This is a genomic window from Pseudomonas sp. GW823-FHT05G12, from assembly GCF_058795575.1.
In genome coordinates this window covers 5,965,976-6,021,968 of sequence record NZ_CM179501.1, presented here as the reverse complement: position 1 = coordinate 6,021,968, position 55,993 = coordinate 5,965,976, and the positions used below count along the sequence as shown (strand labels likewise).

55 protein-coding genes (1 of these 55 only partly in view) are annotated in these 55,993 nt (G+C 60.0%); 36 read left to right on the top strand and 19 right to left on the bottom strand.

Translation table 11 applies throughout. The features are described from left to right. The 15 genes from rsmG to glmS form a co-directional block, all read left to right on the top strand. On the top strand, positions 1-435 hold the 3' portion of the coding sequence (gene rsmG, locus AC3RCM_RS27385; RefSeq protein ID WP_020192710.1) for a 16S rRNA (guanine(527)-N(7))-methyltransferase RsmG. 216 nt of this gene lie to the left of the window's left edge; only the last 435 of its 651 coding nucleotides appear in the window; its start codon lies beyond the left edge, outside the window; its stop codon occupies positions 433-435. An 18-nt stretch (positions 436-453) separates the two neighbouring features. Then, positions 454-1,245: a ParA family protein gene (locus AC3RCM_RS27380; protein ID WP_003253182.1), complete on the top strand. Its 792-nt coding sequence runs from the start codon at positions 454-456 to the stop codon at positions 1,243-1,245. A 9-nt stretch (positions 1,246-1,254) separates the two neighbouring features. Then, positions 1,255-2,127 carry a ParB/RepB/Spo0J family partition protein gene (locus AC3RCM_RS27375; RefSeq protein WP_003253185.1) on the top strand — a complete coding sequence of 291 codons (873 nt, stop codon included), beginning with the start codon at positions 1,255-1,257 and terminating at the stop codon, positions 2,125-2,127. Between the two features lie 149 nt (positions 2,128-2,276). Next, positions 2,277-2,684, top strand: a complete 408-nt coding sequence (locus AC3RCM_RS27370; RefSeq protein WP_008092225.1) for a F0F1 ATP synthase subunit I — start codon at positions 2,277-2,279, stop codon at positions 2,682-2,684. 16 nt (positions 2,685-2,700) lie between these two features. Further along, complete coding sequence (gene atpB, locus AC3RCM_RS27365; RefSeq protein ID WP_010955889.1) at positions 2,701-3,570, top strand: F0F1 ATP synthase subunit A; 870 nt, start codon at positions 2,701-2,703, stop codon at positions 3,568-3,570. A 144-nt stretch (positions 3,571-3,714) separates the two neighbouring features. Further along, positions 3,715-3,972: a F0F1 ATP synthase subunit C gene (gene atpE / locus AC3RCM_RS27360; RefSeq protein ID WP_003097235.1), complete on the top strand. Its 258-nt coding sequence runs from the start codon at positions 3,715-3,717 to the stop codon at positions 3,970-3,972. 56 nt (positions 3,973-4,028) lie between these two features. Further along, on the top strand, positions 4,029-4,499 hold the full coding sequence (locus tag AC3RCM_RS27355; RefSeq protein ID WP_003253189.1) for a F0F1 ATP synthase subunit B: 471 nt from the start codon (positions 4,029-4,031) through the stop codon (positions 4,497-4,499). 12 nt (positions 4,500-4,511) lie between these two features. Beyond that, positions 4,512-5,048, top strand: coding sequence for a F0F1 ATP synthase subunit delta (locus AC3RCM_RS27350; protein ID WP_003253191.1), 537 nt, complete (start codon positions 4,512-4,514; stop codon positions 5,046-5,048). A 21-nt stretch (positions 5,049-5,069) separates the two neighbouring features. Beyond that, the gene (gene atpA / locus AC3RCM_RS27345) at positions 5,070-6,614 is read left to right on the top strand and encodes a F0F1 ATP synthase subunit alpha (protein WP_010955887.1); all 1,545 of its coding nucleotides are present in this window, start codon (positions 5,070-5,072) and stop codon (positions 6,612-6,614) included. A gap of 48 nt (positions 6,615-6,662) precedes the next feature. Further along, on the top strand, positions 6,663-7,523 hold the full coding sequence (atpG, locus tag AC3RCM_RS27340) for a F0F1 ATP synthase subunit gamma (protein ID WP_003253195.1): 861 nt from the start codon (positions 6,663-6,665) through the stop codon (positions 7,521-7,523). Between the two features lie 27 nt (positions 7,524-7,550). Continuing rightward, entirely contained in the window at positions 7,551-8,927 is a 1,377-nt protein-coding gene (atpD, locus tag AC3RCM_RS27335) for a F0F1 ATP synthase subunit beta (RefSeq protein ID WP_003253197.1), read from the top strand. Positions 8,928-8,970: 43 nt separating this feature from the next. Continuing rightward, positions 8,971-9,390 carry a F0F1 ATP synthase subunit epsilon gene (locus tag AC3RCM_RS27330; RefSeq protein WP_010955886.1) on the top strand — a complete coding sequence of 140 codons (420 nt, stop codon included), beginning with the start codon at positions 8,971-8,973 and terminating at the stop codon, positions 9,388-9,390. 118 nt (positions 9,391-9,508) lie between these two features. Continuing rightward, a complete protein-coding gene (glmU, locus tag AC3RCM_RS27325) occupies positions 9,509-10,876 on the top strand; it encodes a bifunctional UDP-N-acetylglucosamine diphosphorylase/glucosamine-1-phosphate N-acetyltransferase GlmU (RefSeq protein WP_047603748.1) in 1,368 nt (455 codons plus the stop codon). Between the two features lie 196 nt (positions 10,877-11,072). Further along, positions 11,073-11,846, top strand: coding sequence for a DeoR/GlpR family DNA-binding transcription regulator (locus tag AC3RCM_RS27320; RefSeq protein ID WP_198747089.1), 774 nt, complete (start codon positions 11,073-11,075; stop codon positions 11,844-11,846). A gap of 6 nt (positions 11,847-11,852) precedes the next feature. Further along, entirely contained in the window at positions 11,853-13,688 is a 1,836-nt protein-coding gene (glmS, locus tag AC3RCM_RS27315; protein WP_020190289.1) for a glutamine--fructose-6-phosphate transaminase (isomerizing), read from the top strand. A 191-nt stretch (positions 13,689-13,879) separates the two neighbouring features. Here glmS and AC3RCM_RS27310 read toward each other — a convergent pair whose 3' ends face one another. Further along, the gene (locus tag AC3RCM_RS27310) at positions 13,880-14,797 is read right to left on the bottom strand and encodes a LysR substrate-binding domain-containing protein (protein WP_409319850.1); all 918 of its coding nucleotides are present in this window, start codon (positions 14,795-14,797) and stop codon (positions 13,880-13,882) included. A 194-nt stretch (positions 14,798-14,991) separates the two neighbouring features. Between AC3RCM_RS27310 and AC3RCM_RS27305 the strand changes: the two genes are divergently transcribed. The 4 genes from AC3RCM_RS27305 (at position 14,992) to AC3RCM_RS27290 (ending at position 18,981) form a co-directional block, all read left to right on the top strand. Then, positions 14,992-15,741, top strand: a complete 750-nt coding sequence (locus tag AC3RCM_RS27305; RefSeq protein ID WP_014754902.1) for an SDR family NAD(P)-dependent oxidoreductase — start codon at positions 14,992-14,994, stop codon at positions 15,739-15,741. Between the two features lie 67 nt (positions 15,742-15,808). After that, entirely contained in the window at positions 15,809-17,110 is a 1,302-nt protein-coding gene (locus AC3RCM_RS27300) for an MFS transporter (protein WP_492629295.1), read from the top strand. An 18-nt stretch (positions 17,111-17,128) separates the two neighbouring features. Beyond that, positions 17,129-17,977, top strand: coding sequence for a transketolase (locus tag AC3RCM_RS27295; RefSeq protein ID WP_492629294.1), 849 nt, complete (start codon positions 17,129-17,131; stop codon positions 17,975-17,977). Then, on the top strand, positions 17,974-18,981 hold the full coding sequence (locus AC3RCM_RS27290; protein ID WP_492629293.1) for a transketolase family protein: 1,008 nt from the start codon (positions 17,974-17,976) through the stop codon (positions 18,979-18,981). Before AC3RCM_RS27295 ends, AC3RCM_RS27290 begins: the two co-directional genes overlap by 4 nt. A gap of 111 nt (positions 18,982-19,092) precedes the next feature. On the opposite strand, the gene lpdA is transcribed toward AC3RCM_RS27290, so the two are convergent. Next, the gene (gene lpdA, locus AC3RCM_RS27285) at positions 19,093-20,493 is read right to left on the bottom strand and encodes a dihydrolipoyl dehydrogenase (RefSeq protein WP_014589177.1); all 1,401 of its coding nucleotides are present in this window, start codon (positions 20,491-20,493) and stop codon (positions 19,093-19,095) included. Positions 20,494-20,700: 207 nt separating this feature from the next. Here lpdA and cfaB point away from each other — a divergent pair, with 207 nt between their 5' ends. Beyond that, a complete protein-coding gene (gene cfaB, locus AC3RCM_RS27280) occupies positions 20,701-21,885 on the top strand; it encodes a C17 cyclopropane fatty acid synthase CfaB (protein WP_064491865.1) in 1,185 nt (394 codons plus the stop codon). 87 nt (positions 21,886-21,972) lie between these two features. Here the strand turns inward: cfaB and cls are convergent, their stop codons facing one another. After that, entirely contained in the window at positions 21,973-23,412 is a 1,440-nt protein-coding gene (gene cls, locus AC3RCM_RS27275) for a cardiolipin synthase (RefSeq protein WP_492629292.1), read from the bottom strand. 132 nt (positions 23,413-23,544) lie between these two features. Here cls and AC3RCM_RS27270 point away from each other — a divergent pair, with 132 nt between their 5' ends. Continuing rightward, the gene (locus AC3RCM_RS27270; protein ID WP_064491867.1) at positions 23,545-24,072 is read left to right on the top strand and encodes a DUF3617 domain-containing protein; all 528 of its coding nucleotides are present in this window, start codon (positions 23,545-23,547) and stop codon (positions 24,070-24,072) included. Between the two features lie 212 nt (positions 24,073-24,284). Here AC3RCM_RS27270 and AC3RCM_RS27265 read toward each other — a convergent pair whose 3' ends face one another. After that, complete coding sequence (locus AC3RCM_RS27265) at positions 24,285-24,665, bottom strand: hypothetical protein (RefSeq protein ID WP_064491868.1); 381 nt, start codon at positions 24,663-24,665, stop codon at positions 24,285-24,287. Positions 24,666-24,779: 114 nt separating this feature from the next. Between AC3RCM_RS27265 and zigA the strand changes: the two genes are divergently transcribed. From zigA to AC3RCM_RS27250, 3 genes are read left to right on the top strand one after another with little or no spacing between them, the layout of a single operon-like run. Next, positions 24,780-25,988: a zinc metallochaperone GTPase ZigA gene (gene zigA, locus AC3RCM_RS27260; protein ID WP_064491869.1), complete on the top strand. Its 1,209-nt coding sequence runs from the start codon at positions 24,780-24,782 to the stop codon at positions 25,986-25,988. Next, complete coding sequence (locus tag AC3RCM_RS27255; RefSeq protein ID WP_104886889.1) at positions 25,985-26,611, top strand: DUF1826 domain-containing protein; 627 nt, start codon at positions 25,985-25,987, stop codon at positions 26,609-26,611. The genes zigA and AC3RCM_RS27255 overlap by 4 nt, the downstream gene beginning before the upstream one ends. Positions 26,612-26,651: 40 nt before the next feature. Continuing rightward, positions 26,652-27,623: a CobW family GTP-binding protein gene (locus tag AC3RCM_RS27250; protein WP_492629291.1), complete on the top strand. Its 972-nt coding sequence runs from the start codon at positions 26,652-26,654 to the stop codon at positions 27,621-27,623. Here the strand turns inward: AC3RCM_RS27250 and AC3RCM_RS27245 are convergent, their stop codons facing one another. Then, positions 27,624-28,016 carry a DUF3301 domain-containing protein gene (locus AC3RCM_RS27245; protein WP_003253259.1) on the bottom strand — a complete coding sequence of 131 codons (393 nt, stop codon included), beginning with the start codon at positions 28,014-28,016 and terminating at the stop codon, positions 27,624-27,626. Between the two features lie 120 nt (positions 28,017-28,136). On the opposite strand from AC3RCM_RS27245, the gene pdxY reads away from it, so the two are divergent. Beyond that, a complete protein-coding gene (gene pdxY, locus AC3RCM_RS27240) occupies positions 28,137-29,009 on the top strand; it encodes a pyridoxal kinase PdxY (RefSeq protein ID WP_003253261.1) in 873 nt (290 codons plus the stop codon). Here pdxY and AC3RCM_RS27235 read toward each other — a convergent pair. Further along, complete coding sequence (locus AC3RCM_RS27235) at positions 29,006-29,491, bottom strand: acyl-CoA thioesterase (RefSeq protein ID WP_003253263.1); 486 nt, start codon at positions 29,489-29,491, stop codon at positions 29,006-29,008. The two genes, pdxY and AC3RCM_RS27235, sit on opposite strands and share 4 nt — an antisense overlap. A 339-nt stretch (positions 29,492-29,830) precedes the next feature. Here AC3RCM_RS27235 and AC3RCM_RS27230 point away from each other — a divergent pair, with 339 nt between their 5' ends. Further along, complete coding sequence (locus tag AC3RCM_RS27230; protein ID WP_003253264.1) at positions 29,831-31,591, top strand: cation:proton antiporter; 1,761 nt, start codon at positions 29,831-29,833, stop codon at positions 31,589-31,591. Between the two features lie 155 nt (positions 31,592-31,746). Here AC3RCM_RS27230 and AC3RCM_RS27225 read toward each other — a convergent pair whose 3' ends face one another. The 4 genes from AC3RCM_RS27225 to zwf all read right to left on the bottom strand — a co-directional run bounded on the left by AC3RCM_RS27225 (position 31,747) and on the right by zwf (position 37,097). Beyond that, positions 31,747-32,154 (bottom strand): SMI1/KNR4 family protein, encoded by a 408-nt coding sequence (locus tag AC3RCM_RS27225; RefSeq protein WP_010955839.1) that lies wholly within the window; start codon positions 32,152-32,154, stop codon positions 31,747-31,749. A 113-nt stretch (positions 32,155-32,267) separates the two neighbouring features. After that, positions 32,268-33,122 carry a Tim44 domain-containing protein gene (locus AC3RCM_RS27220; protein ID WP_003253268.1) on the bottom strand — a complete coding sequence of 285 codons (855 nt, stop codon included), beginning with the start codon at positions 33,120-33,122 and terminating at the stop codon, positions 32,268-32,270. Between the two features lie 132 nt (positions 33,123-33,254). Beyond that, positions 33,255-35,441 (bottom strand): DNA helicase II, encoded by a 2,187-nt coding sequence (uvrD, locus tag AC3RCM_RS27215; RefSeq protein ID WP_064491872.1) that lies wholly within the window; start codon positions 35,439-35,441, stop codon positions 33,255-33,257. A gap of 213 nt (positions 35,442-35,654) precedes the next feature. Beyond that, entirely contained in the window at positions 35,655-37,097 is a 1,443-nt protein-coding gene (zwf, locus tag AC3RCM_RS27210) for a glucose-6-phosphate dehydrogenase (protein ID WP_003253271.1), read from the bottom strand. A 103-nt stretch (positions 37,098-37,200) separates the two neighbouring features. Here zwf and hexR point away from each other — a divergent pair, with 103 nt between their 5' ends. Together hexR and AC3RCM_RS27200 are read left to right on the top strand one after the other, a co-directional pair. Then, a complete protein-coding gene (hexR, locus tag AC3RCM_RS27205; RefSeq protein WP_003253273.1) occupies positions 37,201-38,067 on the top strand; it encodes a transcriptional regulator HexR in 867 nt (288 codons plus the stop codon). A 212-nt stretch (positions 38,068-38,279) separates the two neighbouring features. After that, on the top strand, positions 38,280-38,498 hold the full coding sequence (locus tag AC3RCM_RS27200; RefSeq protein ID WP_061405728.1) for a PA3496 family putative envelope integrity protein: 219 nt from the start codon (positions 38,280-38,282) through the stop codon (positions 38,496-38,498). Here the strand turns inward: AC3RCM_RS27200 and AC3RCM_RS27195 are convergent. Then, on the bottom strand, positions 38,440-39,402 hold the full coding sequence (locus AC3RCM_RS27195) for a LysR family transcriptional regulator (RefSeq protein WP_010955834.1): 963 nt from the start codon (positions 39,400-39,402) through the stop codon (positions 38,440-38,442). The genes AC3RCM_RS27200 and AC3RCM_RS27195 overlap by 59 nt on opposite strands. Before the next feature lie 189 nt (positions 39,403-39,591). On the opposite strand from AC3RCM_RS27195, the gene AC3RCM_RS27190 reads away from it, so the two are divergent. Both AC3RCM_RS27190 and oadA read left to right on the top strand, forming a co-directional pair. After that, positions 39,592-41,007 carry an acetyl-CoA carboxylase biotin carboxylase subunit gene (locus tag AC3RCM_RS27190; RefSeq protein ID WP_003253279.1) on the top strand — a complete coding sequence of 472 codons (1,416 nt, stop codon included), beginning with the start codon at positions 39,592-39,594 and terminating at the stop codon, positions 41,005-41,007. An 11-nt stretch (positions 41,008-41,018) separates the two neighbouring features. After that, positions 41,019-42,827 carry a sodium-extruding oxaloacetate decarboxylase subunit alpha gene (gene oadA, locus AC3RCM_RS27185; RefSeq protein WP_020191103.1) on the top strand — a complete coding sequence of 603 codons (1,809 nt, stop codon included), beginning with the start codon at positions 41,019-41,021 and terminating at the stop codon, positions 42,825-42,827. Between the two features lie 121 nt (positions 42,828-42,948). Here the strand turns inward: oadA and AC3RCM_RS27180 are convergent, their stop codons facing one another. The 3 genes from AC3RCM_RS27180 to AC3RCM_RS27170 are packed head-to-tail and all read right to left on the bottom strand — an operon-like array spanning position 42,949 to position 44,715. Further along, a complete protein-coding gene (locus AC3RCM_RS27180) occupies positions 42,949-43,620 on the bottom strand; it encodes a GNAT family N-acetyltransferase (protein WP_104886894.1) in 672 nt (223 codons plus the stop codon). A 7-nt stretch (positions 43,621-43,627) separates the two neighbouring features. Then, positions 43,628-44,074, bottom strand: coding sequence for a GNAT family N-acetyltransferase (locus AC3RCM_RS27175; RefSeq protein WP_003253286.1), 447 nt, complete (start codon positions 44,072-44,074; stop codon positions 43,628-43,630). Positions 44,075-44,085: 11 nt separating this feature from the next. Then, the gene (locus AC3RCM_RS27170) at positions 44,086-44,715 is read right to left on the bottom strand and encodes an FMN-binding negative transcriptional regulator (protein WP_010955832.1); all 630 of its coding nucleotides are present in this window, start codon (positions 44,713-44,715) and stop codon (positions 44,086-44,088) included. Positions 44,716-44,804: 89 nt separating this feature from the next. Here AC3RCM_RS27170 and pdxR point away from each other — a divergent pair, with 89 nt between their 5' ends. After that, positions 44,805-46,334, top strand: coding sequence for a MocR-like pyridoxine biosynthesis transcription factor PdxR (pdxR, locus tag AC3RCM_RS27165; RefSeq protein ID WP_104886895.1), 1,530 nt, complete (start codon positions 44,805-44,807; stop codon positions 46,332-46,334). A 32-nt stretch (positions 46,335-46,366) separates the two neighbouring features. On the opposite strand, the gene AC3RCM_RS27160 is transcribed toward pdxR, so the two are convergent. The 4 genes from AC3RCM_RS27160 to aspA all read right to left on the bottom strand — a co-directional run bounded on the left by AC3RCM_RS27160 (position 46,367) and on the right by aspA (position 51,455). Beyond that, positions 46,367-47,470, bottom strand: a complete 1,104-nt coding sequence (locus AC3RCM_RS27160; RefSeq protein WP_010955830.1) for a polyamine ABC transporter substrate-binding protein — start codon at positions 47,468-47,470, stop codon at positions 46,367-46,369. Then, the gene (locus AC3RCM_RS27155) at positions 47,470-48,513 is read right to left on the bottom strand and encodes a histone deacetylase family protein (RefSeq protein WP_064491875.1); all 1,044 of its coding nucleotides are present in this window, start codon (positions 48,511-48,513) and stop codon (positions 47,470-47,472) included. The genes AC3RCM_RS27160 and AC3RCM_RS27155 overlap by 1 nt, the downstream gene beginning before the upstream one ends. A gap of 295 nt (positions 48,514-48,808) precedes the next feature. Then, positions 48,809-49,801: an AraC family transcriptional regulator gene (locus tag AC3RCM_RS27150; RefSeq protein WP_003253295.1), complete on the bottom strand. Its 993-nt coding sequence runs from the start codon at positions 49,799-49,801 to the stop codon at positions 48,809-48,811. A gap of 229 nt (positions 49,802-50,030) precedes the next feature. After that, positions 50,031-51,455 (bottom strand): aspartate ammonia-lyase, encoded by a 1,425-nt coding sequence (gene aspA, locus AC3RCM_RS27145; RefSeq protein WP_029380744.1) that lies wholly within the window; start codon positions 51,453-51,455, stop codon positions 50,031-50,033. 182 nt (positions 51,456-51,637) lie between these two features. Between aspA and AC3RCM_RS27140 the strand changes: the two genes are divergently transcribed. Continuing rightward, complete coding sequence (locus AC3RCM_RS27140; protein WP_003253299.1) at positions 51,638-52,555, top strand: LysR substrate-binding domain-containing protein; 918 nt, start codon at positions 51,638-51,640, stop codon at positions 52,553-52,555. On the opposite strand, the gene AC3RCM_RS27135 is transcribed toward AC3RCM_RS27140, so the two are convergent. Beyond that, the gene (locus tag AC3RCM_RS27135; RefSeq protein ID WP_003253301.1) at positions 52,547-53,173 is read right to left on the bottom strand and encodes a zinc-dependent metalloprotease family protein; all 627 of its coding nucleotides are present in this window, start codon (positions 53,171-53,173) and stop codon (positions 52,547-52,549) included. The genes AC3RCM_RS27140 and AC3RCM_RS27135 overlap by 9 nt on opposite strands. 270 nt (positions 53,174-53,443) lie before the next feature. Here AC3RCM_RS27135 and purE point away from each other — a divergent pair, with 270 nt between their 5' ends. From purE to AC3RCM_RS27115, 4 genes are all read left to right on the top strand, one after another. After that, positions 53,444-53,935 carry a 5-(carboxyamino)imidazole ribonucleotide mutase gene (gene purE / locus AC3RCM_RS27130; protein ID WP_003253304.1) on the top strand — a complete coding sequence of 164 codons (492 nt, stop codon included), beginning with the start codon at positions 53,444-53,446 and terminating at the stop codon, positions 53,933-53,935. A gap of 10 nt (positions 53,936-53,945) precedes the next feature. Continuing rightward, on the top strand, positions 53,946-55,028 hold the full coding sequence (locus AC3RCM_RS27125) for a 5-(carboxyamino)imidazole ribonucleotide synthase (RefSeq protein WP_010955825.1): 1,083 nt from the start codon (positions 53,946-53,948) through the stop codon (positions 55,026-55,028). A gap of 108 nt (positions 55,029-55,136) precedes the next feature. Next, positions 55,137-55,382, top strand: a complete 246-nt coding sequence (locus tag AC3RCM_RS27120) for a GlsB/YeaQ/YmgE family stress response membrane protein (protein WP_003253308.1) — start codon at positions 55,137-55,139, stop codon at positions 55,380-55,382. A 48-nt stretch (positions 55,383-55,430) separates the two neighbouring features. After that, positions 55,431-55,964: a DUF3299 domain-containing protein gene (locus AC3RCM_RS27115; protein ID WP_162497233.1), complete on the top strand. Its 534-nt coding sequence runs from the start codon at positions 55,431-55,433 to the stop codon at positions 55,962-55,964. The last annotated feature ends 29 nt before the right edge of the window (positions 55,965-55,993 follow it).

Below are 55,993 nucleotides of genomic sequence, written 5' to 3'. Positions count from 1 at the left end.
CACAACGACCGTGATAACTGGCTGGATGTCGGCAGCGGCGGTGGCATGCCCGGCATCCCGTTGGCTATTCTGCATCCACACAAGCGCGTCACCGTGCTGGACGCCAATGGCAAGAAAACCCGTTTCCTGACACAGGTGAAAATGGAACTCAGGCTGGACAACCTCACGGTTATCCACAGCCGGGTCGAGGCCTTCCAGCCGGCACAACCGTTCGACGGAATCATCTCCCGCGCTTTCAGCAGCATGGAGAACTTCACCAACTGGACCCGCCACTTGGGCGACACCGGGACGCAATGGCTTGCAATGAAGGGGCTGCATCCTGCCGATGAACTGGTAGCATTGCCCGCAGACTTCACAGTGGAAAGCGAACAGGCCCTGACCGTTCCGGGTTGCCAGGGCCAGCGCCATCTGCTGATACTGCGCCGCAAGGCATGACTGGGAACACTCGCAACAATGGCTAAGGTATTCGCAATCGCGAACCAGAAAGGTGGTGTGGGCAAGACAACCACCTGTATCAATCTCGCCGCCTCGCTGGCTGCGACCAAGCGTCGTGTCCTGCTGATCGACCTCGATCCGCAGGGCAACGCCACCATGGGCAGCGGTGTGGACAAGCACGAGCTCGAGCATTCGGTCTACGACCTGCTGATCGGGGAGTGCGACTTGGCCCAGGCTATGCACTACTCCGAGCACGGAGGCTTCCAGTTGCTGCCGGCCAACCGTGATCTGACCGCCGCTGAGGTGGTGCTGCTGGAAATGCAGGTCAAGGAGAGCCGTCTGCGCAACGCCCTGGCGCCTATTCGCGATAACTACGACTACATCCTCATCGACTGCCCGCCGTCGCTGTCGATGCTCACGCTGAATGCTCTGGTCGCTTCCGATGGCGTGATTATCCCCATGCAGTGTGAGTACTACGCACTGGAAGGTCTCAGCGACCTTGTGGATAACATCAAGCGCATCGCCGCCCGGTTGAACCCTGAGTTGAAGATCGAGGGCCTGCTGCGGACCATGTACGATCCGCGTCTGAGCCTGAACAACGATGTTTCGGCACAGTTGAAGGAGCACTTCGGCCCTCAGCTGTACGACACGGTCATTCCGCGCAACATTCGCTTGGCCGAGGCCCCCAGCTTCGGCATGCCAGCCCTTGCTTACGACAAGCAATCGCGGGGCGCACTGGCGTACCTGGCCCTGGCTGGGGAACTGGTACGCCGTCAACGCCGTCCATCACGCACTGCACAAACAACTTAAGGAATCCGTATGGCCGTCAAGAAACGGGGTCTCGGACGTGGGTTGGATGCACTGCTCAGTGGTCCTTCCGTCAGCGCGCTCGAAGAGCAGGCTGTGAAGATCGACCAGAAAGAACTGCAACACCTGCCGGTCGAACTGGTCCAGCGTGGCAAGTATCAGCCTCGCCGGGACATGGACCCGGAGGCGCTGGAAGAGCTTGCGCACTCGATTCGCAACCATGGTGTGATGCAACCGATCGTGGTACGCCCGATTGGCGACAACCGATACGAGATCATCGCCGGTGAGCGCCGTTGGCGCGCCACCCAGCAGGCCGGCCTGGACACGATCCCGGCCATGGTCCGTGAAGTGCCCGACGAAGCCGCCATCGCCATGGCATTGATCGAGAACATCCAGCGCGAAGACCTCAACCCGCTGGAAGAGGCCATGGCCCTGCAGCGCCTGCAACAGGAATTCGAGCTCACCCAGCAGCAGGTGGCTGACGCTGTGGGCAAGTCGCGGGTGACCGTGGCCAACCTGCTGCGCCTCATCACCTTGCCCGATGCGATCAAGACCATGCTCGCCCACGGTGACCTGGAGATGGGGCACGCCCGTGCATTGCTCGGCCTGGACGAAAATCGTCAGGAGGAGGGGGCGCGTCATGTTGTCGCACGTGGCCTCACCGTGCGCCAAACCGAGGCACTGGTCCGTCAGTGGCTCAGCGACAAGCCTGATCCGGTCGAACCAAGCAAACCTGATCCGGATATCGCACGCCTTGAACAGCGGCTCGCAGAGCGCCTGGGCTCGGCCGTGCAGATCCGTCATGGCAACAAGGGCAAAGGCCAGTTGGTTATTCGCTACAACTCGCTTGACGAGTTGCAAGGCGTGCTCGCTCACATCCGCTGAAACAATTCCTGTTGTAGCGCGAAGTCGGAAATCACTACCGAAGAGTTGAATAGGGGTTAATCCACCCCTATACTCTGCGCGCATTTTGTCGGCACAAATTATGCCAAGTCATAGCTGACTTGTTGGTCGACTTCCGAGGAGCAGTTGTGATGGAAATACGCACGCCAAACCGCCTGCCTTTCCATCGCTGGGCGGTTTTTCCGGTACTGCTGGCTCAATTTGTCGTACTGCTGCTGGCAACCTTGGTGTTGTGGCAGTGGAAAGGGGCGGTCAGTGGATATTCAGGCCTTTGCGGAGGTTTGATTGCCTGGCTGCCCAATGTGTATTTCGCCTGGAAGGCTTTTCGCTTCAGCGGGGCTCGGGCGGCACAAGCTATCGTCAAGTCGTTTTACGCTGGCGAGGCAGGCAAGATGATTTTGACGGCAGTGCTTTTTGCACTGACCTTTGCAGGAGTGAAGCCACTGGCGCCGCTAGCAGTATTCGGCGTCTTCGTGTTGACCCTTTTGGTCAGCTGGTTCGCGCCCCTGCTGATGAATAAAAGACTTTCGAGACCTTAGGGCGTTTGAGGCAACCATGGCAGCAGAAACCGCTTCGGGCTATATCCAGCACCACTTGCAGAACCTGACCTACGGTCAACTACCAGACGGCAGCTGGGGCTTCGCCCATTCGGCTGCAGAAGCCAAGGCAATGGGCTTCTGGGCGTTCCACCTGGACACCCTGGGTTGGTCCGTCGCGCTGGGTCTGATCTTCCTGTTGATCTTCCGCATGGCGGCCAAGAAGGCGACTTCCGGCCAACCTGGCGGTCTGCAGAACTTCGTTGAGGTGATGGTCGACTTCGTCAACGGCAGCGTGAAGGACTCCTTCCACGGCCGTAGCCCGGTAATCGCACCACTGGCGCTGACCATTTTCGTCTGGGTATTCCTGATGAACGCCGTCGACCTGATACCGGTCGACTGGATTCCTCAGCTGGCCATCCTGATTTCCGGTGACCCGCACATTCCGTTCCGCGCCGTGTCGACCACCGACCCGAACGCGACCCTGGCCATGGCCTTCTGCGTCTTCGCCCTGATCATCTTCTACAGCATCAAGGTCAAGGGACTGGGCGGCTTCATCGGTGAGCTGACCCTGCACCCGTTTGGCAGCAAGAATATCTTCGTGCAGATCCTGCTGATTCCAGTCAACTTCCTGCTGGAATTCGTCACCCTGATCGCCAAGCCGATCTCGCTGGCACTGCGTCTGTTCGGCAACATGTATGCTGGCGAGCTGGTGTTCATCCTGATCGCTGTAATGTTCGGCTCCGGCCTGCTGTGGCTCAGCGGCCTGGGTGTGGTGCTGCAATGGGCGTGGGCTGTGTTCCACATCCTGATCATCACCCTGCAAGCTTTCATCTTCATGATGCTGACCATCGTCTACCTGTCGATGGCTCACGAAGATAACCATTAAGACCGCCTGGCGTGTCTGATAGCCTTCCCTGCCGGTACGGGGGGAGGGCTTAAAAAGTCCGCAAGGGCATGCTGTACCAAACGATTTGTTTTACCGCTTCAAACTAAAAACCTAACCAATACGACGTAAAAGTCGGGAGGAAAGATGGAAACTGTAGTTGGTCTGACCGCTATCGCTGTTGCTCTGCTGATCGGCCTGGGTGCTCTGGGTACCGCCATTGGTTTCGGCCTGCTGGGTGGCAAATTCCTGGAAGGCGCTGCTCGTCAGCCAGAAATGGTTCCGATGCTGCAGGTCAAAATGTTCATCGTTGCCGGTCTGCTCGACGCCGTAACCATGATCGGTGTTGGTATCGCTCTGTTCTTCACCTTCGCGAATCCGTTCGTTGGTCAGATCGCCGGCTAATCACTCGTCACCACGAGTTGATGGCTGTATGAATTAAGACCGAGCGAGGTGTTGGCGTGAACATTAATGCAACCCTGATTGGCCAATCCGTTGCTTTCCTGATTTTTGTACTCTTCTGCATGAAGTATGTATGGCCTCCGGTCATCACTGCTCTGCAAGAGCGCCAAAAGAAGATTGCCGACGGCTTGGACGCTGCCAACCGCGCAGCTCGCGACCTGGAGCTGGCCCAAGAGAAAGCGGGTCAGCAACTGCGTGAAGCTAAAGCACAAGCAGCCGAAATCATCGAGCAAAGCAAGAAACGCGCTGCTCAGCTTGTCGAGGAAGCCCGTGAACAGGCCCGCGTCGAAGCTGACCGTGTGAAGGCTCAGGCTCTGGCCGAGATCGAACAGGAACTGAACAGCGCTAAAGACGCCCTGCGTGCCCAAGTGGGTGCTCTGGCCGTTGGTGGTGCTGAAAAGATCCTTGGCGCCACAATCGATCAAAACGCGCATGCGGAGCTGGTTAACAAACTGGCCGCTGAAATTTAAGCGAGGGCGATCATGGCAGAACTGACCACGTTGGCCCGACCTTACGCTAAGGCTGCCTTTGAGCATGCCCAGGCCCATCAGCAACTGGCCAATTGGTCAGCCATGCTCGGCCTGGCTGCTGCGGTGTCGCAAGACGACACCATGCAGCGCCTGCTCAAGGCCCCGCGACTGACGAGCGCAGAAAAGGCCGCCACGTTCATTGACGTGTGCGGTGACAAGTTCAATGCACAGGCACAGAATTTCATTCATGTTGCCGCGGAAAACGACCGTCTCCTGCTTCTGCCGGAGATTGCCGCCCTGTTCGACCTGTACAAGGCCGAGCAAGAGAAATCCGTGGACGTGGAAGTCACCAGTGCCTTCGCGTTGAACCAAGAACAGCAAGACAAACTCGCCAAGGTTCTCAGTGCACGGTTAGGCCAGGAAGTGCGCCTGCACGCGTCGGAGGATGCCAGCCTGATTGGCGGCGTCGTCATCCGCGCCGGTGACCTGGTAATCGATGGCTCTGTTCGCGGCAAAATCGCGAAACTGGCCGAAGCATTGAAATCTTGAGTTTGAAGGGGCAGCAGAGCAATGCAGCAACTCAATCCTTCCGAAATTAGTGAAATCATCAAGGGCCGCATCGATAACCTCGATGTGAGCTCCCAAGCCCGTAACGAAGGTACCGTCGTTTCGGTATCCGACGGTATCGTGCGGATCCACGGTCTGGCCGACGTCATGTACGGCGAAATGATCGAGTTCCCTGGCAGCGTCTACGGCATGGCCCTGAACCTGGAGCAAGACTCCGTAGGTGCAGTGATCCTGGGTGCCTATGACACCCTCGCCGAAGGCATGAGCGCCAAGTGCACCGGCCGCATCCTGGAAGTTCCGGTTGGTAAGGAACTGCTGGGTCGCGTCGTTGACGCACTGGGTAACCCGATCGACGGCAAAGGTCCTCTGGGCAACACCCAGACTGACGCAGTCGAGAAAGTGGCTCCAGGCGTGATCTGGCGTAAGTCGGTAGACCAGCCTGTACAGACTGGTTACAAATCCGTCGACGCCATGATCCCTGTCGGCCGTGGCCAGCGTGAGCTGATCATTGGCGACCGTCAGATCGGCAAGACCGCCATGGCCATCGACGCCATCATCAACCAGAAAGACTCCGGTATTTTCTGTGTTTATGTTGCAGTCGGCCAGAAGCGTTCCACCGTTGCCAACATCGTTCGCAAGCTGGAAGAAACCGGCGCCCTGGCCAACACCATCGTGGTTGTTGCCAGTGCTTCGGAATCCGCCGCACTGCAATTCCTGGCGCCATACGCCGGTTGCACCATGGGCGAGTTCTTCCGCGACCGCGGTGAAGACGCACTGATCGTTTACGATGACCTGTCCAAGCAGGCCGTTGCCTACCGTCAGATCTCCCTGCTGCTGCGCCGTCCACCAGGACGCGAAGCATACCCAGGCGACGTGTTCTATCTCCACTCCCGTCTGCTGGAGCGTGCATCGCGCGTTTCGGAAGAGTACGTCGAGAAGTTCACCAACGGTGCTGTTACTGGCAAAACCGGTTCCCTGACCGCTCTGCCGATCATCGAAACCCAGGCTGGCGACGTTTCTGCGTTCGTTCCGACCAACGTGATTTCCATCACCGACGGTCAGATCTTCCTGGAATCGGCCATGTTCAACTCGGGCATCCGCCCAGCAGTGAACGCCGGTGTTTCGGTATCCCGCGTAGGTGGTGCCGCTCAGACCAAGATCATCAAGAAGCTGTCCGGTGGTATTCGTACCGCTCTGGCTCAGTACCGTGAACTGGCTGCATTCGCCCAGTTCGCGTCCGATCTGGACGAAGCGACCCGCAAGCAGCTGGAGCATGGTCAGCGCGTTACCGAGCTGATGAAGCAGAAGCAGTACGCGCCGATGTCCATCGCGGACATGGCTCTGTCGCTGTACGCCGCTGAGCGTGGCTTCCTGATCGACGTAGAAGTCTCCAAGATCGGCAGCTTCGAGCAAGCTCTGATCGCCTTCTTCAACCGTGATCACGCTGAACTGATGGCGAAGATCAACGTGAAGGGTGACTTCAACGACGAAATCGACGCAGGCCTGAAAGCCGGTATCGAGAAGTTCAAGGCCACCCAGACCTGGTAAGCCGCAGCGGGGGCTCAGGCCCCCGCTTGCTAACCTGATAGGTGATACATGGCAGGCGCAAAAGAGATTCGCAGTAAGATTGCGAGCATCAAAAGCACGCAAAAAATTACCAGCGCCATGGAGAAAGTGGCGGTCAGCAAGATGCGCAAGGCACAAATGCGCATGGCTGCTAGCCGTCCTTACGCGGAACGTATCCGCCAGGTGATCGGTCATCTGGCCAACGCCAACCCGGAATACCGCCACCCGTTCATGATCGAGCGCCCTGTAAAGCGCGCCGGTTATATCGTGGTGAGCAGTGACCGTGGTCTGTGCGGTGGCTTGAACACCAACCTGTTCAAGGCCCTGGTCAAGGACATGAGCGCAAACCGCGAACAGGGCGTGGAAATCGACCTGTGCGTGATCGGCAGCAAGGGTGCGACTTTCTTCCGCATCTTTGGCGGCAACGTCGTAGCAGCGATCAGCCACTTGGGCGAAGAGCCATCGATCAACGATCTGATCGGCTCCGTCAAAGTGATGCTGGACGCCTACCTGGACGGCCGTATCGATCGCCTCTCGGTGGTTTCGAACAAGTTCATCAATACCATGACCCAGAAGCCGACGGTCGAGCAATTGGTACCGTTGGTGGCAACCCCGGATCAGGATCTCAAGCATCACTGGGACTACCTGTACGAACCCGACGCAAAAGAGCTGCTGGACGGCTTGATGGTGCGCTACGTGGAGTCGCAGGTTTACCAGGCGGTGGTCGAGAACAACGCTGCTGAACAAGCGGCCCGGATGATCGCCATGAAGAACGCCACAGACAACGCCGGTGATTTGATCAAAGAGCTTCAGTTGATCTACAACAAGGCGCGTCAGGCTGCGATCACCCAGGAGATCTCGGAAATCGTCGGCGGCGCTGCCGCGGTTTAACGGTTCACATATTCAGAGGATCCAGCTATGAGTAGCGGACGTATCGTTCAAATCATCGGCGCCGTCATCGACGTGGAATTCCCACGTGACGTCGTGCCGAGTGTATACAACGCGCTTAAAGTACAAGGCGCGGAAACCACCCTGGAAGTTCAGCAGCAGCTGGGCGACGGCGTGGTTCGTACCATTGCGATGGGCTCGACCGAAGGCCTGAAGCGCGGTCTGGATGTCGTTGACACCGGCGCTGCCATTTCCGTTCCAGTTGGTAAGGCCACCCTGGGCCGTATCATGGACGTACTGGGCAACCCGATCGACGAAGCCGGCCCGATCGGCGAAGAAGAGCGTCGCGGTATCCACCAGCCAGCGCCTTCGTTCGCTGACCAGGCAGGCGGCAACGACCTGCTGGAAACCGGCATCAAGGTTATCGACCTGGTTTGCCCGTTCGCCAAGGGTGGTAAAGTTGGTCTGTTCGGTGGTGCCGGTGTCGGCAAGACCGTAAACATGATGGAACTGATCCGTAACATCGCCATGGAACACAGCGGTTACTCCGTGTTCGCTGGTGTGGGTGAGCGTACTCGTGAGGGTAACGACTTCTACCACGAGATGAAGGACTCCAACGTTCTCGACAAGGTAGCGCTGGTCTACGGTCAGATGAACGAGCCACCAGGAAACCGTCTGCGTGTAGCGCTGACCGGCCTGACCATGGCCGAGAAGTTCCGTGACGAAGGTAACGACGTTCTGCTGTTCGTCGACAACATCTATCGTTACACCCTGGCCGGTACCGAAGTATCCGCACTGCTGGGCCGTATGCCTTCTGCAGTAGGTTACCAGCCGACCCTGGCTGAAGAGATGGGCGTTCTGCAAGAGCGCATCACCTCCACCAAGGAAGGTTCGATCACCTCCGTACAGGCCGTATACGTACCTGCGGACGACTTGACCGACCCGTCGCCAGCGACCACCTTCGCCCACTTGGACGCCACCGTCGTTCTGTCCCGTGACATCGCCTCCCTGGGTATCTACCCAGCGGTCGACCCACTGGACTCGACTTCGCGCCAGCTGGACCCGAACGTGATCGGCAACGAGCACTACGAGACCGCTCGTGGCGTTCAGTATGTTCTGCAGCGCTATAAAGAGCTGAAGGACATCATTGCGATCCTGGGTATGGACGAACTGTCCGAAGCCGACAAGCAACTGGTAGCCCGCGCTCGTAAGATCCAGCGCTTCCTGTCGCAGCCGTTCTTCGTGGCAGAAGTCTTCACCGGTTCGCCAGGCAAGTACGTTTCCCTGAAAGACACCATCGCTGGCTTCAGCGGCATCCTCAAAGGTGACTACGACCACCTGCCAGAACAAGCGTTCTACATGGTCGGCAGCATCGACGAAGCGATCGAGAAAGCCAAGAAACTGTAATTCCTGCGCCCCGCAAGGGGCGCTATCAGGTTGAGGCAAGCAGATGGCTATGACAGTCCATTGCGATATCGTCAGCGCGGAAGGAGAGATCTTCTCCGGCCTGGTCGAGATGGTGGTTGCGCACGGTAACCTGGGTGATCTTGGTATCGCTCCAGGCCATGCGCCGCTGATCACCAATCTCAAGCCTGGTCCGATCACGCTGACCAAGCAGGGTGGCGCACACGAGGTGTTCTACATCTCTGGTGGTTTCCTCGAGGTTCAGCCGAACATGGTCAAGGTGCTTGCCGATACCGTGCAACGTGCTGCAGACCTGGATGAAGCTCAGGCTCAGGAGGCCCTCAAGGCTGCCGAGAACGCCCTGAATCTGAAAGGCGCGGACTTCGACTACGGCGCCGCCGCCGCACGTCTGGCCGAGGCCGCAGCCCAGCTGCGTACCGTCCAGCAAATGCGCAAAGGCAAGTAATCGGCTACGGCTGATAACTTCTGTTGCGATTGAGTAAAAGGGTAGCCTCGGCTACCCTTTTTCTTTTTCTGTTTTCTCCCCCGGTCTTTCACTGACCGCCCAGGATTGGTAGCCAGTAATGTCACTCGATATCGTTATTCTCGCCGCCGGCCAAGGCACCCGCATGCGCTCGGCGCTGCCCAAAGTGTTGCACCCGGTGGCTGGCAATTCCATGCTCGGCCATGTTATCCACAGCGCGCGCCAACTTCAGCCGCAAGGTATTCACGTGGTCATTGGCCATGGTGCCGAGCTGGTTCGCGAGCGCCTGGCCGCTGACGACCTGAATTTCGTCATGCAGGATAAACAGCTGGGTACCGGTCATGCTGTTGCCCAGGCACTGCCGGCGCTGACCGCTGACACTGTGCTGGTGTTGTACGGCGACGTGCCGTTGATCGAAGTGGAGACCCTGCAGCGTCTGTTGGCCAAAGCCAACGATCAGCAGCTGGGACTGCTGACAGTCACCCTCGACGATCCGACCGGCTATGGCCGGATCGTGCGTGACGAGCAGGGCCAGGTAACTGCAATCGTTGAGCACAAGGACGCCAACGACGCGCAAAAGGCGATCAAGGAAGGCAACACCGGCATTCTGGCACTGCCAGCAGCGCGTCTGGCTGACTGGATGGGCCGGCTGTCGAACAACAACGCCCAGGGAGAGTATTACCTGACCGACGTAATTGCCATGGCAGTGGCCGATGGCTTGGTGGTGGCAACTGAACAGCCACACGACGCTATGGAAGTGCAGGGCGCCAACGACCGCCGCCAGCTCTCCGAGCTGGAGCGTCACTACCAGTTGCGGGAAGGCCGCCGTCTGATGGCTCAGGGGGTTACCCTGCGTGATCCGGCACGCTTCGATGTTCGTGGTGAAGTAAGCGTTGGTCGTGACGTGCTGATCGACATCAACGTGATTCTCGAAGGCAAGGTGGTCATCGAAGACGATGTGCAGATCGGCCCTAACTGCGTGATCAAGAACACGACCTTGCGCAAAGGCGCGGTGGTCAAGGCCAACAGCCACCTCGAAGGCGCCGTGATGGGAGAGGGCAGCGATGCTGGCCCGTTTGCCCGCCTGCGCCCAGGCAGCGTACTGGACGCCAAGGCCCATGTGGGTAACTTCGTTGAACTGAAAAACGCCCACCTGGGTGAAGGGGCCAAAGCTGGTCACCTGACCTACCTGGGGGATGCCGAAATCGGTGCGCGCACCAATATCGGCGCCGGCACCATCACCTGCAATTACGATGGCGCCAACAAGTTCAAAACCGTGATGGGTGAAGACGTGTTCATCGGTTCGAACAACTCGCTGGTGGCGCCTGTGGAAATCAAGGCCGGCGCGACCACCGCAGCCGGCTCGACCATCACCCAGGCTGTAGAAGCGGGTGACCTGGCTGTAGCCCGTGCGCGCCAGCGCAACATTTCGGGTTGGAAGCGCCCGGAGAAGATCAAGAAGAGCTGAGTTATTCACAGCCGTTTCGATCGAAAGCCGACTTATGTGAATAAGTCGGCTTTTTTTTTGGCGATTGGCGCTGCCGCGCCAAAAGGACCGCGTCAAAGCAGAGGCAAACAATCCACAGGTCAGCGACAGCTTGACGAATCGCGCGTCTTAGGTTTTGATTGCAACCACTAACTTTCGAATCGAAACTTAAACGCACATGTCGAAACGAAACACACCACAACGGCGACACAATATTCTGGCTTTGCTCAGCGAGCAGGGTGAGGTAAGTGTGGACGCGTTGGCCAAGCGTTTCGCCACCTCGGAAGTGACCATTCGCAAAGACCTCGCCGCCTTGGAAACCAACGGCTTGTTGTTACGCCGCTACGGTGGTGCTGTGCCGGTACCGCAAGAGTTGCTCGGTGAACCGGCACAACCCGTCTCTTCCTATAAAAAGGCCATTGCGCGTGCCGCCGTGGGGCGTATCCGCGAACATGCACGCATTATCATCGACAGCGGCAGCACCACGGCGGCAATGATCCCCGAACTGGGGCGCCAGCCAGGCCTGGTGGTGATGACCAATTCGCTGAATGTGGCCCGTGCAATCTGTGACCTCGAACACGAGCCGGTGCTGCTGATGACCGGTGGCACCTGGGACCCGCATTCCGAATCGTTCCAAGGCCAGGTCGCGGAGCAGGTACTGCGCTCCTACGATTTCGACCAATTATTCATCGGTGCCGACGGCATCGACCTCGGCCGGGGTACCACCACCTTCAACGAGCTGCTTGGGCTGAGCCGGGTCATGGCCGAAGTTGCCCGTGAAGTGATCGTGATGGTCGAGTCGGACAAGGTGGGGCGCAAGATCCCTAACCTCGAGCTGCCCTGGGGCAGTGTGCACACCCTTATTACAGATGAACGCCTGCCAGCAGCAGCGCGCGAACAAATTCAAGCCCGCGGCATCAACCTGATCTGCGCCGCGATCAGCCAGGAGTAATAAAACATGTGTGGAATCGTTGGTGCTGTCGCCGAGCGTAATATCACAGCCATCCTGATCGAAGGCCTCAAGCGTCTTGAGTACCGCGGTTACGACAGCGCCGGTTTGGCTGTACTCACCCAGAACGGTGAACTGCAGCGCCGCCGGCGCATCGGCAAGGTCAGCGAGCTGGAGGTTGCTGTTGCTGATGACCCATTGGCAGGCCAGCTGGGTATTGCCCACACCCGCTGGGCTACTCACGGCGCGCCGACTGAAGGCAACGCCCACCCGCACTTCTCGGGCAATGATGTGGCCGTGGTGCACAACGGCATCATCGAGAACCACGAGGAACTGCGCGAAGAGCTGAAGGGGCTGGGCTATGTCTTCAATTCGCAGACCGATACCGAAGTCATCGTCCACCTTATCCACCACACCCTGAAGAGCATTCCAGACTTGACCGACGCCCTTAAGGCGGCGGTGAAGCGTCTGCACGGCGCTTACGGCCTGGCGCTGATCAGTGCCAAGCAGCCGGACCGCCTGGTGGCCGCGCGCAGTGGTAGCCCGCTGGTTATCGGCCTGGGCCTTGGCGAGAACTTCCTGGCGTCCGACCAGCTGGCGCTGCGTCAGGTTACTGACCGCTTCATGTACCTGGAAGAAGGCGACATCGCTGAAATCCGTCGTGATCAGGTCTCTATCTGGGACCAGCAGGGCAACAAGGTCCAGCGCGAAACCGTGCAATATCACGAAGGTGCCGAGGCTGCCGACAAGGGCGCTTACCGCCACTTCATGCTCAAGGAAATTCACGAGCAGCCAAGCGTTGTTCAGCGCACGCTTGAAGGCCGCCTGGGCAAGGACAACGTGCTGGTCCAAGCCTTTGGCCCGCAAGCTGCCGACCTGTTTGCCAAGGTGCGCAACGTGCAGATCGTTGCCTGTGGCACCAGCTACCACGCCGGTATGGTTGCGCGTTACTGGCTGGAAAGCCTGGCCGGCATCCCTTGCCAGGTAGAAGTGGCCAGCGAGTTCCGTTACCGCAAGGTGGTGGTGCAGCCGGACACTCTGTTCGTCTCCATCTCGCAGTCCGGCGAAACCGCCGATACCCTGGCCGCACTGCGCAACGCCAAGGAGTTGGGTTTCCTTGGCAGCCTGGCGATCTGCAACGTGGGTATCAGCTCGCTGGTACGCGAGTCGGACTTGACCCTGCTGACCTTGGCCGGCCCTGAAATCGGCGTGGCTTCGACCAAAGCGTTCACCACCCAGTTGGTTTCGCTGATGCTGCTGACCCTGGCCCTGGGTCAGGTGCGCGGTACGCTGGAAGCCGGTGTCGAAGCTGAGCTGGTTGAAGAGCTGCGTCGACTGCCAACCCGCCTGGGCGAAGCCCTGGCCATGGATGCCACCGTCGAGAAAATTGCCGAGCTGTTCGCCGACAAGCACCATACCCTGTTCCTCGGCCGCGGCGCGCAGTACCCGGTGGCGATGGAAGGTGCTCTCAAGCTTAAGGAAATCTCCTACATCCACGCCGAAGCTTACCCAGCAGGCGAGCTGAAGCACGGCCCGCTGGCTCTGGTGGACAACGACATGCCGGTGGTTACCGTTGCACCAAACAACGAACTGCTGGAGAAGCTGAAGTCCAACCTGCAGGAAGTGCGTGCCCGTGGTGGCGAGCTGGTAGTGTTCGCCGACGAGCACGCTGGCATGACCAATGGCGAAGGCACCCACGTGATCAAGGTGCCGCACATTGCCGATGCCTTGGCGCCAATCCTATACACCATTCCGCTGCAGTTGCTGTCTTATTACGTGGCCGTGCTAAAGGGGACCGACGTTGACCAGCCTCGTAATCTGGCCAAGTCGGTGACTGTCGAGTAACGGGTAGTCAGGTGTTGATCAGCTTGTGGATTTAGAGAATTAAAGCTGACGCAGGATAATTAAAACTGTCGCAGGAGGCGGTGAGTCCACCGCACCGCCGCCTGCAATGTTCCTGCTCCTTGAAGTTGCCTCACTCGTTCGACGCTGGCTTTTGGGCAATGACGTCAACATGCACGCGATCATCAGCATGCTTAAAACACGAAGCCATGCCCGAGCTCTCGCTCCATCCACGCCAAGAAACGCCTGACCCGTTCGAACCCGGAATGCGCTTTCGGAAACACCAGATGATGGGCCGCCACAGGCGCGCTGAAGATGTGTGGCACGACTTCCACCAGTGTTCCGGTTGCAAGGTACTTCTGCGCTAACAACGTACTTTCGAGTGCAAAACCCAGCCCGTGACTGGCGGCCTCCAGGGACATGTAGGAACGATCGAAGCTCAACGCGTAGGGCTTTTCCGGGCGGGCGAGACCGTGTCGAGCGAACCAGGCCGGCCATTTCAACAATGTGGCTTCGGAGAGAATCAAGTCCCGACGCAGTAGATCCGACGCGTCGTCGATCCTATGCCGGGCCAGCAGTTTCGGTGAGGCCAGCACGGCAAATGCCTCATTGCCTAAAGTGCGCACCTCGTAGCTAGGCCAATTGGGTTCGCCATGGCGAATGTCTACGTCAATCTTGTCTCGACTGAAATGCAGAGATTCATAAGAGCACGACAAGTTGATCTGGATATCCGGGTGCGCCATCCGAAATGCTTCCAGCCTTGGCATTAGCCACAGCAGGCCGAAACTCGGTGACGAATGCAAACGCAGGCAATCGAGGCTGACGTCGCTGCTGGCCCGTTCCGTGGCGACGGAAAGACTGTGCAGAATGCCGGAAACGTCTTTCAGATACTGCTCGCCAACGGGGGTCAGGCTGACGCCTCGCGCCGCGCGAAAGAACAGTTGTCGACCAATCAGTGCTTCGAGCTTGGCCAATTGATGACTGACAGCCGAAGGGGTGAGGTCTAGCACTTCCGCTGCGCGGGCAACATTACCGAAGCGAGCAGTTTGCTCAAAGGCCTGAATCGCTCTCAGGGGTGGAAGGGCCGGCGCGGTATCGTCAACAGATCGCATATCAGTCACTTCGCTCGCAGCGCATATTTTTATTGGGGCCTTCATTCAATCATTTAGCAATCAGGGTGACGAGTGCTGAATTTTTTTCAGCACCCAATGATTTTTGCGTTATTGCTCAGGGCCTGGGCCGAGACCAAAGTAGGCCCATCGATTCCGCTGAATCGACCTTATAAAAACAATCAGAGGTCACACCCATGCTTCTTCAAGGCAAAGTCGCAATCATCACTGGCGCCGCATCGGCACGCGGGATCGGCCGGGCAACTGCGGCCACATTCGCTGCTCAAGGTGCCCGCGTGGTGATCCTCGATCTGGATGAAGCCGCTGCCCGCGATGCCGCAGCGTCTCTTGGCGAAGGACATCTCGGCCTGGCCGCCAACGTCGCCGATCAGGCACAGGTAAACCAGGCCGTTGCGCAGATCATCGAGCACTTTGGCCGCATCGACGTGCTGGTCAACAACGCTGGCATCACCCAACCCCTCAAGACCCTGGACATCAAGCACAGCGACTACGACAAGGTACTCGACGTCAGCCTGCGCGGCACTCTGCTGATGTCTCAGGCCGTCATTCCCCTGATGCGCGAGCAACGTTCGGGCAGCATTGTCTGCATGTCCTCGGTATCGGCACAGCGTGGCGGCGGCATCTTCGGTGGCCCGCACTACAGCGCAGCGAAAGCGGGGGTACTGGGCCTGGCCAAGGCCATGGCACGAGAGCTGGGGCCGGATAACGTGCGCGTGAACGCCATCGCCCCGGGTCTGATTCACACGGACATCACTGGCGGTTTGATGCAGGACGATCGTCGCCACGCAATCATCGACGGTATTCCACTGGGCCGTCTGGGCGAAGCGCAAGACGTCGCTAACGCCGCTTTGTTCCTGGCCAGCGATCTGTCGACCTACCTGACCGGAATCACCCTGGATGTAAACGGCGGCATGCTCATTCACTGATGCACATTGCGTCAGCCCGTGCGGCTGACGCTGTTCTGAATCGATAAAAACAAGAGATCAGACCATCATGATTACCACCCTGTCATTGGACGCGGTTTCGGCCGTGCGCTCCAACGCATACCGCAAGACTGCCTGGCGACTGATGCCGTTCCTGATGCTGTGCTACCTGTGTGCCTATCTGGACCGGGTAAACGTGGGGTTCGCCAAGTTGCAGATGATGAGCGACCTGGCCCTAAGCGAGGCCGTCTATGGCCTGGGCGCCGGCATGTTCTTCATTGGCTACTTTCTCTGCGAAGTGCCCAGCAATCTGATCCTGCACAGGGTCGGCGCACGCCGCTGGATCGCCCGGATCATGATTTCCTGGGGGATCATTTCCGCCCTCTTTGCCTTCGTTGAAACCGCCTGGCAGTTTTATGCCCTGCGTTTTCTGCTTGGCATCGCTGAAGCGGGTCTGGCTCCGGGCCTGTTGTTGTACCTGACCTACTGGTTCCCGTCCTACCGTCGCGCAAAGATGACCGTGCTTTGGTTCGTCGCGATTCCATTGTCGGGGATGATTGGCGGCCCACTGTCAGGTTGGATCATGAATCAGTTCGCAGGTTTTCATGGCTGGGCGGGCTGGCAGTGGATGTTCGTCATCGAGGCAATTCCAACCGTCATCGTCGGCTTGTTGGTACTGACCTATCTCAAAGATGGCGTGCATCAGGCCACCTGGCTGACCGATGAAGAAAAGGAACTGGTTACCAAGGAGCTCGCCGAGGACAACGCCCACAAGGTCACTCATGCCTCACCTCGGGAATTCATCCGCGATCGCCGCCTATGGCTGCTGGCCTGCATCTACTTCTGTGTAGTCATGGGCCAGTACGCGATCACCTTCTGGCTGCCGACCCTGATCCGCAATGCCGGGGTATCGGACCCACTGCACATCGGCATGCTGACCAGCCTGCCTTACATGTGCGCCATCGTCGCCATGCTGCTGATGGGCCGTAGCGGCGACAAGCATCGCGAACGTCGCTGGCATTTGGTTACTCCGATGATCGCAGGCGCCATCGGCCTGACACTGGCCGCGCTGCTGGGCGGCAACCTGCTGCTGTCGGTACTCAGCCTGTGCCTTGCAGCAGCTGGCGTGCTCTCGGCTTCCTCACTGTTCTGGATGCTGCCCACTACGCTGCTCGGCGGTGTGTCAGCCGCAGCAGGTATCGCCGGTATCAACAGTTTCGCCAACCTTGCCGGGTTCTGCTCGCCTTACCTGATCGGTTGGATCACCACTTCCACCGGTTCCAGTGCCATCGGCATGTACCTGATCACCGCAGTGCTGCTCGCGGGGGCCACGTTGGTCCTGCGCATTCCCGCCGCATCGGTCAATCGTTAACTCGCTGGAGTAGTCACCATGACTGTCAACGCACCCGACACTTCGCTCTCGGCGCTCGTCGAACGCGCGTACAACATTCGCCGCCATGCCCTGCGCATGGGGCAGGTCCAGGGCCAGGGTTATGTCGGCCAGGCCCTCGGCGCCGCTGACTTGCTGGCCGTGTCGTACTTCCATGCGCTGCGCTATCAGCCCCACAACCCCGAATGGGAGCAACGCGACCGCTTTTACCTGTCCATCGGTCACTACGCCATCGCCCTGTATGCAGCGCTGATCGAAGCCGGCGTGATCCCCTTGGAGGAACTGGAAACCTATGGTTCGGACGACAGCCGCCTGCCGATGTCGGGCATGGCCGCCTACACGCCGGGCATGGAAATAACCGGGGGGTCGCTCGGCCACGGCTTGGGCATAGCGGTCGGCGCTTGCCTGGGCCTGAAACGCAAGAACTCGGGTTCGTTTGTCTACAACCTGCTTTCGGACGGCGAATTGAACGAAGGATCAACCTGGGAAGCCGCGATGTCGGCCTCACATTGGAAACTGAACAACCTCATCGCAATCATCGACGTCAACAACCAGCAAGCCGACGGCTACTCCAGCGAAGTGCTGACATTCGAGCCCATCGTTGACCGTTGGCAGGCGTTTGGCTGGTTTACCCAGCGCGTGGACGGCAACGACATCGGCGCCCTGGTCGCCGCGTTCGACGCCGCACGCAACCATCAAGGGGCACAGCCGCGGGTCATCATCTGCGATACCAAGATGGGCAAGGGTGTGGACTTTCTCGAGTCACGTGAAAAAACCCACTTCATCCGCGTCGATGAAAACGAGTGGGATCTGGCATTGCAAAACCTTCAGGTCGGGAGAATCGTATGAGCCGCGTAAACACCACCGAAACCGGCAAGAAGCGCCTGACAACCTCGGCCATGATCGCTTCGATCGCTGCCGAGGGCCAGGCCACCCGTTCAGCGCCGTTCGGTCATGCGTTGGCGGTACTGGCCGAACAGCGTTCGGACATCGTCGGCCTGTCGGCGGACCTGTCCAAGTACACCGACCTGCACATTTTCGCGAAGGCGCACCCGGACCGTTTCTATCAGATGGGCATGGCTGAGCAATTGCTGATGAGTGCAGCCGCTGGCCTGGCACGCGAAGGCTGCGTGCCGTTCGCCACCACGTACGCGGTATTCGCTTCGCGTAGGGCCTATGATTTTATCTGCATGGCCATCGCCGAGGAGAATCTCAACGTCAAGATCGTCTGCGGGTTGCCGGGCTTGACCACCGGTTACGGCCCCAGCCACCAGGCAACGGATGATCTGGCAATCTTCCGCGCCATGCCGAACCTGATGATCGTCGACCCATGCGACGCTCTGGAGATCGAGCAGGCGGTGCCCGCCATCGCCGCCCATCAGGGACCGGTGTACATGCGCCTGCTGCGCGGCAACGTGCCGCTGGTATTGGACGAATATGGCTACAAGTTCGAGATCGGCAAGGCCAAGACCCTGCGCACCGGAAAGGACGTGCTGATCATCTCCACCGGTCTGATGACCATGCGCTCGCTAGAGGCCGCAGCGCAGTTGCAGAAGGATGGCGTCGATGTGGCAGTACTACACGTACCCACCATCAAGCCACTGGACGAACAGACGATTCTGGCTGAGGCACGCAAGTCTGGACGGCTGGTGGTCACCGCCGAAAACCATTCGATCATCGGCGGCCTGGGCGAGGCGGTGGCGGGACTGCTGCTGCGCAACGGGGTAACGCCGACATTCCGCCAGATCGCTTTGCCCGATGCCTTCCTCGATGCCGGCGCCCTGCCGACGCTGCATGACCGCTACGGCATCTCCACCGATGCAGTGAGCGCGCAGATCAAGGCTTGGCTGTGACGTGATACCTGAAGATAGAGCCGGCCGGAATTAAAGGCGGCTCTATCCCTGTATGCCCGCCAAGCGAATGCCGAAGGCAAGGGCATGGCCTGACGCAGCGAATGGGGCTCGTCAGATTTGCATGGCCATGCCATCCACATTCATCGCCGCCTGGCGCAGGGCCTCGGAGCGCGTCGGGTGCGGGTGGCAGGTGAGGGCGATATCTTCCGCCGAGGCCGAGAACTCCATAGCCACGCAGAACTCACCAATCATCTCGCTGACGCTTGGGCCCACCAGGTGCACACCCAGTACTTCATCGGTTTCGGCATCGGCGATGACCTTGGCGAAGCCTTCGGTCTCGTGGTTGATCTTGGCACGGCTGTTGGCGGTGAAGGGGAACTTGCCAACCTTGTAGGCACGTCCTTCGGCCTTGAGCTGCTCTTCGGTCTTGCCCACGGTGGCCATCTCCGGGCGGGTATAGATCACGCCAGGGATGAGGTTGTAGTTGACCTCGTGGGGCTTGCCGGCGATGCGTTCAATACAGGCCACTGCTTCGTCTTCGGCCTTGTGCGCCAGCATCGGGCCCGAAGTGACGTCGCCAATCACCCAGACACCCGGCACCGAGGTACGGTGGTGCTCGTTGCCGAGCATGCCGCGCTTGTCGGCTTCCAGGCCCACGCTTTCCAGGTTCAGCCCTTTGGTATAAGGGCGGCGGCCGATAGCCACCAGCACGTAATCGGCTTGCAGCGATTCTGCGGTACCACCGGCGGCAGGCTCCAGCGTCAGGCTGACGCCATCGGCACCTGCGGTAGCCTGAGTCACTTTACTGCCCAGCTTGAACACCATGCCTTGCTTGGCGAGAGCCTTCTGCAGGGTCTTGGCCGTTTCCGTGTCAGTGCCTGGGCAGATGCGGTCCAGGTATTCGATGACAGTGACCTGGCTACCCAGGCGGCGCCAGACCGAACCCAGCTCAAGACCGATCACGCCAGCACCGATGACGACCAGGTGCTTGGGCACTTGCGGCAGCGACAGCGCGCCGGTCGAGTCAATGATGCGCTGGTTGTCGACGGTCACACCTGGCAGAGGGGTGGGCTCAGAGCCGGTGGCAATGACGATGTCCTTGGCCTGCAACGCGGTTTCGCTACCGTCTTCGGCCTTGACCACGACCTTGCCGATGCCATCCAGGCGGCCCCAGCCTTTGATCCACTCGACCTTGTTCTTGCGAAACAGGTATTCGATGCCCTTGGTCAGGCCTGTCACGCTCTCATCCTTCTGTTTCATCATCTGGGCGAGGTTGAGGGTGGGCTTTACTTCGATACCGAGGTGGGCGAACTCGTCACCGCTGGCAGCTTCGTAAAGCTCCGAAGCATGCAGCAGCGCCTTGGATGGCATGCAGCCGACGTTCAGGCAGGTACCGCCCAAGGTCGAGCGGCCTTCCACGCAGGCAACGCTCAGGCCCAACTGGCCAGCACGGATGGCTGCGTTGTAGCCGCCAGGGCCACCGCCGATGATCACCACGTCATAGGATTTCATGGGTTCAACTCCAGGATGTAGAAGCGCGAGAGGGCACAAGGTTAAGCTGAGATGCAGTGATTGTATACAATCTGCTGTGTGGATAAGATCAGTTGGTTCTAGACCATGGTCTTGCTTAGAGGAAACATCCTACAGATGAACTACTCTGATCCGGTGACGTTCGAAATATTAGGCGTCGTGGCCAATTAAGGACAGAAGGGGTGTTTCATGCTTGCTCAACTTCCACCTGCATTGCAGAGCTTGCATCTGCCGCTGAGGCTGAAGCTGTGGGACGGTAACCAGTTTGATCTTGGGCCTAGTCCTCAGGTCACCATTCTGGTGAAGGAGCCGCAGCTGATCAGCCAGTTGACCCACCCAAGCATGGACCAGCTAGGCACCGCATTCGTCGAAGGCAAGCTGGAGCTGGAAGGCGATATCGGTGAGGCCATCCGCGTGTGCGACGAGCTGAGCGAAGCGCTGCTGGCGGATGAGGATGAAACGCCGCCGCCACGTGTGTCTCATGACAAGAGCACCGACGCCAAGGCAATCTCCTACCACTATGACGTGTCCAACGCGTTCTACCAGCTTTGGCTGGACCAGGACATGGCCTATTCCTGCGCCTACTTCCGTGAGCCGGACAATACGCTCGACCAGGCGCAGCAGGACAAGTTCGACCACCTGTGCCGCAAGCTGCGTCTGGATGCCGGTGACTACCTGCTCGATGTTGGCTGTGGCTGGGGCGGGCTGGCGCGGTTCGCTGCCCGTGAATATGGCGCCAAGGTGTTCGGCATTACCCTGAGCAAGGAGCAATTGAAGCTCGGCCGCAAGCGTGTGCAAGCGGAAGGGCTTGCCGACAAGGTCGAGCTGCAGATTCTCGATTATCGCGATCTGCCCCAGGATGGTCGCTTCGACAAGGTTGTCAGCGTGGGTATGTTCGAGCATGTCGGGCATGCCAACCTGGCGCTGTACTGCCAGAAGCTGTTCGGGGCGGTGAGGGAAGGGGGGCTGGTGATGAACCACGGCATCACTGCCAAGCACGTCGATGGCCGACCGGTCGGGCGTGGGGCGGGTGAGTTCATCGATCGCTATGTATTCCCCCACGGCGAGCTGCCGCACCTGTCGATGATCAGCGCCAGTATCTGTGAAGCCGGGCTGGAGGTGGTGGACGTGGAGAGCCTGCGCCTGCACTACGCTAAAACCTTGCACCACTGGAGCGAGAACCTGGAGAACCAGTTGCACAAGGCGGCAGCGCTGGTGCCTGAGAAGACCCTGCGGATCTGGCGTTTGTACTTGGCCGGGTGCGCCTACGCCTTTCAGAAGGGCTGGATCAACCTGCACCAGATATTGGCCGTGAAGCCATACGCCGACGGGCATCATGACCTGCCTTGGACGCGGGAAGACCTGTACCGTTGAAATCGTAAGTGTCACCGCCCTGATAGGGCGGGCTGCGCAGGAGCGGCCTTTAGCGCGAAAAGGCCGCTTTCAACGGGTGTGCTCACCCTAAAGAATCGGCGATATCAGCCGCGCAATCCGCATCCCCAATTGCTGCAGTCGATGGGTATCTTGGGTGTCTTCTGAAGTAATTTCCCGCGCTTGTTCGAAGTCTTCCTGGAGCATGTGCTCGACCTGGTCGGCGAAGCCGCGATCGACTGTCAGCAGGGTAATCTCGAAGTTCAGGCGGAACGATCGGTTGTCCAGGTTGGCACTCCCAATCGCGCTGACGTCATCATCCACCAGCACCACCTTCTGATGCAGAAACCCGGGTTGGTAACGGAACATACGTACCCCCGCGCGCACCGCTTCGAAGGCAAACAGGCTGGAGGCAGCGTAGACGATGCGGTGGTCCGGCCGTGACGGGATGAGCACCCGCACATCGACTCCTCGTAGTACCGCCAGCCGCAAGGCGGCGAACACGGCCTCGTCAGGGATGAAGTAGGGGCTGGTGATCCACACCCTGCGGGTGGCCGAATGAATCGCCTCAAGGAAGAACAGCGAGCAGGTTTCTTGTGGGTCTGCCGGGCCGCTGGCCAGGGCCTGACACAGTACGCCGTTATCCGGGTACGTATCGGGCAGGATCAGCGGCGGTAGCTGGCGCGTGGCCCAGTACCAGTCCTCAGCGAACGACTCTTGCAAGCAGGCCAGCACCGGTCCGCTGATCTGTACGTGGGTGTCACGCCAGGGGGAAAGCTGTGGATGTTCACCCAGGTACTCGTCTCCCACATTGTGGCCGCCGATGAAGCCGAGCAACCCATCCACCACCACAATCTTGCGATGGTTGCGGAAGTTCACCTGGAAGCGATTGAACCAGCCGCGACGGGTGGCGAATGCGTGGATCTGTACACCGCCGTCACGCAGCACCTGGCTGTAGCTGGACGGCAAGGCATGGCTACCGACACGGTCGTACAGCATGAACACCTGCACGCCTTCGGCGGCTTTGCGTAGCAAGAGTTGCTGCAGTGCCTTGCCGAGGGTGTCGTCATGAATGATGAAGAACTGTACCAATACCACATCGCGTGCTTTTTCGATGGCTGCGAAGATGGCATCGAAGGTGGCCTTGCCATTGATCAGCAGTTTTACCTGGTTATTTGCCAGGCATGGCATGCGACCCAGCTTGGGCATCGCTCGCAACGCGGCGTAGCTTTCGGACTCGCGGGCGGTAAGGGCTTCTTCAACCCAAGGTCGCCAGTTGAGGTTGGCCATGGCCACGTGCATTTCCTGGTTGGCCTGACGCCGAGCCTTGATGTAGGCGTAGAACGAGCGGGCGCCGAAGATCAGGTAGGGGATCAAGGTGAGGTAGGGGATGAAGAGCAAGGGCATCGCCCACGCAATGGCACCCTGAGCTGTCCGCACGGTGAACAGCGCATGCAGTGCGGCGACAATACCCAGCAGATGGATCAGGCCGAGTAGGTAACCAAAGAAGTAGGGGCTGTGGTAATCCATATGCATCCTGCTTGCCGAGTACACTTGAGGTAACAGAACACGTTCCCGGTCCGCCTGCAACCCGCAGGCGGATTTGGCGTCTAAGGCTCAGTCCGGCCCGTTTGACCGGCTTTTTTCCAGGAGCGTTCGTCCATGAAGATTCGTCTGCCACTGTTGGCGTTGGCCCTAGGCATGAGCAGTCCACTGGTACAAGCCCAGATGCTGCAACCGGGGTTGTGGGAGCTGACCACCAGCAACATGCAGGTCGATGGCAAGCCGCTACCCGACATGGAATTCATGCTCGGCCAGTTGAAGAACCTGCCGCCAGAGCAGCGTGCAATGATGGAAGGGGTGTTGGCCAAACAAGGGGTCAGTGTAGGTGGTAAGGGGGTGCGTTCGTGCCTGACGCCGGAACAGGTGGCAACGAATGACATTCCGCTGCAGGACCCGAAATCGGGCTGCACGCAGAAGATTACCGACCGTACCGGTAACGTGTGGAAATTCCAGTTCAGTTGCCCGAAAGCACAGGGTAATGGCCAGGCTACATTCCTCAGTGATCGGGAATTCACCACCCAGGTCAGTGGCACGTTCAACGCTTCGGGTGTGCAGCAGCAAGGCAGCATGAACACGCGTGCGGTGTGGCTAGGCAATGACTGCGGGACGGTCAAACCGCGCAGCTGAAATTCACACTGGTGAGTGGCAACCGCGTCGTGGGCATGCAGGCTCGGATAGTTCCACGTGGAACATTTCATTTCGATCCTTGCCTCGACGCGGTTACGGCATAGCTTTTCGGTCTGACAAAGGGCTGGTCAAGGCTGGTGTTTTCAGCGCGTGCTCGAAGCTGACTTACAAAATAGGCAGCAGAGAAAAAGCGTTCAAAATGAAAGGAGGCGTCAACGGCACCCCTCGATCAAGCTGCAATGCAGCTTGAAGCGCTCCCCGCTGGAACTGGATACGCGGTTCAAGGTGGTCCAGCCTACGCGGCGGCTGTAACCCACCCAGGCCTCACCATCGCTGGCCAGGCCGGTAAAAAAAGTCAATGTGCCATAGCGGCTGTTGGTTTGTGCCCACAGCCGACGGCTGCTGAAGTCGTAGCCGCGAAGGTAGAAGGTGCTGCCTTCAGTACGCACACTGTAGTAAGTGCCTTTGCCGTCCTGGCAAGCGAGCAGCGTCGCACTTCGCGTACAAAGGACCAGTGTTTGGTTTTGTGGCATGGCCAACAGCGAAGCAGGCATGGTGAGTAACAGCAATGCCATGACGCGTGGCAAATTCATTTTTCATCCTCTGTGAGCACTCGTCCGTCGAGAACCACTTGGCGAAAGTGTATTGTTATCTTATAACATTATGCAATGCATCGTTTCGAATGCGTCTGCCTGAAGAGGTTCGCCATGTCCAATCGTCTTCCCGTCACCGTGCTGTCCGGCTTTCTGGGCGCCGGCAAGAGCACGCTGCTCAACCATGTGCTGCGCAACCGCGACAACCTGCGGGTGGCGGTAATCGTCAACGATATGAGTGAAATCAACATCGATGCCAGTGAGGTGCAGCGCAATGTCAGCCTCAACCGCGCTGAAGAGAAACTGGTCGAGATGAGCAACGGCTGCATTTGCTGCACGTTGCGCGAAGACCTGCTTGAGGAGGTTGCGCGACTGGCCGAAGAGGGGCGTTTCGATTATTTGCTGATCGAGTCCACCGGTATCTCTGAGCCACTGCCAGTGGCTGAGACTTTCACTTTCCGCGACGAGCAGGGTCGCAGTCTGTCCGATATGGCGCGACTGGACACCATGGTCACCGTGGTCGATGGCTTGAACTTCCTGCGCGACTATCAAGCAGCAGACAGCCTAGCCAGCCGCGGCGAAACGTTGGGCGAAGAAGACGAGCGGTCGATCAGTGATTTGCTGATCGAGCAGGTCGAGTTCGCAGATGTGCTGCTGCTGAGCAAGATCGACCTGATCAGCCAACATGAGCGCGAAGAACTCATCGCTATTTTGCGCAGTCTCAATGCCCGAGCGCAGATCGTACCCATGGTCATGGGCCAAGTGCCGTTGGCACGTATCCTCAACACCGGGCTGTTCGACTTCGATCAGGCGGCCCAGGCACCAGGCTGGTTGCAGGAGCTGCGCGGTGAACATGTACCAGAAACCGAAGAGTACGGAATCGCGGCCATGACCTGGCAGGCCCGACGCCCGCTTCATCCACAGCGCTTTTACGACTTTATCCACAAGGACTGGGAAAACGGAAGGCTGCTGCGTTCCAAAGGGTTTTTCTGGTTGGCCAGCAAATATCAGGAAGCTGGCAGCTGGTCGCAAGCGGGCGGCATGATGCGCCATGGTCTGGCTGGCCGCTGGTGGCGCTTCGTGCCACGCGAGCAGTGGCCACAGGATGTGGATAACACGAATGCGATCTTGAAACACTGGACCGCCGACACCGGTGACTGCCGACAGGAGTTGGTGTTTATCGGGCAGAATATCGACTTCGAAAAATTATCCACAGCCCTCGATGCATGCCTGTTGACGGATCAAGAAATGGACTTGGGCCACATGGGCTGGTTGCGCCTACCTGACCCATTTGGCCCATGGCATGAGGAGGCGGCAGCATGAACCTGGCGCACCGACCTGTGGATATCTTTCAGGTGTTTGGCGAGACGCCCCAGGTGCTGGCCGAAGTGCTGCAGGATGGCGTGAACCTGGCCGTATGGCGGCGGCGCTTGCCGGCCCAACTGGAGGACTTTGCCGCACTGGTGATCAGCCTTGGCCAGCCCTTGGCTGATCAGCGGGTAATTGATGTGGACGAGGAACAGAAGCCGGTATTGCCAGATCTGCTGCGTGAAGCGGCGGATTTGCATGGATATGAAGCTTTCGTTGCTGATGTGACCTGGTTGGTGGCGGCTTATACCTGCCTGGTTGGCGCACGTCGGGTCGGTTTGCGCTTGCGCGTTCTGGACGGTCCCATGTGTCCACGCTTCCATGTGGATAACGTACCTTTGCGCCTGCTCACCACCTACGTCGGCCCAGGTAGCGAATGGTTGCAAGAACGGGATAGCGGTCGTGGTGAGTTACACACAGCTAAACCATCTGTGGATAACATCCAGCAACTGCAAGCCGGTGAGGTGGCGATACTCAAAGGTGAAAAATGGCAGGGTAATGAAGGGGCAGGCCTGGTTCATCGGTCCCCTTCGGCACAGCAGGGGCGTTTGCTGCTCAGCCTTGACTGGCTGGCCTGACAGCGCATAGTGAGGCATCACCGCCGCCTGAAGCCACGCCATGTTGCAGAACATTCCCACCCATGTAATTGCTGGCCCGCTGGGTGCTGGCAAGACCACTTTGATCCGTCAACTGCTGGCCCAGCGACCCGCAAACGAGCGCTGGGCGGTATTGATCAACGAGTTCGGCCTTGTCGGCCTGGATGCAGCCTTACTTAGCCGTGACGAGGACGGCATCGCCATCGGCGAGGTTGCAGGCGGCTGCCTGTGCTGCGTCAACGGCATGCCGTTCCAGGTGGGCCTGGGCCGATTGCTACGCAAATCGCGGCCTGACCGGCTGTTTATCGAACCTTCCGGCCTGGGCCATCCGTTGCAGCTGCTGGCTCAGTTGCAACAAGCGCCTTGGGTTGGAGTGCTGACAATTCAGCCACTCTTGATGGTTGTGGATGCCCAGGCCATGGCTCGAAACAAGCCGCTTCCAGAGGCTCAACAGCAGGCTTTCAATGCCTCTGAACACGTGGTTTTCAATAAATCAGAGGCTGTGGATGAACAACATAAGTTGTTGATAACTAATAAATTTAAAGAAAAGAGCATCGTGTGGACCGTGCAAGGGCAACTGCCTCTGTCCGGCCTCCCGACGGCATCTACACAGATTGTTGACAGCTCATTACTGGAAAACCAGATTGTCGACAATTTTGGAATAGCCCCCGCAGTATTGTGGGCAGACCCCCGTCAGCCTATCTGCCTTGCCCAGCAAGGGGAGGGCGGTTGGAGTATTGGCTGGCGGTGGCACCCTGGCCAAGAGTTTTATCCACAGCGGCTGAAAGCTTTCTTGTCTGCTTTGCCATGGCGACGGGCCAAGGGAGTTATCCACAGCATGGAGGGCTGGTGGTCATTCAATGGGCTGAATGGGGATATGCCCGCTTGGCAGCCCAGTGACTGGCGCAGGGACAGCCGTATCGAGCTGATTTTCGATCAGCCGCAACCGCAACCCGCGTTGCAAGCCGGGTTGAATGAATGTCGCGTCAGTTGATCAGTTGCGCCAGCGGTTGTGCTCCTGGCGCCATTGCTGCATCTCTATGACGTTGTCGGCGCGTGGTGGGGTCTTGATTTCGAACGGGTAGGGCGCCAGTTCGATCTGCACGCTGTGGGCGCCGAACTGGGTCGCGGTGCCGGGGTGACGTTGCTCACCCGTGACGGTGAATTCGAAGGCATAGACGCGTGCCAGGCGCTTGCGGCCATTGGCATCCCGGACAAAGGCGATGCGCTTGAGCGCTACGGCATCGTCAAGCAACTCCAGGTCGAGTTTGGCGCAATGCTGTTTGACCCGTTCCAGGGCCTTTTCACGCAACCCATGGTTGTGCCACAACCAGGCGCCTGCCGTGGCTACCAGCATCAGGACGAAGAGGTTCTCCAGGGTCAACATTTGCATATGCTCCAAACAGGTAGATCCAGCTTAACTGCGTTCCTGGCCTGTCGTACAGGTAGCAATCGAGTTCATACTGCGCTGCGCACAATCCTAGAAACAGCTTTGGAAACCTCCCGCATGAAACGTACCCCGCACCTGCTCGCCATTCAGTCCCACGTGGTGTTCGGCCACGCCGGCAACAGCGCCGCGGTATTCCCCATGCAGCGTATCGGGGTCAATGCCTGGCCGCTCAATACCGTGCAGTTCTCCAATCACACACAGTATGGCCAGTGGGCGGGTGAAGTGCTTGCCCCAGCGCAAATTCCTGCGTTGGTGGAAGGCATTTCCAATATCGGCGAGCTGGGCCACTGCGATGCAGTGCTTTCCGGCTACCTGGGCAGTGCCGAACAAGGGCGAGCGATCCTGGCCGGCGTCGAGCGGATCAAGGCGGTAAACCCAAAAGCGTTATACCTGTGCGACCCGGTCATGGGGCACCCGGAAAAGGGCTGCATCGTGCCGCCCGAAGTCAGTGAGTTTCTGCTTGACGAGGCTGCAGCCACAGCGGACATCCTGTGCCCCAACCAGTTGGAGCTGGACAGTTTCTGTGGGCGCCGCGCCCAGTCGCTGGAGGATTGCGTGAACATGGCGCGCAGCCTGCTGCAGCGTGGGCCGCAGGTTGTACTGGTCAAGCACCTGGCGTACCCCGGGCGGGCCGAAGAACAGTTCGAAATGTTGCTGGTGACCGCCGAGCACAGCTGGCACTTGCGCCGCCCACTGCTGGCGTTTCCGCGTCAGCCGGTGGGGGTGGGTGACCTGACCTCAGGCTTGTTCCTGGCGCGTGTACTGCTCGGCGACAGCTGGGTGCAGGCATTCGAATTCACGGCTGCGGCAGTGCATGAAGTGCTGCTGGAAACCCAGGCCTGCGCCAGCTACGAATTGCAGTTGGTACGGGCCCAGGACCGCATTGCGCACCCACGGGTGCGCTTCGAAGCGCAGTTACTGGCGCTTTAAATGGCGTCGGTTTTCAAGTCCTGATAGCGCTTTTCCAGTTCCTGGCGGATCTGCCGGCGCTGCTGGCCTTGCAGGAAGCGGCGCTTTTCTTCGCTGCTGTGCGGCTGGCGTGGTGGCACCGGCACCGGGCGGCGGTTGTCGTCGACCGCGACCATGGTGAAGAAGCAGCTGTTGGAATGGCGCACCGAGCGCTCGCGAATGTTCTCGGTCACCACTTTGATGCCAACTTCCATCGAAGTGTTGCCGGTGTAGTTGACCGACGCCAGGAAGGTCACCAGTTCACCCACGTGCACGGGTTCACGGAAGATCACCTGGTCGACCGACAGGGTCACCACATAACTGCCGGCATAACGGCTGGCGCATGCATAAGCCACTTCGTCGAGGTACTTGAGCAGGGTGCCGCCATGTACGTTGCCAGAAAAGTTGGCCATGTCCGGGGTCATCAGGACGGTCATGCTCAGCTGGGCGTTTCCAGGTTCCATAGTGTGCTCACGGTGAGGTTGCGCTGAATCGGGCGAATGGAGGGCGTTATCTGCTGACACTGCTCTTCCCCTCTTTTGAATGTGCCTTGCTGATACGGGACGTTGGCTGGCGCATCATCGTCACGCTGATCATGCCATCAGCGGCGCTTTTCCAGCCGATCTGTTTCTGCATATTGCACTGGCTTTTTGCGGCGGAGTGCGATGTTAACCTGAGTACGCCCATGCAACATGGGTGTTCCCGGATTCAATACAGTATGTACTTGCTGCTCGCTCAGGTTTGCCTCGGCAGAGGAGCGGTCTGCCCAGGCATTCACAAGACGAGAAAAGGAGTATCACGCCATGCATGCCATCAGCTTCATCCAGGACCTGGCAGTCATCATGCTGGTCGCTGGCGTGGTCACCATTCTTTTTCACCGTTTCAAGCAGCCGGTGGTGCTGGGCTACATTGTCGCCGGCTTCATCATTGGCCCGCACACTCCGCCGTTCGGCCTGATTCATGACGAAGACACCATCAAGACCCTCGCCGAACTGGGGGTGATCTTCCTGATGTTCTGCCTGGGGCTCGAGTTCAGCTTGCGCAAGCTGTTCAAGGTCGGTGCCACGGCGTTTATCGCAGCGTTCCTGGAAATCGTCCTGATGATCTGGATCGGTTTCGAGATTGGCCGCTGGTTTGGCTGGAGCACCATGGATTCACTGTTCCTGGGCGCCATCCTGGCGATTTCCTCCACCACCATCATCGTCAAGGCGCTCAACGACTTGAAGATGAAGAACGAGCGCTTTGCCCAGCTGATCTTCGGCGTGCTGATCGTCGAGGACATTCTGGGTATCGGTATCATTGCCCTGCTGTCGGGCATCGCAGTCAGCGGCACGGTCAGCTCGGGCGAAGTGTTCTCCACTGTCGGCAAGCTGTCGCTGTTCATGATCGTCGCCTTGGTCATCGGTATTTTGCTGGTACCGCGGTTACTGGCCTATGTCGCCAAGTTCGAAAGCAACGAAATGTTGCTGATCACTGTTCTGGGCCTGTGTTTCGGCTTCTGCCTGCTGGTTGTGAAGCTGGAGTACAGCATGGTGCTAGGCGCTTTCCTGATTGGCGCAATCATGGCCGAATCACGCCAGTTGCTGAAGATCGAACGTCTGATCGAGCCTGTACGCGACCTGTTCAGTGCCATCTTCTTCGTCGCCATCGGCCTGATGATCGACCCTCAGGTACTGATCGACTATGCCTGGCCTATCGTTGTCATCACTCTGGCGGTGGTGCTGGGCAAAATGCTGTCTTGCGGCATGGGGGCGTTCATTGCCGGCAATGACGGGCGTACGTCTTTGCGTGTGGGCATGGGGCTTTCGCAGATCGGCGAGTTCTCCTTCATCATTGCCGCGCTGGGCATGACCCTGCAGGTGACCAGCGACTTCCTTTACCCGGTGGCGGTGGCGGTATCGGCAATCACCACGTTGCTGACACCCTATCTGATCCGCGCGGCTGACCCGTTGTCGCAGAAACTGGGCAATGTGGTGCCCGCCCGCCTCGCACGCGTGTTGTCGTTGTATGGCGAGTGGTTACGCAACATCCAGCCGCAGGGCGAGAGTGCCATGCTGGCGGCGATGATCCGGCGCATCCTGTTGCAGGTGGGGGTGAACCTGGCGCTGGTGATCGCCATTTTCTTCAGTGGCGGCTACTTTGCAGGGCGTATCGGCAATTGGCTCAGCGAGTGGGTCAGCGATGTCAGCCAGCAGAAGGCCGTCATTTGGGGGGCAGCGTTGTTGCTGTCACTGCCATTCCTGATCGCCGCGTACCGCAAGCTAAAAGCACTCTCGATGCTGCTGGCAGAGATGGGCGTGAAGCCGGAAATGGCCGGGCGACATACCCAGCGCGTGCGCCGTGTGATCGCCGAAGTGATCCCGCTGTTGTCGCTGCTGGTGATTTTCCTGCTGCTGTCGGCATTGTCCGCCAGCATTCTGCCCACCAGCGAATTGCTGCTGGTGATTGCCGTGGTAGCTGCGGTGGTGGTGGCGTTGTTGTGGCGCTGGTTTATCCGCGTGCACACGCGCATGCAGATCGCGTTGCTGGAGACGCTGGAGAACAGTCGCGAGAACTCGCACTGAGGGGGTTACGCCCTGGGCAAGGTATCTCGCCCGCCCGAGGAGATGGGATTATAGCGATGTCGCCAGGCGCAAAAAGCCTGGCGATTTTAACGACCTTGAGTCGCTAAGACGTCATTTTCCTGCCTCAAATCGCGCATCTATAAGGGCGTTAGCGATCAGCTCTCCAGCCAAACATCTCGCGCCCAGTGCCACACCGATTCCCAACTGTCTTCGCCGACACCTTCCTCTTCGGCATCCCACAGCACCACGGTGCCATCTTCTTCCACGCAATAGTAATTGTCGCCGTCCTGGCACAGCGGAATCAGGTCGCGCGGTACGCCGGCATCCCAAGCGTTGGAGGCCACATCTGGCAGGTAGGTGTGCGAGTGCGGATCAGTGACGGTAACTGGCTCAAGGGAGCCGTAAACCACATCACTTACGGTCAGCAGAAACTCTTTGAACACGAATGGAATATTGATGAACAGCTGCTCTTCGATTTCTACCAGCTGGTCTTCGTCGGGAAGCTCCAGGGGCACCGGTACCGGCTCATTCGCTTCACGGAGTTGTTCGATCACTTCTTCCACGGTTCACTTCCTCTGACCTAGATGACAACGCTGCGCCTTATACCCTAGTAGTCCACTTTGGCAAAAGCAAAAACCCCGGGCAAGCCCGGGGTTCTGTGTTTAGCACGCAGCGGTTAGCCGTTCTGACGGATACCGGCTACCAGCCAAGGCTGGTTCTCGCCTTGGGCGCGAACCATGTGCCAGCTTTCGCTGAACACTTCGCCCTGGTCGAAGCGCGAATTCTTCGACACGCCACGGAAGGTCAGGGTAGCGTCGGTGCGGTCGGCGCGGTCATCGACACCGTCCAGTTGCACTTCCAGGTTATCGATGTAGGTAGACTGGAAGCCATCACCCAGCTCAGCACGCTCACGCTTGAGGAACTCAAGCATTTGCGGGGTAACGAACTCGCTGATCTTGTCCATTTCATTGGCATCCCAGTGCTGCTGCAGCGACTGGAAGTGGTTACGGGCTGCCGCCAGGAAGCTCTGCTCGTTGAACCAGGCCGGCGCGTTGATCACCGGTGCGGCTGCGGCAGCAGGTGCCGCCGAACCACCGAAAATCGACGGCTGCGCAGGCTGCGCGTGAGCCTCACGCTGCATCGGCGCATGGCCTGGCATGGCCATTTGTGGCTGCTGCTGGCGACGGCGCGCGGCGATGAAGCGGAACACGAGGAAGGCGATGAGCGCCACGATCAGGAAGTCCATGATCTGGAAGCCTTCGAAACCGTCGCCCATGAACATGGAAGCCAGCAGGCCACCGGCGGCGAGGCCGGCCAGTGGGCCCAACCAGCGCGAAGCACCGCTGGCGGCAGCCGGTGCACGGCCAGGTGCGGTCGGCGCGGCAGCAGGCGTGGTTGGCGTAGCCTGGCGGGTCTGGTGGATAGGCGCGGAGCCCGAGCTCTTGCCGCCGCCGAAACGCTTGGCGCTGGCGTCCAGGCTCAGCGTCAGGCCGACGCAGAGCGCCAGTGCGATGCTAAGAAAACGTTGCATAAGTGGGATATCCCCTGTTGTGGATTGCACGCGCGTCATGGTGCACAGGTTCCCGGGCACATGACCAGCGACATAGTGTTTCGAGCTTTTGCTTGAATGTTACAAAGTTGGCAGGCCCGACCCTTGCGGGCTTTAGACAGCCTCGAGCTTGGCATACCCCAGCATCAGCCATTTGCTACCTTCGGCAAAATTCACCTGCACCCGCGCCTGAGCGCCAGAACCCTCGAAGTTGAGGATCACACCTTCGCCGAATACCGCATGCTGCACACGCTGGCCAAGGTTGAACGCGGTCTGCGGAATGCTGGCATTGGCGAACAGGTTGCTGTTGGTGGCCGTCTTGGCCCCGCCGAACGGGCGGCTGACGCTGTTGGACAGGCGTACTTCCTGAACCAGGCCTGCCGGAATTTCACGTACGAAACGCGACACCTTGTTGTAAGTCTCGCTGCCATAAAGGCGGCGTGTTTCGGCATAGGTCATGACTAGCTGGCGCATGGCGCGGGTGATGCCTACATAGGCCAGGCGTCGTTCCTCTTCCAGGCGGCCGGGTTCTTCCAGGCTCATCTTGTGCGGGAACAAGCCTTCTTCCATGCCCACCAGGAACACATATGGGAACTCAAGGCCTTTGGCGCTGTGCAGGGTCATCAGCTGGATGCTGTCTTCATGCTCGTCAGCCTGAGTATCGCCAGCTTCGAGTGAGGCGTGGCCAAGGAAGGCCGAGAGCGGGGAAAGGTCTGCGTCTTCGTCGGTGGACTCGAAGTTGCGCGCCGCACTGACCAGTTCCTCAAGGTTTTCTACCCGTGCCTGGCCCTTTTCACCCTTTTCTTCCTGGTGATAGGTGATCAGGCCGGACTGTTCGATGGTGGTCTGGGTCATGGTATGCAGCGGCATGTCCACAACCTTGGCAGCCAGCCCCTCGATCAGCTCGATAAAGGCCCCCAGGGCACTGGCGGCGCGGCCTTTCAGGGCCTTGGCAGCGATCAGCTGGCACATGGCCTCCCACATGGACAGCTGGCTGTGGCGGGCGTGCTCGCGGATGGCTTCGACGGTTTTTTCGCCAATACCGCGCGGCGGCACGTTGATCACCCGCTCCAGAGCGGCATCGTTGCCACGCCCTTCGATCAGGCGCAGGTAAGCCATGGCATTCTTGATTTCGGCGCGCTCGAAGAAGCGCTGGCCGCCATAGATGCGGTAGGGGATGCGCTCGCGCAGCAGGGCCTCTTCCAGCACGCGCGACTGGGCGTTGGAACGGTACAGGATGGCGATCTCGTTGCGCGCATTGCCCTGCTTGACCATGCTCTCGATGGTTTCCACGACATAGCGCGCTTCGTCGTGCTCGTTGTAGGCCGCGTACAGGGTCAGTGGTTCGCCTTCGCCCATGTCGGTCCACAGTTCCTTGCCCAGGCGCCCGCTGTTGTTGGCGATCAGCGCGTTGGCCGCCTTGAGGATGCCGCCGGTGGAGCGGTAGTTCTGCTCCAGGCGGATCATTTCGGCGTCGGGGAAGTCGGCGGTGTACTGGTGAATGTTTTCGATCTTGGCGCCGCGCCAGCCGTAGATCGACTGGTCGTCATCGCCTACCGCCATCAGGCTGTCGCCACCGCGTGCCAGCAGGCGCAACCAGGCGTACTGCACGGCGTTGGTATCCTGGAACTCGTCCACCAGCACGTGGCGGAAGCGTCGCTGATAGTGCTCCAGCAGGCCCGGGTGGTCACGCCACAGGTCCAGGGCGCGAAGCAGCAGCTCGGAGAAATCGATGACACCGGCGCGCTCGCACGCCTGCTCGTAGGCCGTATAGACCTCGCGCATGGTCGCCAGGAACAGGTCGCCCCCCGCCTGGATATGCTGCGGGCGCAGGCCTTCGTCTTTCTGTCCGTTGATGAACCATTGGGCCTGGCGTGCCGGCCACTTCTGCTCGTCCAGGCCCAACTCGCGCATGACCCGCTTGATCAGGCGCTGCTGGTCGTCGCTGTCGAGGATCTGGAAGTTCTGCACCAGCCGCGCTTCCTGCCAGTGGGCCCGCAACAGGCGATGGGCCAGGCCGTGGAAGGTGCCTACCCACATGCCTGCCGGGTTGATGCCCAGCAGTTGCTCGATCCGCTGGCGCATTTCTGCTGCGGCCTTGTTGGTGAACGTCACCGACAGGATCGAGTGCGGCGACGCCTGCTCGACCTGGATCAGCCAGGCGATGCGGTGTACCAGCACGCGGGTTTTACCGGAACCGGCGCCGGCAAGCACCAGTTGACGCCCGAGCGTGGCCGCTACGGCCTGGCGTTGGGCATCGTTGAGGGAATTCAGCAGGAGAGAGAGGTCGTCTGTGCGCATCGGGCCATTCTAGGGCGATGCCGGGTGAGGGGCAAATATCTACTGTATGAATATTCACCTGGCGGCATCCCGCTCATCGGTCCGGGGCCAGGTCACGGCCTGCGCGAGCTGGCTGAGGCATGGTCAGGCGCTGGCCTTCAAGCGACGGATTTCGCACCTTCGACTTTTTCTGCTCCTGTTTCGAATTAAAGATCGCGCCATCGCACAGGTCATTCAGCCATGCCAATGCCTGCCATGCCTGGCGAGCAGGCTGTTGGCTTGTTCGGGCCCGAAACTGCCAGCCGGGTAGGGGCGGGGCGCCTGGAAGTGCTCTTCACAGCCCTTGATGATTGGATCTACCCAGGCCCAGGCTGCTTCCACTTCATCGCGGCGCATGAACAGTGTCGAATCACCTTCGAGCACATCCAGCAGCAGACGCTCGTAGGCTTCCCAGCGGCGAGTCTGGCTGAACACCTGGGCCAGATTAAGGTCCAGGTCCACGGGTTCCAGGCGCATGCCCTTGCCTGGGCTCTTGGTCATCATGCGCAGGCTGATGCGTTCGTCCGGTTGCAGCTGTATCAGCAACTGGTTGACCTGGCCGCCGCTGAACAGTTCGTGAGGCACTGGCTTGAACTGGATGACGATCTGCGAAGCGCGCCGCGCCATGCGTTTGCCGGTGCGCAGATAGAAAGGCACGCCCGCCCAGCGCCAGTTGTCGATGTGCGCCTCGATGGCCACGAAAGTTTCGGTATCGCTGTCGTTGTCGACGTCCTTTTCAAAGTAGTAGGCCGGCACTTCCTGGCCGCCGATACGCCCGGCACCATACTGGCCGCGTACCGTCTTGTCCTGCACATCCTGGCCGGTGATCGGCTTGAGGGCGCGCAGGATTTTCACCTTTTCGTCGCGTACCGCTTCGGCCTCGAACTGCGCGGGTGGCTCCATGGCCACCAGGCAAAGCAGTTGCAGCAGGTGGTTCTGCAGCATGTCGCGAATAGCCCCGGCGCGATCGTAGTAGGCACCGCGGTTTTCTACGCCCAGTGTCTCGCAAACGCTGATCTGTACATGGTCGACCTGGTTGTTGCGCCACACCGGCTCCAGCAGGGCATTGGCAAAACGCAGGGCCATCAGGTTCTGCACGGTTTCCTTGCCCAGGTAGTGGTCGATGCGGAACACCTGTCTTTCTTCAAACACCGTGCCAATGGCTTCATTGATGGCAGTGGCGGATTCCAGGGAATGGCCGATCGGTTTTTCCAGCACGATGCGCGCTTCGGTGTCTGCCAGCCCGGCAATGCGCAGGTGGTTGGCAATTGGCACGAACAGGTTGGGGGCGGTGGCGAGGTAGAAGATGCGCGTCAGCCCGCCGGGTTCACCCAGGTAGCGTGCCAGGCGGCCAAAATCGGCGCTCTGTGAAGCATCCATCGGGAAGTAGTCGACCCGCGCGGAAAACCGCTGCCACACCTCTTCGTCGAAGTCGCTGCGGGCAATCTGCGCCCGACAATGGCGTTCGGCGAGCTTGAGATAGTCGATGCGTGGCAGGTTGCGTCTGGCCAGTGCGATGACCCGCACGGCAGGGTTCAGACGGGCCTCGCGAAACAGGTGGTAGAGCGCCGGAAGTAATTTGTGCAGGGCCAGATCACCGGTGCCGCCGAAGACCAGAATGTCGCAAGGAATAGTCAAACCACCACTCTCCACGTTCGTTTAACTGGGCGGGTTGGCGTCCATGTAGTATAACTACAAGAAAGCTACAACCCGGCACGCCGATCATAACCGAGTCCAGCCTGTGAATCTGTTGCAACATATCGCCCAATCGCGCCACCTGCTGCGCAAATCGGAACTGAAAGTGGCCGACCACGTGCTGCTCGACCCGGCTGCCGTCATGCACAGCTCCATGGCCGATTTGGCGCACAGCGTGGGTATCAGTGAGCCGACCATCGTGCGTTTCTGCCGGGCCATTGGCTGCTCGGGCTTTCAGGACCTGAAGCTGAAGCTGGCGCAAAGCCTGGCTGCCGGGGCCAGCTTCGGTCAGTTCGCCATCCACGAAGACGACTCGGTCGCCGACTACAGCCTGAAGATTTTCGACACCACCCTGCACACCCTGATGGAAGTGCGCGAGCACCTTGATCCGCAGGCGCTGCAACAAGCCGTGAGCGCCATGGCCCAGGCGCAGCGGGTAGAGTTCTATGGCTTTGGCGCGTCCGGTGCGGTTGCGGCCGATGCCCAGCACAAGTTCTTCCGCCTGCTGCTCAGCGCGGCAGCGTATTCCGACCCGCACATGCAAGCGATGTCGGCCGTTACCCTGAAACCGGGCGATGTGGCGGTGTGTATTTCCCAGTCGGGCCGTTCCAAGGACCTGCTGATCACTGCCAACCTGGTGCGTGAGAGCGGCGCCAACCTGATTACCCTGTGCCCCAGCCAGACGCCGCTGGCCGAGCTATCGACGGTCAACCTGGCGATCGACGTGCATGAAGACACCGAGATCTACACCCCACTGACCTCGCGTATTGCCCACCTGGTGGTGATCGACGTGCTGGCGATGGGCGTTGCCATGGCGCGCGGGCCTAGCCTGGTCAACCACCTGAAGAGCGTGAAACGCAGCTTGCGCAGCTTGCGTCTGTCGCCCAAGTCGATCAAGGCTACCGACGACTGAATTCAACCTGTACTGGCGTCTTCGCGGGCTTGCCCGCTCCCACAGGTACTGTGCACTTCTATAAATCGGTGCAATTCCTGTGTGAGTGGGGCAAGCCCGCGAAGAGGCCGGTACAGGCAGTGAAAATTCACGATTCTGTCACCATTACACCGCCAAACGGTAAACCATCAAGGCCAGTCTGAAACCCCCGCATACTATCTGGGAGACAGGCAATGGCTCGTGACTTCGACGGTACGTACCAACCCAACGCCAAGGCTCGCAAGCAGCAGGAAAAGGATCAGCGCCGTATGGAATACCGCCGCGCGATCGAGAGCTATTGCGACCAACGTCAATTGCTCCGCGACCTGGCGGACTACCCCGAGCTGCAAGCACTCACGGTATGGCAGTCGTCGGCGGCAACTTCCCCGAAAAACGTTCAACAAGCGCGCTGATAAGAGCACGTTCGCCGCGTATGAATGCAAGAAACGCCAAGGCCACCGGCGACTGCCGCTTGGCCTTGGCCTGCACCACGCACCAGCTACGGTACAGCGGTAGCTCCTCGACCGGTAATTCCTTCAGCATCCCGGTAGCCAATTCCAGGTTGACTGCGTGACGGGTCAACAGGGCGATCCCCAGCCCGGCGATCACGCATTCGCGCTGGGCATCGGCCGAGGCTACTTCAAGCGTCTGGGCGAAATGCACGCGCTTGTCCTTGAAGTACTCTTCGCACGCCTTGCGTGTTCCCGAACCTTGCTCGCGGACCAGCAGGGTATGAGGCTCCAGGTCCTGCATGCGCAACTGCTCCAGCTTGCACAGCGGGTGCTGTGGCGGCGCAACCGCAACGATCGGGTTGTTGAGGAACGGCAGAAACTCCAGGCCCATGTCTTGCGGCACCATCGACATGATGATCAGGTCGTCGCGGTTATCGGAAAGACGGCGGATGGCTTGGGCACGATTGACCACCGTCAGGGTCAGGTTGACTTCCGGGTGACGCTGCTTGAAGGCGGCGAACAGGTGTGGCACGAAGTACTTGGCACTGGACTCGATCGCCAGTTTCAGCTGACCCTGCAGTGAGCCCTGCATGTCCGACAGCTGCATGTCCAGGCTCTCCAGGCGCCCGAAGATATCGTGGCTGGCGCGCTGCAAGGCCTCGGCCGCCTCGGTCAGGTAGAGCTTCTTGCCGACGTACTCGAACAATGGCTGGCCGATCAGTTCTTCAAGCTGGCGGATCTGTAGACTAACGGCGGGTTGCGTCAGCGCCATCTCCTCCGCAGCACGGCTGTACGACCGCAAATCGCACACCTCGTTAAAGATCTGAAGTTGACGCAATGTCATACGCATCAAGGACTTACGCATTTTAATCAGCTCTTCGGCAACACCTTGTTACCCAACTATAAGCTTTTGCTAATACAGCCTCTAACAAATATTGATTTTTGTTTATCGACCTACAGCGCTAGGGTGAATACGCGACTGGCCAGCAACGTCTGGTCACGCGCCGACCGGTAGAACCGGCTCGACTGTTCCTACGGCTTTGGGAAGACTCCAGTGATAAAAAAAATCCTGATCGCCAACCGAGGTGAAATCGCAGTTCGGATCGTGCGTGCTTGCGCCGAGATGGGCATTCGCTCGGTAGCGATCTTTTCCGACGCCGACCGGCATGCCTTGCACGTCAAGCGCGCTGACGAAGCACACAGCATCGGTGCCGAGCCGCTGGCCGGTTACCTCAACCCGCGCAAGCTGGTGAACCTGGCTGTGGAAACCGGCTGTGATGCCCTGCACCCAGGCTATGGTTTCCTTTCGGAAAACGCTGAACTGGCAGAAATTTGCGCCGAGCGCGGGATCAAGTTCATCGGCCCGGCCGCCGACGTGATTCGCCGTATGGGCGACAAGACCGAAGCGCGCCGCACCATGATCGCCGCCGGTGTGCCGGTAACCCCGGGCACCGAAGGCAACGTTGCCGATATTCATGAAGCCCTGAGCGAAGGTGATCGCATCGGTTATCCGGTGATGCTCAAGGCCACCTCCGGTGGTGGCGGCCGTGGTATTCGCCGTTGCAATAGCCGCGAAGAACTGGAACAGAACTTCCCACGGGTCATTTCCGAGGCGACCAAGGCATTCGGTTCGGCCGAAGTGTTCCTGGAGAAATGCATCGTCAACCCTAAGCACATCGAGGCGCAAATTCTCGGTGACAGCTTCGGTAACGTAGTGCACCTGTTCGAGCGCGACTGCTCTATCCAGCGCCGTAACCAGAAGCTCATCGAAATTGCCCCGAGCCCACAGCTCACTCCTGAGCAGCGCGCCTACATCGGCGACCTGGCGGTGCGTGCGGCCAAAGCGGTGAATTACGAGAACGCCGGTACCGTGGAGTTCCTGCTCGCCGATGGCGAAGTGTACTTCATGGAAATGAACACCCGGGTGCAGGTGGAACACACCATTACCGAGGAAATCACCGGTATCGACATCGTTCGTGAGCAGATCCGCATCGCCTCGGGGCTGCCACTGTCGGTCAAGCAGGAAGACATTCAGCACCGCGGCTACGCCCTGCAGTTCCGTATCAATGCTGAAGACCCGAAAAACAACTTCCTGCCCAGCTTCGGCAAGATCACCCGTTACTACGCCCCCGGCGGCCCGGGCGTGCGCACCGACACGGCGATCTACACCGGCTATACCATTCCACCGTTCTACGACTCCATGTGCCTGAAACTGGTGGTGTGGGCGTTGACCTGGGAAGAAGCCATGGACCGCGGCCTGCGGGCCCTGGACGACATGCGCGTGCAAGGGGTGAAGACCACCGCCGCGTACTACCAGGAAATCCTGCGCAATCCGGAATTCCGTAGCGGCCAGTTCAATACCAGCTTTGTCGAAAGCCACCCTGAATTGACCAACTACTCGATCAAGCGCAAACCCGAAGAGCTGGCCCTGGCCATCGCCGCCGCCATCGCCGCCCACGCAGGCCTGTGAGGAACCCTATAATGTCCAAGAAAATTCACGTAACCGATACGATCCTGCGCGACGCTCACCAGTCCCTGCTGGCTACCCGCATGCGTACCGAAGACATGCTGCCGATCTGCGACAAGCTCGACAAGGTTGGCTACTGGTCGCTGGAAGTCTGGGGTGGTGCAACCTTCGACGCCTGCGTGCGCTTCCTCAAGGAAGACCCGTGGGAGCGCCTGCGCAAGCTGCGCGCAGCGCTGCCAAACACCCGCCTGCAAATGCTGCTGCGCGGCCAGAACCTGTTGGGCTACCGTCATTACAGCGACGACGTGGTCAAGGCCTTCGTCGCCAAGGCGGCGGTCAACGGCATCGATGTGTTCCGCATTTTCGACGCCATGAACGACGTGCGTAACCTGCGCGTGGCCATCGAAGCGGTCAAGGCCGCCGGCAAGCACGCCCAGGGCACCATCGCTTACACCACCAGCCCGGTACACACCATCGAAGCCTTCGTGAACCAGGCCAAGCAGATGGAAGCCATGGGTTGCGACTCGGTGGCGATCAAGGACATGGCCGGCCTGCTGACCCCGTTCGCCACTGGCGAGCTGGTCAAGGCGCTGAAGGCAGAACAGTCGCTGCCGGTGTTCATTCACTCCCACGATACCGCCGGCCTGGCAGCCATGTGCCAGCTCAAGGCTGTGGAAAATGGCGCGGACCACATCGACACCGCGATCTCCAGCTTCGCCTGGGGCACCAGCCATCCGGGTACCGAGTCGATGGTTGCCGCACTCAAGGGCAGCGAGTTCGACACCGGCCTGGACCTGGAGCTTCTGCAGGAGATCGGCTTGTACTTCTACGCCGTGCGCAAGAAGTACCACCAGTTCGAAAGCGAGTTCACCGCGGTAGATACCCGGGTGCAGGTCAACCAGGTACCGGGCGGCATGATTTCCAACCTGGCCAACCAGCTCAAGGAGCAGGGCGCCCTCAACCGCATGAACGAAGTGCTGGCCGAAATCCCGCGTGTGCGTGAAGACCTCGGCTTCCCGCCGCTGGTCACCCCGACCTCGCAGATCGTCGGCACCCAGGCGTTCTTCAACGTGCTGGCGGGTGAGCGCTACAAAACCATCACCAATGAGGTGAAGCTGTACCTGCAAGGTGGTTATGGCAAGGCCCCGGGTGTGGTCAACGAGCAACTGCGTCGCCAGGCTATCGGCAGCGAAGAAGTGATCGATGTGCGCCCGGCTGACCTGCTGAAGCCGGAAATGGCCAAGTTGCGTAGCGACATCGGTGCCCTGGCCCGTTGCGAAGAAGACGTGCTGACCTACGCCATGTTCCCGGACATTGGCCGCAAATTCCTCGAAGAACGCGAAGCTGGCACCTTGACGCCTGAAGTTCTGCTGCCGATTCCGGAAGCCGGTGCCGTGGCTGCCCCAGGCGGTGAAGGCGTGCCGACCGAGTTCGTCATTGACGTACACGGCGAAACCTACCGCGTCGACATCACCGGTGTGGGCGTTAAGGCCGAAGGCAAGCGTCACTTCTATCTGTCGATCGACGGCATGCCGGAGGAAGTGGTATTCGAGCCACTCAACGAGTTCGTCAGCGGTGGCGGCAGCAAGCGCAAGCAAGCGACCGACCCTGGCCACGTGAGCACCACCATGCCAGGGAACATCGTTGATGTGCTGGTCAAGGAAGGTGACATGGTCAAGGCCGGCCAGGCGGTCCTGATCACCGAAGCCATGAAGATGGAAACCGAAGTGCAGGCGGCCATCGCCGGTAAGGTCGTGGCCATCCATGTGGCCAAGGGTGATCGCGTGACGCCGGGTGAGATCCTCATCGAGATCGAGGGCTGATTTAAGCCCTCATCTACAAGTGGTTAACCTCTGGGGAGCGGATGCTCCCCTTTTTTTGTGCCGGACTCACCCGCACCTCACAACGCGCATCCCTTGTAGGAGAGCTGATTCAGCACACCGCTCAACCTTTGCGGCACATCTCAAGGCTTTCCACCTGGCCACCTGGCTGCTGGTTCTCTTCACTCAACCACCGCTCAAACCCGGCAGCCACCGCCGGCCATTCATCATCGGTAATCGAATACCACGCCGTATCGCGGTTATGGTCCTTCACCACCAGGTGCTTGCGGAACACCCCTTCGTAGACGAAGCCGAATCGCTCCGCCGCACGTTTGGAGCGGGCGTTGGCGTTATTGCACTTCCACTCCAGCCGTCGATTACCCAGCGCGAAGCCCAGCTTGCCCAGCAGGTACACCGCCTCGGTACCCTTGGGCGTGCGCTGCATGGCGGCACCGAAGGCAATGTGGCCGATCTCGATCCGGCCGTGTTCAGGCACGATCGACATCAGGCTGAGGATGCCTTGGGCCTGGCCACTGGCGCGGTCGATGACGGTGTAGAAAAGCGGGTCGCGGCCAGCAGTGTTGCCTTCCAGCCAGCGGTCGAAGGCGACGCGTTCGGCGAACGGGCCGTAGGGCAGGTAGTCCCACAGCACCGGATCGGAGGCCGGCCCCTGCAGTGCCTCCCAGAGGTCTTCGCCATGGCGCCCTGGATCGAGCTTCTCCAGGCGGATGAAGCGGCCTTCAATGGGCTCGGCCTTGGGGGTTGCGGCGGGTTTCCAGTTCAATGCGTCTGTCATGTGCGGCCTACAAGCCTTTGCGGAATTGGATGAAGCCCGAGCGCTCGGCAACCTGCTGGTACAGGCTGATGGCGGTGGCGTTGGTTTCGTGGGTCAGCCAGTGCACCTTGATGCAGTTGTCGGCCTTGGCAGTGGTGTAGACGTGCTCGATCAACTGTCGACCAATGCCCAGGCCACGTTGCGTGCTGTCCACATACAGGTCCTGCAGGTAGCAGGAATTCTCGATACTCCAGTTGGAACGATGGTAGATGAAGTTGACCATCCCCACTGCCTTGCCGTCGACCCAGGCCAGTGCCGAATGGGTTGGCTCGCTGGGGTCGAGCAGGCGTTGCCAGGTGCTCAGGCTGACGGCATCGGCCAACTCGGTCTCGTAGAAGTGCAGGTAGGCCTGCCACAGGGCGTGCCAGGCTGCGTGATCTTGGGCCGTGACAGGGCGCAGGGTAAGGTTGGGCATGGGCTATTCCTTCAGAGTTGGCGCATGTGCGCCGCGAGTTGATTGTCCAGTTGATCGGGGCTGGCGCTCAGGCCTTCGCGCACACCAGCGATGTCTTGCCCGGAGCGGTTCTGGCTGAGCTTGCGCGCACCTTGCAGGCGCGCGATGGGCAGGCGGATGCCGACGATGGCGCGGAGCATGCCCTCGATGTAGTCGGCAGGGGCGTCGGTGACTTTCCATGGTTCGCTGCGACCCTGTTCGTGGCGGTCGGTCAGGCGGCTTACGATAGCCAGTAGCGGCTCGGCCTCATGGATAACTTCGGCCGGGCCATAAGCGTGCACCGCCAGGTAGTTCCAGGTTGGCACCACCTTGGGGTTTTCGGCCTTGCTTGGGTAATAGCCGGGGCTGACATAGGCATCGGCGCCGGGGAATACCAGCAGTGCTTCGCCGCCGTGCTGCAGGTCTTGCCATTGGCGGTTGGCCCGGGCCAGGTGGGCATACACGGTGCCGAAATCGCCCTCGGCGGTATCGACCAGCACCGGCAGGTGCGTGGCCAGAAGGCCCTGTTCGCCCTGGCTGACCAGAACGGCCAGGCGGGTGTCTAGCATGTGCTGGTGCAAGCGGGTGAGGTCGTGTTCCTGGTGCGGCTTACTGTTGTACATGGCGGGATCCTTGTCGAATGGTTCCATCCTAGGCAGGCTATTGGTTCTGGGTAAGATCCATTAATGCCTGTTTTCATAGGTCCAATATCATGCGCGAGTCGCCCCTCATACTGCCTTTCGACCCTGCCGGGATCGCCCTGGATCGCAGCCGCGGGCTTAGCCAGCAGCTATATCAGGCGTTGCGAGCGCGGGTACTGGATGGGCGCCTGAGCAGTGGTACTCGTCTGCCGGCTACGCGCGACTTGGCTGCCATGTTGGCTCTTTCACGCAACAGCGTGGTGCGCGCGTACGATCAACTGTATGCCGAGGGCTTCATCGAAAGCAGGGTCGGTGATGGCACCTACGTTAGCCGGCTGCCAAAACTGTCCACACAAGTATCCACAGGGTTATCCCTGGGCTTATCAACAGGTTTATCCACATTTCGTGAAGAAAATACTGAGGATTTATCCAGCGGGAGGCTTATCAGCGCGCCTCTGCAGCGCCTGAAAAACAACCATTTGCCACCGCCCAGAAGCGGTGCGCCGCGTGCTTTTCGCGTTGGTATTCCAGCATTCGACCTGTTCCCGTTTGACGTCTGGGCCAAGCTACAGGCGGGTTTCTGGCGCAACCCATCGCCTGCACAACTGGGCTATGGTGACCCCGCTGGCGAGCCGGCTTTGCGCGATCTGATAGCGGCCTATCTACGCCGCTCGCGGGGGCTGAGCTGTACGGCTGAACAAATTGTGATCACAAGCGGTGCGCAGCAGGCCATCAGCCTTTGTGCACAGCTGCTGCTGCAACCGGGCGACGGTGTGGCTGTGGAAAACCCAGGCTATCGGGCGGCCGCTCATGCCTTCACGCTCGCGGGCGGCCGGGTGTGTGGCGTGCCTGTGGATGAAGACGGGCTGGACTGCGGCCGGCTGGAACAGTTGACCGATTGCCGACTGACCTATGTCACGCCTGCACACCAATACCCGACAGGGGTGACCATGAGCCTTGCACGTCGCCTGGCATTGCTTGCCTGGGCTGAACGCAGTGACGGCTGGATCATCGAGGACGACTACGACGGCGAATATCGCTACAGCGGTGCGCCGCTGGCCCCGCTGGCATCGCTCGACCGGCACGGGCGGGTGCTGTATGTCGGCACCTTCGGCAAGATCGCCTTCCCGGCGTTGCGTCTAGGCTACCTGGTGCTTCCGTCGAAACTGGTGCAGGCCTTCAGCCAGGGCAGAGCTATAGCGGTGCGGCATTCGGAGGTCAGCAGCCAGTGCGTGATGGCCGAGTTCATGGCCCGTGGACATTTTCAGCGGCATATCCGCCGTATGCGCAAGGCGGCATTGAAGCGGCGCGATGTGCTCAAGGCCGGTTGGCCTGTGGATATTCCGGGGTTGGGTGCAATGCCGGAAGTGGCGGCTGGGCTGCATGTGAAGGTCGATGTGGATAACTTTGCTCGGGAGCAGGAGTTGGTGGCCAAGGCTGAGGCGGTGGGAGTGGAAGTGACGCCACTGAGCAATTTCTGGTTGGCGGACTGCGAGGTGCCTGTGGATAAGCGGGCGGGTCTGGTGCTGGGCTTCGCGGCGGTGCCGGAGGGCGAGATAGCCGAAGCCTTGATGAAATTACGCAAAGTCTGGAGAAAATGAAGGGGGGCTGCAAAGCAGCCCCCGGTTCAACATCACGTACCGGACTTTATCCGCGTCCAGGCGCGGGTCCTGGCCCGTTCGGCATTTCGCGTCAAAGGCTTGAGGGTATACAGCTTGGCCATCGCCTCTGCCGTCGGATACAGGTTGGGGTTGTTGCGAATCGTCGGATTCACCTTGTCGGTCGCATCCTTGTTCGGGTTCGGATACCCCACGAAGTCGCTGATCGGCGCAATCACCTCTGGCCGCAGCAGGTAATTGATGAACGTATGCGCATCCTCCGGGTTCGCAGCGCCCTTTGGAATCGCCAGCATGTCGAACCAGATCGGTGCGCCTTCCTTGGGCAGGCGCATGTCCACCACCACGCCGTTGTTCGCCTCACGGGCGCGGTTGGCTGCCTGCGAGAAGCTGCCGCTGTAGCCCACTGCCACACAGATGTCGCCATTGGCGATGTCTGCCATGTACTTCGAGGAGTGGAAGTAGGTGATATGCGGACGAATCTTCAGCATCAGTTCCTCGGCCTTCTTGTAGTCCGCCGGTTTGTCGCTGTTCGGCGGCAAGCCCAGGTACTGCAGCGCCAGCGGTAGAATCTCCGACGGCGAGTCGAGCAGGGCCACGCCGCACTGCTTGAGCTTGGCGATGTTCTCTTCCTTGAAGATCAGGTCCCAGCTGTCCACCGGCGCGTTGTCGCCGAGTGCAGCCTTGACCTTGGCCGGGTTGAAGCCGATCAGCACGGTGCCGTACATATACGGCACGGCAAACTTGTTGCCCGGGTCGTTAGCTTCGATCAGCTTCATCAGTGCCGGGTCCAGGTGTTGCCAGTTCGGCAGCTTGCTGCGATCCAGCGGCTGGAACACCCCTGCTTCGATCTGCTTGGCGAGGAACACGTTGGACGGTACTACCACGTCATAGCCGGAGTTGCCGGTCAGCAGCTTGGCTTCCAGCGCCTCGTTGGTGTCGAAGATGTCGTACACCAGCTTCACGCCGCTGTCCTTCTGGAAGGCAGTCAAGGTCTGCGGGGTGATGTAATCGAACCAGTTATATACACGCAGGGTGCGCTGCTCGGCTTGCGCATGCAGGGCGCCTGCGAACAGGGTGGCAGCGATGAATGGGGCGAGCAGACGTTTGAGTCGGACCATTATCGGGCTCCTGACTGGGCGCGCTGGAAGCCTTCCAGCACATTGACCGCGTTGATGCCGATTTCTTCCACAGCGTAGCCGCCTTCCATCACGAACAGGGTCGGCTTGCCGAGTTGGCCGATGCGCTTGCCCATTTCCAGGTAGTCCGGGCTGTCCAGCTTGAACTGCGAGATGGGGTCATCCTTGAAGGTGTCCACACCCAGGGAGATGACCAGCACGTCGGCGTCATAGCTGGCGATGCGCTTGCAGGCATCCTCCAGGGCTGCGCTCCAGGCGGCCCAGTCGCTACCGGCGGGCAAGGGGTAGTTGATGTTGTAGCCCTGGCCTGCGCCTTCGCCGGTTTCATCGGCATAGCCGAGGAAGAACGGGAATTCGTCCTGCGGGTCGCCGTGGATCGAGGCGAAGAGCACGTCGTCGCGGTTGTAGAAGATGTCCTGCGTACCGTTGCCGTGGTGGTAGTCGACGTCAAGGATGGCGACCTTGCGTCGGCCTTGGTCGAGGAAGGCCTGGGCGGCGATGGCGGCATTATTCAGATAGCAGTAGCCGCCCATCACTTCGCCGGCAGCGTGGTGCCCTGGCGGACGGCACAGGGCGAACGCGGCATGGGCGCCTTGCTGAATCGCTGCCTGGGCGGTCAGGGCAACTTGCGCAGCACTGTAGGCCGCCTGCCAGGTACCCGCGGTGATGGGGGCGCCGGCATCGAAACTGTAGTAACCCAGTTCGCCATGCAGGCCGGTCGGCTTGACCTGGCGCAGTGTGCGGGCCGGCCAGGTGAAGGGCAGCAGGTCACCCTCGTGGCCCAGTGCAGCCCAGCGGGCCCAGGCGCCTTCGAAGAAATCCAGGTAATCGGCGCTGTGAATGCGCAGCAACGGCGCACGGCCGAAGTCGGTCGGGCCCTGGATGTCGCCAAGGTTGCGTTTTTTCACCTGGTCGAGCACATGGTCGGCGCGCGAAGGCATTTCGAAACAGGGCATCAGCTTGCCATCGATCAGCTCGCAGCGGCCGTGGTGCAGGCGGTGGTCATCGGAATAGATCGTCAGCATTGTTGTTCTCCGGTGGGACTGGCGTGGGTCCATTGTCATGGGCTGATCAGCAGGGGAGAACGACGCAAACGGCCAAAAGGGGATCGATATGGCCAAGGTCTTTGGCCGGATGGGTGGTGACCTATCCGGCCTTTTCGCGGGTAAGGCAGCGGCGGCAACCGTGAACGGCCTTTGGGCATTGGCAGGCAGGCCCGGCCCTTTCGCGGGTGAACCCGCTCCTACAATGGCCACCAGGGCGTCAGGGGTTGTGACACCCCTATAGGAGCGGGTTTACCCGCGAAGAGGCCAGAACAGGTCAACCACGAAAATGGCTGGGCGCCACGCCACTCCAGCGCTGGAAGGCATGCCGAAAACTGGCCGTCTCACTGAACCCCAAAGTCTCCGCAATCCGGTAGATCGGCATCTGTTCATCGGCCAGTAACTGCTTGGCCCGCTCGAACCTCAGCTCGTCCAGCAGCTGTTGATAACTGCTGCCCAACGCCTGCAAATGCCGGCGGAGGGTGCGCGACGAGCAGTTCATCTGCCGCGCAAGCCCTTCCAGCCCAGGTGCTGCGTCCAGTTGCTGCGCCAGCAGCTGGCGAATCCGTCCCAGCCATGCCTGGCGACCGGTGAATTCAAGGTTCAGGCGCCGGCAGCGCTCGCTCATGGCTTTGTGAGTAATCGGGTCGGCCAGCGGCAGCGGCATATCCAGCCATCGCCGTTCGAAGGCAAAGGCATTGTCCTCGGCGGCGAAACCGATCGGGCATTGAAACGCTTCGGCATAGAGCGCGTGGTAACCAGGGCGAGGGTGTTCGAAGCGTGCACCAAGCAGCGGCAACGGCCGGCCAAGCAGGTCGTCACAGATGACTTTCAACGACACCAGGCAGAACTCGGCGTTGAAAGCGCTCAGCGCCGGGCTGTCCTGGTAATCGCTGGCGCTGAACCAGACACGTTGGCCGTCGTCGAGCAAGCGCAGCTTGAAGACTGTTCCCAGCAGTGCCGGATACTGCAGCGCCAGGCGTAAGGCGTCACCCAAAGTGGCACTGGAGAGCAGCGCGTAACCGAGCATGCCGTAGCACGACACACGCATGCGCTGGCCCAGTTCCAGGCCAATGTCCTCGCGCCGGGCCACAGCATTGGCGCAAACCTGCAGCTCCTGCTGGGTGGTGATGCGCGCATCGGCATGCCCCAGGTCTGCCGGGCCAATGCCGCTGCCGGCCAGCAACGCCGACGCCTCGCAACCGTCTGCCTGGAAGACGTTGAGGATCAGCGAAACTGCGTTGAGGGTGGTCAGGTGGCTGTGCAGCATGCTGGGTAATCCCGTTGGACTGGGATGCATTATGGAGCAAGTTGTGTGCCGATATCCGAGGCTGCAGGCAAACCACATACCCTGCCGGCGCGCCGGGTGTCGCAAAGGCCTGCAAAGCGCCCTCTAAAACCTTCAGGCAAAAAAAAGGCCCGAAGCAAGCGCTCGGGCCTTGGAAAGGTTGAGAGGTGTCTAGTCCCTCGACCTGGTGAGACTGTTTACAGCGGCCTGATTACGCCTTCAGCGGAACCAGACGTGGAGCGATCATGTTTTCCGGACGCAGGATGTCGTCGAGCATCGCGTCGTCCAGCAGCTTCTCTTCGCGCACCAGTTCCAGTACGCCGCGGCCGCTTTCCAGGGCAACGCGGGCGATACGGGTGGCGTTCTCGTAGCCGATGTACGGGTTCAGTGCGGTAACCAGGCCGATCGAGTGCTCGACCAGTTCACGGCAGCGCTGTTCGTTGGCGGTGATGCCGACGATGCAGTGCTCGCGCAGCATATCCATGGCGCGTTGCAGCAGGCGGATCGAGTCGAAGATCTTGTAGGCGATCAGCGGCTCCATTACGTTCAGCTGCAGCTGGCCACCTTCGGCGGCGACGGTCAGGGCCAGGTCGTTGCCCATGATGGCAAAGGCCACTTGGTTCACAGCTTCTGGAATAACCGGGTTGACCTTGCCTGGCATGATCGAGCTGCCTGGCTGACGCGCTGGCAGGTTGATCTCGTTGATGCCGGTGCGCGGGCCGCTGGACAGCAGGCGCAGGTCGTTGCAGATCTTCGACAGCTTGACCGCGGTGCGCTTGAGCATGCCGGAGAACAGCACGAAGGCGCCCATGTCGGAGGTGGCTTCGATCAGGTCGGCAGCCGGTACCAGCGGGTGGCCGCTGATGGTGGCCAGGCGCTGTACGGCCAAGGCCTGGTAGCCAGGGTCGGCGTTGATGCCAGTACCGATGGCGGTACCGCCCAGGTTGATTTCGGTCAGCAGTTCCGGAGCCAGCGAGCGCAGGCGCTGCAGGTCTTCAGTCATGGTGGTGGCGAAGGCGCGGAATTCCTGGCCCAGGGTCATCGGTACGGCGTCCTGCAGCTGGGTACGGCCCATCTTCAGTACGTGGTCGAATTCTTTACCCTTGGCAGCGAAGGCCTGGATCAGGCTATCAAGGCTGGCCAGCAGCGCGTCGTGACCCAGCAACAGGCCCAGGCGGATTGCGGTCGGGTAGGCGTCGTTGGTCGACTGCGCCATGTTCACGTCGTTGTTAGGGTGCAGGTACTGGTACTCACCCTTCTGGTGGCCCATGGCCTCCAGCGCAACGTTGGCAATGACTTCGTTGGCGTTCATGTTGGTAGAAGTACCAGCACCGCCCTGGATCATGTCTACCACGAACTGGTCGTGGAAATCGCCTTTGATCAGGCGGGCGCAGGCTGCGGAAATGGCAGCGTGCTTGGCATCGCTCAGGTGACCCAGCTCACGGTTGGCGTCGGCAGCGGCCTGCTTGACCATGGCCAGGGCCACGACCAGCTTCGGGTAGTGCGACAGCGGAACACCGGAGAGGTGGAAGTTGTTGGCAGCGCGCAGGGTCTGGATGCCGTAGTAGGCATCTGCAGGAACTTCAAGGGTACCCAACAAGTCTTTTTCGACGCGGAACGATGCAGCAGAGGACATGATGTATATCATCTCGATTTTGACCCGGCACATGCCGGAATGGCGCCAATCCTAGGCCTGAAGGTGTTTTTGCGGCCAATGCTATTGCACGCTAACCTATGCACAAACGGCATAGTGTTTCATGTGACGCCAATTGATATTCGAGCGTGTTCCATTTTGGTGCGCGCCGGGAGATGTGCTTCGTGAACCTTGAAAGCAAATGGCTGGAAGACTTCAGTGCTCTGGCCGCTACCCGCAGTTTTTCCCAGGCCGCAGAGCGGCGTTTCGTGACCCAACCGGCCTTCAGCCGGCGCATTCGCAGCCTTGAGGCGGCGTTAGGCCTGCAACTGGTGAACCGCTCTCGCACACCCATCGAGCTGACCGAGGCAGGTCAGCTATTTCTCGTCACAGCGCGTACTGTTGTCGACCAGTTGAGCGAAATTCTCCGCCATTTGCATCACTTGGAAGGCGGGCAGGGCGAAGTGGTGCAGGTAGCTGCGGCACACTCCTTGGCGTCGGGTTTCTTCCCCCGTTGGGTGGCCCAGCTGCGCAACGACGGTTTGAACATCGCCACCCGCCTGGTTGCGACTAACGTCGGAGATGCTGTGCATGCACTGCGCGAAGGCGGCTGCGACCTGATGCTGGCGTTCTATGACCCGGACGCGGCCTTGCAGATGGATGCCGAGATCTTCCCGTCGCTGCACATGGGCACCACTGAAATGCTGCCGGTGTGCGCCGTGGATGCCGATGGCAAGCCGTTGTTCGACCTGGAGGGCGAGGGCAGTGTGCCGTTGCTAGCCTACACCGCCGGCGCATTCCTCGGCCGCTCGGTCAACTTGCTGTTGCGCCAGCGCAACCTGCGTTATACCACCGTCTACGAAACCGCCATGGCCGACAGCCTCAAGAGCATGGCCCTGGAGGGCATGGGCATCGCTTGGGTGCCGCGCCTGTCGATGCGTGGCGAGCTCGAACGCGGTGAACTGGCGATCTGCGGCGGTAGCCAATGGCATGTGCCGCTGGAAATCCGCCTGTACCGCTGTGCTTTGGTGCGTAAGGCTAACGTCCGCTTGCTATGGCGCAAGCTGGAGTCGTCTGGCGCACAAGGTGAAGCGTCAATTTGAGTTGTATGTCAGGTAATCAGTGATATTTGCACGATTCCTGTCGCTGTAGCGGTAGCAGTTGGATCGTGCCGGTACACGGGGGTGCGTGTACGTTTCGCACACCCAGCCATTGAACTTCAGTTCGGCGTCTTCATGCGTGGCGCCTAGCAGATGGCCAATTTCATGAGCGGCAGCACCGTATGCGGCCACAGAGGCAATGGCCGTTTTCTGCTTGAAATAGGCCAAGCCGGCGTTGTAGTTCAGGCCGCTATGATCGTAGCTGTTGCGAGTGAGCAGGAGATGTTTGTCCATGAGTGAGTAGAGCCGGTGTCGCTGTTGTGCATACACCTGCTGGCTGAAAGCTTCCAGGAGCTTTTCGGACGGCATTCCTGCATAAGCAATATCGGTTATGTGTTTTACATTGCGTTGAAATATCACTTCGATGGGATGTTGGCTGAAACGGCGCATTTCGTTCAGCCAATGCTGGAAGAAGTCTTCGTTCAATTGCCCGTCGTGCATATCGGCCAGGTCGTCGTGCACATAGACGGTGACGGTGAGCGAGTGGGCCGCCGAAGCACTTGGCAATTGCAAGCTGAGTACCAGGCCAAACGAAAGTGCGAAAAAGCATGGAGTTTTCATGTAGACGTACCAAAGTGCGCGAGTTAAGGGCTGCGAGCGTGCAGCACTCGTCGACCCCGAGGCAGCAGGAAAAAGTTGTCCCACGAGACAGCTTGCCCTTTGATCCGGCATGTGCTTGTAGGGGTGGGCGGCCAGCCTTTAAATACGTTACAATCCCGCGCCTTCGGCCGACCTGGTCGATTCAGAATCCGTATGACAAGCCACGCCGGCCCACCTGCGTGGCTTGTTGCTTTTAGCGCGCCAGAAGGCGCTTGCAGGAGAGGCTCGACGATGAGTGCACTGGTTGGCGTGATCATGGGCTCCAAGTCCGATTGGTCCACCCTTAGCCACACCGCCGATATGCTGGAAAAACTCGGCATTCCCTACGAAGTGAAGGTGGTTTCCGCCCACCGCACCCCGGATCTGCTGTTCCAGTATGCCGAGGAGGCTGAGGGCCGTGGCATCGAGGTGATCATCGCCGGTGCCGGTGGCGCAGCCCACCTGCCAGGCATGTGCGCCGCCAAGACCCACCTGCCGGTGCTGGGCGTGCCGGTGCAGTCGTCGATGCTGTCGGGCGTCGATTCGCTGCTGTCGATCGTGCAGATGCCAGCCGGTGTGCCGGTTGCCACCCTGGCCATCGGCCGTGCCGGTGCGGTCAACGCTGCCCTGTTGTCGGCCAGCATTCTGGGCGCCAAGTACCCGCAGTACCACGCGGCGTTGAAGCAGTTCCGCACGGAACAGACCGACACCGTGCTGGACAACCCAGACCCGCGCCAGGCTTGAGGCTCAACCCATGAAGATCGGTGTAATCGGTGGCGGCCAGCTGGGCCGCATGCTGGCCCTGGCGGGTACCCCGCTGGGCATGAACTTCGCCTTCCTCGACCCGGCACCGGACGCCTGCGCTGCGCCCCTGGGCGAGCACCTGCGTGCCGACTACGGCGATCAGGACCACCTGCGTCAGCTGGCCGACGAAGTCGACCTGGTCACCTTCGAGTTCGAAAGCGTCCCGGCCGAGACCGTGGCCTTCCTCTCGCAGTTCGTGCCGGTATATCCCAGCGCCGAATCGCTGCGCATCGCCCGTGACCGCCTGTTCGAAAAGAGCATGTTCCGCGACCTGGGCATCCCCACCCCGGCCTTCGCCGACATCCTCTCGCAGGCCGATCTGGACGCCGCAGTGGCAAGCATCGGCCTGCCGGCCGTGCTGAAAACCCGTACCCTGGGTTACGACGGCAAGGGCCAGAAGGTGCTGCGCACGCCAGAAGACGTGGTGGGTACCTTCGCCGAGCTGGGCAGCGTGCCATGCCTGCTGGAAGGCTTCGTGCCGTTCACTGGCGAAGTGTCGCTGGTGGCTGTGCGTGGCCGCGATGGCGAAACCCGCTTCTACCCGCTGGTGCACAACACCCACGAGAGCGGCATCCTGCGCTTGTCGGTGGCCAGCCAGGCACACCCGCTGCAGGCTCTGGCCGAAGATTACGTCGGCCGCGTGTTGCAGAAGCTGGATTACGTTGGCGTGATGGCCTTCGAGTTCTTCGAAGTTGATGGTGGCTTGAAGGCCAACGAAATCGCCCCGCGCGTGCACAACTCCGGGCACTGGACCATCGAAGGCGCCGAGTGCAGCCAGTTCGAGAACCATCTGCGTGCCGTGGCCGGCCTGCCACTTGGCTCGACCGCCAAGGTGGGCGAGAGCGCGATGCTCAACTTCATCGGTGAAGTGCCGGCCGTGGACAAGGTTGTCGCCATCGGGGACTGCCACCTGCACCACTACGGCAAGGCCTTCAAGGTTGGCCGCAAGGTAGGACACGCCACCCTGCGCTGCCCTGACATGGCCACCCTCGAGCGCAAGATTGCCGAAGTAGAGGCGCTGATCAGCAACTGATCGGGCTTCGAATCGAACTTCTGCAAGCGGCATGCCCTCTGAATGTGGCAACAAGCCGAAGCCCGTCTAGGCTTTGGCTTGTTCCAACTTCACTGCAGAGGGATTGCCATGGGTATCATTGGAACCATCTTCATCGGCCTCATCGTCGGCCTGCTGGCCCGCTTCATCAAGCCGGGCGATGACAGCATGGGCTGGATCATGACCATCCTGCTGGGTATTGCCGGCTCCTTGTTGGCTACCTATGGCGGTCAGGCGCTGGGTATATACCAGGCTGGGCAAGCGGCGGGCTTCCTTGGCGCGCTGGTCGGTGCCGTGGTGCTGCTGGTGATCTACGGATTCATCAAGAAACGCTGATTACTGGTTAGAATGCTCGGCAATTCATTCGAGTTGCCGAGCATTTTCATGCGTGCCTTTTTCCTCGTCCCCTTGCTGTTGGCCAGTACCCTGGCCCATGCCGAACTGCCCGAAACCGACTGGCTGGAGCTGATGCCCAAGTCGGACCAGAAGGCGCTGGAACAAATGCCTGAAATCGACCACAACTCGCCGGAAGCCATGGGCACCTTTACCGCCAAGGGTGGCCTCAAGCAGAGCAAGGGCCTGCCTGCGGTGATGTACTCGACCAAGACCGTTGCGGCCATGAATGGCAAGGACATCCGCCTGGGTGGCTACCCTGTGCCGCTGGAGAGTGACGCCAAGGGCAACAGCACGTTGTTCTTCCTGGTGCCGTACCCGGGTGCGTGCATCCATGTGCCGCCACCGCCGCCGAACCAGTTGGTACTGGTGCGCTACCCGAAAGGCCTGAAGATCGATGACATCTACACACCGCTGTGGGTCAGCGGCAAGCTGAAGGTGGAGAAGGTCAGCAATGACCTGGCCGATGCGGCCTATGCGCTGGATGCAAACAAGGTGAGGGTGGTGGAAGACGCAGACCTTTGATAATTGCCCCGGCCTCTTCGCGGGCTTGC

Coding starts and splice junctions, on each gene's coding strand:
- AC3RCM_RS27380 (WP_003253182.1), top strand. CDS start 454: ATGGCTAAGGTATTCGCAATCGCGAACCAGAAAGGTGGTGTGGGCAAG.
- AC3RCM_RS27375 (WP_003253185.1), top strand. CDS start 1,255: ATGGCCGTCAAGAAACGGGGTCTCGGACGTGGGTTGGATGCACTGCTC.
- AC3RCM_RS27370 (WP_008092225.1), top strand. CDS start 2,277: ATGGAAATACGCACGCCAAACCGCCTGCCTTTCCATCGCTGGGCGGTT.
- atpB (WP_010955889.1), top strand. CDS start 2,701: ATGGCAGCAGAAACCGCTTCGGGCTATATCCAGCACCACTTGCAGAAC.
- atpE (WP_003097235.1), top strand. CDS start 3,715: ATGGAAACTGTAGTTGGTCTGACCGCTATCGCTGTTGCTCTGCTGATC.
- AC3RCM_RS27350 (WP_003253191.1), top strand. CDS start 4,512: ATGGCAGAACTGACCACGTTGGCCCGACCTTACGCTAAGGCTGCCTTT.
- atpA (WP_010955887.1), top strand. CDS start 5,070: ATGCAGCAACTCAATCCTTCCGAAATTAGTGAAATCATCAAGGGCCGC.
- atpG (WP_003253195.1), top strand. CDS start 6,663: ATGGCAGGCGCAAAAGAGATTCGCAGTAAGATTGCGAGCATCAAAAGC.
- atpD (WP_003253197.1), top strand. CDS start 7,551: ATGAGTAGCGGACGTATCGTTCAAATCATCGGCGCCGTCATCGACGTG.
- AC3RCM_RS27330 (WP_010955886.1), top strand. CDS start 8,971: ATGGCTATGACAGTCCATTGCGATATCGTCAGCGCGGAAGGAGAGATC.
- glmU (WP_047603748.1), top strand. CDS start 9,509: ATGTCACTCGATATCGTTATTCTCGCCGCCGGCCAAGGCACCCGCATG.
- AC3RCM_RS27320 (WP_198747089.1), top strand. CDS start 11,073: ATGTCGAAACGAAACACACCACAACGGCGACACAATATTCTGGCTTTG.
- glmS (WP_020190289.1), top strand. CDS start 11,853: ATGTGTGGAATCGTTGGTGCTGTCGCCGAGCGTAATATCACAGCCATC.
- AC3RCM_RS27310 (WP_409319850.1), bottom strand. CDS start 14,797: ATGCGATCTGTTGACGATACCGCGCCGGCCCTTCCACCCCTGAGAGCG.
- AC3RCM_RS27305 (WP_014754902.1), top strand. CDS start 14,992: ATGCTTCTTCAAGGCAAAGTCGCAATCATCACTGGCGCCGCATCGGCA.
- AC3RCM_RS27300 (WP_492629295.1), top strand. CDS start 15,809: ATGATTACCACCCTGTCATTGGACGCGGTTTCGGCCGTGCGCTCCAAC.
- AC3RCM_RS27295 (WP_492629294.1), top strand. CDS start 17,129: ATGACTGTCAACGCACCCGACACTTCGCTCTCGGCGCTCGTCGAACGC.
- AC3RCM_RS27290 (WP_492629293.1), top strand. CDS start 17,974: ATGAGCCGCGTAAACACCACCGAAACCGGCAAGAAGCGCCTGACAACC.
- lpdA (WP_014589177.1), bottom strand. CDS start 20,493: ATGAAATCCTATGACGTGGTGATCATCGGCGGTGGCCCTGGCGGCTAC.
- cfaB (WP_064491865.1), top strand. CDS start 20,701: ATGCTTGCTCAACTTCCACCTGCATTGCAGAGCTTGCATCTGCCGCTG.
- cls (WP_492629292.1), bottom strand. CDS start 23,412: ATGGATTACCACAGCCCCTACTTCTTTGGTTACCTACTCGGCCTGATC.
- AC3RCM_RS27270 (WP_064491867.1), top strand. CDS start 23,545: ATGAAGATTCGTCTGCCACTGTTGGCGTTGGCCCTAGGCATGAGCAGT.
- AC3RCM_RS27265 (WP_064491868.1), bottom strand. CDS start 24,665: ATGAATTTGCCACGCGTCATGGCATTGCTGTTACTCACCATGCCTGCT.
- zigA (WP_064491869.1), top strand. CDS start 24,780: ATGTCCAATCGTCTTCCCGTCACCGTGCTGTCCGGCTTTCTGGGCGCC.
- AC3RCM_RS27255 (WP_104886889.1), top strand. CDS start 25,985: ATGAACCTGGCGCACCGACCTGTGGATATCTTTCAGGTGTTTGGCGAG.
- AC3RCM_RS27250 (WP_492629291.1), top strand. CDS start 26,652: ATGTTGCAGAACATTCCCACCCATGTAATTGCTGGCCCGCTGGGTGCT.
- AC3RCM_RS27245 (WP_003253259.1), bottom strand. CDS start 28,016: ATGTTGACCCTGGAGAACCTCTTCGTCCTGATGCTGGTAGCCACGGCA.
- pdxY (WP_003253261.1), top strand. CDS start 28,137: ATGAAACGTACCCCGCACCTGCTCGCCATTCAGTCCCACGTGGTGTTC.
- AC3RCM_RS27235 (WP_003253263.1), bottom strand. CDS start 29,491: ATGGAACCTGGAAACGCCCAGCTGAGCATGACCGTCCTGATGACCCCG.
- AC3RCM_RS27230 (WP_003253264.1), top strand. CDS start 29,831: ATGCATGCCATCAGCTTCATCCAGGACCTGGCAGTCATCATGCTGGTC.
- AC3RCM_RS27220 (WP_003253268.1), bottom strand. CDS start 33,122: ATGCAACGTTTTCTTAGCATCGCACTGGCGCTCTGCGTCGGCCTGACG.
- uvrD (WP_064491872.1), bottom strand. CDS start 35,441: ATGCGCACAGACGACCTCTCTCTCCTGCTGAATTCCCTCAACGATGCC.
- AC3RCM_RS27200 (WP_061405728.1), top strand. CDS start 38,280: ATGGCTCGTGACTTCGACGGTACGTACCAACCCAACGCCAAGGCTCGC.
- AC3RCM_RS27195 (WP_010955834.1), bottom strand. CDS start 39,402: ATGCGTAAGTCCTTGATGCGTATGACATTGCGTCAACTTCAGATCTTT.
- oadA (WP_020191103.1), top strand. CDS start 41,019: ATGTCCAAGAAAATTCACGTAACCGATACGATCCTGCGCGACGCTCAC.
- AC3RCM_RS27180 (WP_104886894.1), bottom strand. CDS start 43,620: ATGACAGACGCATTGAACTGGAAACCCGCCGCAACCCCCAAGGCCGAG.
- AC3RCM_RS27175 (WP_003253286.1), bottom strand. CDS start 44,074: ATGCCCAACCTTACCCTGCGCCCTGTCACGGCCCAAGATCACGCAGCC.
- AC3RCM_RS27170 (WP_010955832.1), bottom strand. CDS start 44,715: ATGTACAACAGTAAGCCGCACCAGGAACACGACCTCACCCGCTTGCAC.
- pdxR (WP_104886895.1), top strand. CDS start 44,805: ATGCGCGAGTCGCCCCTCATACTGCCTTTCGACCCTGCCGGGATCGCC.
- AC3RCM_RS27160 (WP_010955830.1), bottom strand. CDS start 47,470: ATGGTCCGACTCAAACGTCTGCTCGCCCCATTCATCGCTGCCACCCTG.
- AC3RCM_RS27155 (WP_064491875.1), bottom strand. CDS start 48,513: ATGCTGACGATCTATTCCGATGACCACCGCCTGCACCACGGCCGCTGC.
- AC3RCM_RS27150 (WP_003253295.1), bottom strand. CDS start 49,801: ATGCTGCACAGCCACCTGACCACCCTCAACGCAGTTTCGCTGATCCTC.
- aspA (WP_029380744.1), bottom strand. CDS start 51,455: ATGTCCTCTGCTGCATCGTTCCGCGTCGAAAAAGACTTGTTGGGTACC.
- AC3RCM_RS27135 (WP_003253301.1), bottom strand. CDS start 53,173: ATGAAAACTCCATGCTTTTTCGCACTTTCGTTTGGCCTGGTACTCAGC.
- purE (WP_003253304.1), top strand. CDS start 53,444: ATGAGTGCACTGGTTGGCGTGATCATGGGCTCCAAGTCCGATTGGTCC.
- AC3RCM_RS27125 (WP_010955825.1), top strand. CDS start 53,946: ATGAAGATCGGTGTAATCGGTGGCGGCCAGCTGGGCCGCATGCTGGCC.
- AC3RCM_RS27120 (WP_003253308.1), top strand. CDS start 55,137: ATGGGTATCATTGGAACCATCTTCATCGGCCTCATCGTCGGCCTGCTG.
- AC3RCM_RS27115 (WP_162497233.1), top strand. CDS start 55,431: ATGCGTGCCTTTTTCCTCGTCCCCTTGCTGTTGGCCAGTACCCTGGCC.